The sequence below is a fragment of the Streptomyces sp. NPDC096048 genome (genome assembly GCF_044763415.1).
Lineage (GTDB): Bacteria > Actinomycetota > Actinomycetes > Streptomycetales > Streptomycetaceae > Streptomyces.
Map to the genome: position 1 here is coordinate 141,151 of NZ_JBIWGG010000007.1, position 57,026 is coordinate 198,176.

A 57,026-nucleotide genomic window follows, 5' to 3' on the forward strand; every position below is an offset into this window, starting at 1 on the left:
CGGCATCGGGATCGTCGCCCAAATGCAGGTATGGACCAGCCGACTCGGCGAGCACTCCAAGGCGGCTCACGCTACACATCAGCGCATCAAAGACACGGTGATCGAACTGACCACCAGTGGCATGACCTCGGCGCAGACCGAACGATTCCGCTCCTCACTACCGTCCGGATCGCTTCTACTGACCCGCACCATGCACGATCCTGGCCCGCCCAGAGATCCATGGGTGTCGATCGAGGGCTCCTGCCATGACCTTCGCTCCCTGCACGTGAGCTGCTCCGGAGACACCAGCCCAGCGGGAACGAGCGCTCAGGTGGAAGAGCTGCGCCGCTGGTACGGCGACATCAAGTTCACGCAAGCCTCCCAGATCACGGTGAGGCCGGACGGCACGCAGTCTCTCCTTGTCGTGACACCTGCACCAGGACACCTCGCTGCGGTGAAGAAGGCCGCGTACACGCTCCCAAACCCGTCGGTGCAAGTCACCGAGCTGGGCGGAACATGGCTGGGCTCCTCAGGGACCCGCCTTCCGAACTGGATCCAGCTGTTCGGCGTTACCGGTCTTCTCTTCCTCCTGGTCGCCGGCGCCGTGAGCGCTGCGGCGGAATTCGTCCGTATCCGCCACGCACTCGCCCCGCTGTCCGTCCTGACCGGCCGCCGCCACGTGTTCCGTTCCGTGAGCTCCTGGCACCTGACCGTCCCGCTCTTGATTGCCACGGTCGTGACCGGCGCAGTAACGGCATGGCACTCAGTGTTCTTCATCGCCCTGGTTCAGGAGGGCTCCGTGTCCTGGACCGTCCTGGCCGCCGGCATCTCAACCTGCGCTCTGGTTTCTCTCGCCGTCGGGTTCCTCGGCGCCCGCGCGGCGGCGCGAGAGGCCGACCAGTGGAGGCCCGCAGCCGACTGAGGAAGGGGGTGTACCAGTGGCTCGCGTCCGCCGGTTCCTGGTCCACGCCTGGTCCACACACACTGATCCACAACGCGACACGACCGGATCAACGTGAGACAGGACCGATGTAGAAGGGGTGCCCCTCATTGCGGGACACCCCTTCTGACCAGCATGTCTCTGGCCTGCCGAGGCGGTGGGATTCGAACCCACAGTGACGCTTGCACGTCACTACGGTTTTCAAGACCGTTCCCTTAGGCCGCTCGGGCAACCCACCCCGCGCCGGTCGTGATCGACGGCGCGGGACCAGGGTAGCGGGTCGGCGCGAGGGTGCGTGGGTCAGTCGTCGCCGATCTTGGAGCCCAGGGTGAGTTCGGTCGTGCGCTCGTTGCCGCCGCGCTCGTAGGTGACCGTGACCTTGTCGCCGGGCTTGTGGGTCCAGATCTCGCCGATCAGGGTCGGGCCGCTGTCGATCACGCGGTCGTCGAGCTTGGTGATGAGGTCGCCGGGCTTGAGGCCCGCGTCGGCGGCGGGGCCGCCCGGCTCGACCGGCTCGGAACCGCCCACGCCCTGCTCGGTGAGCTTGGCGCCGTTCGTCGTCTCCTCGAGGGAGACGGAGGCGCCGATCTTCGCGTACACCGGCTTGCCGGTCTTGATCAGCTGCTTGGCGACGAACTCGGCCTGGTTCACGGGGATGGCGAAGCCCAGGCCGATCGAGCCGGCCTGGCCGGTGCCGAAGCCGCCGTTGCTCGTGGACTGGATGGCCGAGTTGATGCCGATGACGTTGCCCTGTGCGTCGAGGAGGGGGCCGCCGGAGTTGCCCGGGTTGATCGACGCGTCGGTCTGCAGGGCGCTCATGTAGGACGCCTTGCTGCTGCCGCTGCCGTCGCTGGAGGCCACGGGGCGGTTCTTGGCGCTGATGATGCCCGTGGTCACCGTGTCGGACAGCCCGAAGGGGGCGCCGATGGCGATCGTGGAGTCGCCGACGGCGACCTTGTCGGAGTCGCCGAGGGGCAGCGGCTTCAGGTCCGAGGGGGCGTTCTCCAGCTTGATGACCGCCACGTCGTAGCCCTGGGCGTGGCCGACCACCTCGGCGGCGTACTTCTTGCCGCTGGGGAAGGTCGCGCTGAGCTTGCCGCCGTCGACCGCCTCCGCCACCACGTGGTTGTTGGTGACGATGTGGCCCTGCTTGTCGAAGACGAACCCGGTGCCGGTGCCGCCCTCGCCGTTGCTGCCCTCCGCCTGGATGGTGACCGTGCTGGGCAGCGCCTTGGCGGCCACACCGGCGACCGTGCCCGCCTCACGCTTGACGGAGCCGCCGGTGTCGGAGGCGGAGACCGTCGTCGAGCCGGACTCGTCGTTGTTCTTGGCCAGGGTGTAGCCGAGGCCGCCGCCCAGACCGCCCGCGACCAGCGCGGCGATCAGGAGCGCGGCGACCACGCCGCCACGGCCGCGGCCCGACTTCGGCGCGGGCTGCTGGTACGAGGAGCCCCAGCCGCCGGAACCGTCCCCGCCTCCGCCGCCGTACGACGGGGTGCCCGGCGGCGGGGGCGGCGGCCAGGAGGCGTCGGGGGCGGAGTGCCCCTGGGGCGCGGCCGGACCGTGGGCGGCATGCGCACCGTGGGAGGCGGCCGGGTCCTGCGGAGCGGCCTGGTGCGGGGCGCCGGTGGGAGCGGGGGCCTGGCCGAAGCCGTCGTGGGGCTGCGGGTCCGCGGGCGTGTGGGAGGGCGGCTGGTCCGGGTGCGGCTGGGCCGGCTGGGCCGGCTGGGCGGAGGCTGCGGGAGATTCCACCGGCACGGGAGGTGCGGACGGGGCCGGGGGTACCGCGGTGCCCTCGTTCTCGGTGCTCACAGCTTCTCTCCTCGTTCCACGGCAGTTTGTCGGTCGCACTGGTCGCGCTCAGCCACGCTCACGCGCTGCTCCACGGTCCGGCGCGACGCAGATGTGCGGTGTTTTCGTATGCCATCAGCTTTTCCCACGGGCCGTCAGAGCACCATAAGCGGTTGCTGTGGGTCCACGGTCGGCCTTTATATGGGTCATCCAAGACTAAACGGACGTGCGCACGATGACTCCGGTGGCACGTCTACCCGTCCACGGTGGCACCATGACGCGGTGACCCACGCACGACAGCACCGGATCCAGGTCGTCGCCCACCGAGGAGCCTCCGAGGAGGCGCCCGAGCACACCCTGGCCGCGTACCGGAAGGCGATCGAGGACGGGGCGGACGCCCTCGAGTGCGATGTGCGCCTGACCGCCGACGGTCATCTCGTCTGCGTTCACGACTGGCGCGTCAACCGTACGTCCAACGGCCGCGGCGCGGTGTCGGCGCTGGAGCTGGCCGATCTGGCCGCGCTGGACTTCGGTGCCCGCAGGACCCGGGAGTTCTGGCGGACGCGCGACGAGCAGCCCGACTGGGAGCACCGGCCCGAGGACCGGGAGGAGACCTCCGTTCTGACCCTGGAGCGGCTGCTCCAGCTGGTGTCCGACGCGGGGCGGCGGGTGGAGCTGGCCATCGAGACCAAGCACCCCACGCGATGGGCGGGACAGGTGGAGGAGCGGCTGCTGATACTCCTGAAGCGGTTCGGGCTCGACGCTCCGGCCTCGGCGGCCGAGTCCCCGGTGCGCGTGATGAGCTTCTCGGCCCGCTCGCTGCACCGGGTGCGCGCCGCGTCGCCGACCCTGCCGACCGTCTACCTGATGCAGTTCGTCTCACCCCGCCTGCGGGACGGGCGGCTGCCCGCGGGTGTCCGGATCGCGGGCCCTTCGATCCGGATCGTACGGAACCATCCCGCCTACATCGAACGCCTGAAGCGGGCCGGACACCAGGTGCACGTGTGGACCGTGAACGAGACGGCGGACGTGGATCTCTGCGCCGACCTGGGCGTCGACGCCATCATCACCAACCGGCCACGCGCGGTACTGGACCACCTCGGTCACTGATCCGTCCGTAAACCTTGACCCGGCGGCCCTTCTCCCGCATTCTCCGGTCTCGGCCACACCGACGAAATCCAGCCACGCGGTTACGGGGAGTGCTCCGGCGCGTTCGGTACGTGTTCGACCGTGTCGAATGCGTCACTGGGCGGGGACCGGCCGGTTTCCGGTTCAGGCCAGAAGGGCATCCACACCGTGGCGTGGGGCGAAGGAGGTCTCGGGGGTGGCGTTGGTGGTGGCACAGGAGGTGCCCACGTCGTCGAGCATGGCCGTTCCCCATGGCCCTGCGGGCGTGGGGAAAGCAAGGCACCGGATGCGGGAGCAGTTGCGCCGCGGCGGTGTCGCGGAATCGGTCATCGACGACGCCGTACTGGTCCTTTCCGAACTCTTGAGCAACGCGTGCAAACACGGCCGTCCGCTGGGTGACGCCCTGGCCGGTGACGGCGATGTGCGCGCCGCGTGGCAGGTGGACACGGGTGGCCGGCTCGTCGTGGAGGTCACGGACGGCGGCGGACCGACCCGCCCAGCCCCGGCGACCCCTTCGGTCACCGCGCGCGGCGGCCGTGGGCTGAACATCATCACCGCGCTCGCCGACGACTGGGGCGTACGGGACGACGCGCGCGGTGAGGTCACGGTGTGGGTCGTCGTCCACGACGACGTGCACGACCCGGAGGCCGGGCACCGGCGCGACGACTTCGCCACCCGGATCACGGCACCGGCCGTGTCGGAGATCCCCGGCCTGGACTTCGCGGAGGCCTTCGAGGACCTGGGGTGACCGGTTGGAGGACCTGGGCCGACCGGTTCCAGCGCCTGGCCCGACCGATTTGAGGACCTGGGCCAACCGGTTCGAGGGCCTGGCCCGACCGGGCGGCCTCGCGCACTCTGACGCGGCGGACCCGCGCGCTCCCCCGGTGGGCCCTGGCAAGCCGACCGGCGGGCCGGCGCGCGCGGGAAGCCCGAGGCAGAGAAGGGAAGCCGAGGGAGGCCGAGGAAAGCCGAGGGAAACCCAGGGGAGTCTCCGGGGCGAGTTGTCCACGGGAGGCCCGTTGTCCACAGGGTCCCGTCGGCCGGGCGGTAAACGGCTAGGCTCGCGCCCGTACGAGATGAGCCGCAAACGGGAGACACCCACGATGGCCAAGAAGCGACCCCAGACGAAGGCCAAGCGCCCCCAGCCCACCGGCGCTGACGGGAACTTCCCGGTCGTCGGCGCCCGCGAGCCCTGCCCCTGCGGCAGCGGCCGCCGCTACAAGGCCTGCCACGGCCGGGCCGCCGCGCAGGCCACGACCGAGCTCGTGCAGCGCCCGTTCGAGGGGCTGCCCGGCGAGTGCGACTGGGTGGCCCTGCGCGAGCTGGTGCCCGCGGCGACGGTCGGGCTGACCCTGAAGGACGGCCTGCCCGACGGCGTTCCCTCCGTCACCCTTGCCACGGTGCTGCCGATGGCCTGGCCGGCCCTGCGCCGCGACGACGGCTCGGTCCTGCTCGGCCTGCAGAACGACACGGCGTCGGGCGACATCAGCCGCGACCTCGCCGACACCCTCCAGCGGGCGCTGACCGCCGCACCGGGTACTCCGGTGCAGGGCCGCCGCGCGCCGGCCGACGGCCCCCGGCTGCAGGACCTGCTCGCGCCCGAGGGGGCGTTCGAGCCGGTCGTGCACGAGGGCTTCGAGTTCTGGGTCCCGGACCCGGAGAACGCCACGCCGGAGGTGACCGCCTCCCTGGAGCGGGCCAACGCCGCGGCCATCCCGACCGTCCGGCTCCAGGGTGTGGACTCCGCCTACTGGTGCGAGACGCCGGAGAAGAACCACCTGCGCTGGGTCATGCCGCACGAGGAGGAGCGGCTTCTGGACGCTCTTGCCCGGCTGCACGCCGCGGGCCGGTCGTCTCTCGGCGAGCGCACCCGCCTGGTCGGCTCCTTCCGTGCTCACGGGCTCACGGTCCCGGTGTGGGACCTGCCGAGCGAGGTCACCGCACAGGACGTCGAGAAGCCGGCGGCCGAGTTCGCCGAGCGGCTCGCCGAGGCCCTGGCCACCGACGCCCCGCTCACCCCCGACGAGCGCCGGGCACGCGGCGGTCTGACCAACCGGCAGGTAACCCTCAGCTGACGCGCCACTGCCGAAACCGGCCCGGCTGACCGACCGGTCAGCCGGGACTCCGGTCCGGGAACGCGTGACTCCGGTCACAACTCCCCGCGAAGACAGGCCAGTCGGTGACCGGAAAACAAGAGATCGAATTTGCTAACCGCCGATCTCTTGTTACCGTTCGAGTAGCCCGGTTGCTGGTGCATCCCCCGTCGCCAGCAACCGGGTCTTTCCATGCGCCCGGTCGCACACGCACGGCAGTCGCCCGTCAACTCACTGTTCCCGCAGGCGAGTTGCCCGACCCGGCTCCGCTGTGCCCAGCACCTCCAGGACTCCCGGCACCTCCGTTGCCGCCACCGCTTACGCCGCTCCCGTCATGCCGGTCGCTCCCGTCATGCCCGTCACGCTGGTCGCTCTCGTCGCTGCGGTTGCTACCGGTACGCAGCAGCAGTGGCCCGTACCCGGCCCGTGCCGCGAACTCCGCGACCGCGGTGTACGCCGTCGGTCCACCCCGGACGCGTTCCCTGGGCGTCTCGCAGGTGCCCGGAGCGTCCTCGGCACCCACCGCGCAGCGCATCCGCACGCTGCGCCCGTCGGGCCCCATGAGGCTCAGCACGGATTCGAGCGGGTCACCCGTCGCGTTGCGGTAGTAGGTCCGCGCCCAGGTCTCCGGCCCCTGCGTCACGACACAGGTCTGCGCCTCGACTCCCTCGGGCGAGGTGAGCTCGGGACCACAGCGCACGGCGGTGGCCGGGCCAGGGGGCAACGGGGACCGGGCGGCCGCGGCCGGGGCACGGCCGGCTCCTGCGGGCGCCTTCCCGTCCCCGTCCCCGTCCTGCGAGAGGAGACGGACGGCTGGAGGGCTCTCCTCCTCCCCCTCACCCGGGGGCCCCGCGGACGCCACAGCGAACGGCAGCACGACCGCGCACACCACGACACCGACGAGCCCGTACAGACGGATCCGCTGGCGGTCCGGACCGCCGAGGCGCGGCCCTGCACGGCCCGGCCGCCAGGCGGCGCGGTGCGCCCTGGCCGCACGATGCGACCCGGCGGCTCGGTGCTCCCCAGCATGAAGCGGCATGGGGCGGACGATAACGACCACAGGCGTGCGCGGACTTCCGCGCACGCCGGACACCCCTACAACTCGGGCGCGCTCACACCCGTACGAGTGAGGGCGTCGACCACGGCGTCCACCACGGCCTCCACGTCGGGCACCCAGGGTGAGGCGGAGCCGGGCAGCGGCGCCCGCTCCCAACGGACGGCGCCTCCACCGGTCTCGGACGGGGGCAGCGCGAGATAGCCGCCCTCGCCGTGGAAGCGCAGTGAACCGGGGACGAAGTCCTTGGCGTAGAGCAGCTCGCCCAGCTGCTCCATCGAGTACGGCTTGACCAGCAGCGACCAGCGGGTGGGCGAGGCCACGACCGGCCCGAGCCGCAGGCCCGCGCGGTCGAGTGCGGCAAGGGCGTGGGCGGCCGGCAGGGCGGGCAGGGAGACGGCGCACGGGGCGATGCCCCCGGTGGCCAGGACGATCGGCGCGGTGGGGCGGTTGGTCCACCACCAGCGCACCATGCGCCCGTCGGTGGTGGCGGCGAGGAGGCCGGGGTCGAAGGGGTGCGCGCCGGGCACCGTGCACTCCGGGTCGGGGCAGCCGCAGCGCGACCGCGCCCGCGGGTCCGCCGCCACGCCCGGGAGTACGGGCCACTGCCATTGCGTCGCGTAGGTCAGGGCCGCGCCGATCAGCTCAGGCCGTCCGTCGTCGTGCTGGGACAAGAGCCTGCGTCGCCTTCCGAGGATCTCGCGCATGAGCGCTCGTTCCTTTCCGTTGCACGCCTGGCAACACCGTGGTCACATCACACCATGTGTCGATCTCTTCGCTGTGCGTAGCTGGTGGCACATCACACCCCTGCCGAGCAGGACATCACCGCCAAGGGCAAGGGAAACCCCTGCGGTTCGAGCACTGACGTCGAGCACTGACTGCGTCCGCGGCGGTTCCGTCCACACTGCGTCTGTCAAAAGCATGGGCGTGGCGCGGGGGTGGCGAAGTCTGGCGTTTACCGTCCCGCGTATTTCTCTCCGCCTCCGCCACGGGAGGATGGGGCACGGTCGTCGGTGGATAGGACGCCCGGGTCCGCCGCCAGGTTCCGGGTGGTCCCCAACCACCCCTGGCCTTCTCCGAGTACGTACCCATCACGACCGCTGTGACGCTCCGTGAAGCACCCCCAGTCGACCGCAACAAGACGTCCCCTGGGGCAGTTTCAAGCCAATTTCTCATTTCCGCAAGAGGTCGGGAAGGAGGACCCTCGCACCTCACGGACACCAGGAATCCCGGCAGGACAATGCTGGACATCTCCTTACGAGTGCGTGTACATGTGGAGACACTGCTGGCGGCGCAGAATGACATGGGGGTTTGCGATGCTTTTGAGCAGTAAGCGCCGGTCGGAAGGCCGGACGCCATGAACGCCCCGCACCCTGCGAAAGTGGCCGGAATCGATTCAACGGTTCCGTCCCCCGCACACACTGTCGCGTCCGCCGCCCCGGGCGTCTCCCCGGCCACCGCCCCGAACGCCACTGACGCCGCGGACGTCACCGCCGTGTCGGGAACCCCCTGCGCGCCCGGCGCTCTGCTCCAGGACCGGCTGGCCGGCTGGGTGTCGGACCTGACGACCCTGCACGAGCTGACCGAGCGCCTGATCCGTACGGACTCCCTCTCCGACGGCCTCCAGGAAGTACTGCGCGCCGGAGCCGCGCTGGTGGGCGCCCGACGCGGTCTCGTCGTCCTGGAACCGGCCGACGGGCTCGGCCCGGACACCACCATCGGCCTCGGGCTGGCCCGCGCCGACCTCGGCCATATGGAGACCGTCCCCCGAAGTGCCCTGTCCTACGGGCGGATTCTGGACGGGCTGCCGGTCGGTGCGGGCGGGGTCGCCGAGCCCGACCTGTTCGCCGAGAAGAACCTCGACCCCCGCCACCGCGAGGTCGCCGCCCGCCTCGGCTACGCCGCCAGCTACGCGCTCCCCCTGTCCACCGAGGACACCGGGGGCACCGGGGGCACTGGGGACGCGGTGACCGCCGGGGCCACCACGACCATCGGGGCCACCAGGGCCGCCAGGGCCACCGGCGCCACCGGCCGCCTGGGCGCGGCCGTATGGCTCTACGACGAGCCCGCCGAACCGGACGAGCGGCAACGCCACCTCGCCGGCCTCTACGCCCGGCACGCCGCCCGGCACCTGGCCCGCCTGCTGGAAATCGAGCGCACGCGCGCGTGCATGGCGACGATGGCCGAGGAACTGCTGCCCTCCCGCCTGCCGAGGGTGCCCGGCGTGCAGCTCGCCGCCCGGCGCCGCACCGGTCCGCGCGGGGGCGGCGACTGGTACGACGCACTGCCGCTGCCCGACGCCGCGCTCGGTCTCGCCGTCGGGTCCGTCACCGGATCCGGACCCAGCGCGGTCGCCGCGATGGGCCGACTGCGCGCCTCCCTGCGGGCGTACGCCGTGATGGAGGGCGAGGACCCCGTCGCCGTCCTGTCCGATCTGGAGCTGCTGCTGCGTCTCACCGAGCCCGCCCGCTCGGCCACCGCCCTGTTCGGCTACTGCGAGCCCGCGCTGCGCAGGATCACGCTGGCCGGGGCCGGGCACAGCCCGCCGCTGCTGATCGGGGAGCGGCGCACGGAGTTCGTCGAGACCTCCGTCTCCGCGCCGCTCGGCATGCTCGCCTGCTGGGAGGCGCCGAGCGTGGAACTCCAGGCCGAGCCCGGAGAGACGGTTCTGCTGTACACCGACGGACTGCTGCACCGCACCGGCGACCCGGCCGACCGGGCCTTCGCCCGGCTGCACGCGGCGGCGGCCGGCGTACCCCGGGCCGACCGCCACGACCCGGACGCCGTCGTCCAGCACGTCCTGCGCACGGTGCTGCCCGACGGGAAGGCCGAGGCCGACTCCGAGGAGGACGTGGTCCTGCTGGCCGTGCGGTTCGAATAACGGACCCGGCCCGAATGACGGACCCGGCCCGAATGACGGACCCGGCCGAATGACGGGCCCGACTCGAATCACGGACCCGGCTAACGGACCCGACTCGAAATAACGGGCCCGACTCGAACAAGGGCCCGGCTGTTCCAACACCCGACTCCGACCCGGAACCGATATCGGGCGGAGCCGAATCCCGGATATCGGGCACTGCCGTCCCGCACGCCACACATAGCGGACGGTAGCGCCTCCGTGTAACAGGCCCTTCGACCCTGGGCCCCCTTCCGTACGACCGTACGATGGGGGGTGGTCCAGTGCCGTATCAAGGAGGATGACCGTGGCGGAGGAGCTCACCTCGGAGAACCCGGAGAACCCGGAGATCTCGGAGAACCCGGAGACCCCGGAAGAGTCCGAAGAGCCGATCAAGCAGCGCAAGAACGGCCTGTACCCGGGCGTGTCCGACGAGCTGGCCGAGAACATGAAGTCCGGCTGGGCCGACACGGAGCTGCGCGACCTGGAGCCCATCGCCCAGGCCGCCGAGACCGCCGCGCGCCGCGCAGCGCTGTCCGCCCGCTTCCCGGGCGAGCGCCTGGTGATCCCCGCGGGCAACCTGAAGACCCGCTCGAACGACACGGAGTACCCCTTCCGCGCCTCGGTCGAGTATGCCTACCTCACCGGCAACCAGACGGAGGACGGCGTCCTGGTCCTGGAGCCCAAGGGCGACGGCCACACCGCGACGATCTACCTCCTGCCGCGCTCCGACCGTGAGAACGGCGAGTTCTGGCTCGACGGCCAGGGCGAGCTGTGGGTCGGCCGCCGCCACTCCCTCACCGAGGCGGAGAAGCGCTACGGCATCCCCGCCTCCGACGTGCGCGAACTGGCCGACAGCCTGCGGGAGGCCACCGGCCCGGTGCGCGTCGTGCGCGGCTTCGACGTCGGCATCGAGACGGCCCTGACCGACAAGGTCACCGCCGAGCGCGACGAGGAACTGCGCGTCTTCCTCTCCGAGGCCCGCCTGGTCAAGGACGAGTTCGAGATCGGCGAGCTGCAGAAGGCCGTCGACTCCACCGTGCGCGGCTTCGAGGACGTCGTGAAGGTCCTCGACAAGGCCGAGGCGACGAGTGAGCGCTACATCGAGGGCACCTTCTTCCTCCGCGCGCGCGTGGAGGGCAACGACGTCGGCTACGGCTCGATCTGCGCCGCGGGACCGCACGCCTGCACCCTGCACTGGGTGCGCAACGACGGCCCGGTCCGCTCCGGCGACCTGCTGCTGCTCGACGCGGGCGTGGAGACGCACACGTACTACACCGCCGACGTCACGCGCACGCTGCCGATCAACGGCCGCTACAGCGAGCTGCAGAAGAAGATCTACGACGCCGTGTACGACGCTCAGGAGGCCGGCATCGCGGCGGTGAAGCCGGGCGCCAAGTACCGCGACTTCCACGACGCGTCCCAGCGCGTGCTGGCCGAGCGGCTCGTCGAGTGGGGCCTGGTCGAGGGCCCCGTCGAGCGGGTGCTGGAGCTGGGTCTGCAGCGCCGCTGGACGCTGCACGGCACCGGCCACATGCTCGGCATGGACGTCCACGACTGCGCCGCCGCGCGCGTGGAGTCGTACGTCGACGGCACGCTGGAGCCCGGCATGGTACTCACCGTCGAGCCGGGCCTGTACTTCCAGGCCGACGACCTGACCGTGCCCGAGGAGTACCGGGGCATCGGCGTCCGCATCGAGGACGACATCCTCGTCACCGCGGACGGCAACCGGAACCTGTCCGCCGGGCTGCCGCGCCGGTCGGACGAGGTCGAGGAGTGGATGGCGGCGCTGAAGGGCTGAATGAAGGGCTGAATGAAGGACTGAACCACGGGCTGATCCGCGGTTCGATGGCCGGGTACCTCACGGGTACCCGGCCGTCGACGTGCCCAGTCGGGCGCGACAGGGCGCGACAGGGGGGCGCCGGAGCCACGGAGGTGCCGTCAGACCGCCAGCAGCGGAGTGCCCTCACGCCACTTGAGGATCTTGTCGAAGCTCACCACGGCACCGGACCGGCCCGGCGTGCTGCCGATGTGGACGTGGTCGGCGAGTTCCCGGATGAGACACAGGCCGCGGCCGTCCTCGGCGTCGTCGGGCACCGGTCGGACCGCTCCCCCCGGCCGGTCCGGAGCGGACGCGGGAAATCCCGGGCCCGTGTCGGCTACCTCGATGCGGCACAGCTCTCCGTCGAGGTAGGCCGTGACGCGGTACGCCTTCGAGGAGCTGTCGGGTGCGTCGTCCCCACCGTGCTCCACGGCGTTGGCGCAGGCCTCGCTCAGTGCGACGGAGAGGTCGAAGGAGATGTCGGGGTCGACGCCCGCGGTCTCCATGGTGCCGATCAGCAGGCGGCGGGCCAGGGGCACGCTCGCAGCCTCGCGCCGCAAATGGAGTGACCACCAGATGCTCATGCTCCAGCCTCCCGGCCGCGGCTCGACATACCGTTACGTATTGCCCCCCGTGGCCGTGCGTAAGCGCGGACGCCGGGTGAGACCGCCCATATGGCGGATGCGTCCATGCCGCCGATCGGTGTATGTGGGGCGGCTCGCACCAGAGAGTGATCTTCCGGTGCTCTTCCGGTCGTACGTCACCTTGTGGACCTGCCGTACGGCGCGGGGGGTGCCAGTGCGATGATGAGGCCGCCATGACTGCCCCCCACCCGCCAACGGCGCGCTCCGGAAACGATCTCCGGATCCTGCGGGCCGCGGTGTTCGCCGCGGTCTGCGTCGTGCTGGCCGCGGCGGGGCACACCCTCGCCTCCTGCGCCGGTGTTCCGCTGTGGTCGCTGGGCGCGGGATTCCTCGGGGTGGTCGTGGTCGCCGCACCCCTCGCCGGACGCGAGCGCTCGCTGCCCGGCATAGCGGTGCTGCTCACCGTCGGGCAGACCGCGCTGCACACCCTGTTCGGCCTCGGCCAGCACGGTTCCGCGACGGTCACGGCGGCCGGTACGACCGCCGCGTCCACCGGCGGGTCGGGCGCGCTGTCCGACGCGTCGCTGGTCCAGCAGGCGGCACGGCTGGTGTGCGGGACCACCGCGGCGGCGATCAGCCCGGCCCAGGCCGAGCGGATCCTCACCGACGCGCGGATCGCCCCGGACGTCGGCGCCGGCGCGGCGCACCACCCCGCGGACGCCCTGTCCACCGCCGGCTCCTCGGCCTCGCTGCTGCCGTCCCTGCCGATGCTGCTGGGCCACGTCCTCGCGGCCCTGGCCGCCGGCTGGCTGCTGCGCCGCGGCGACCTGGCCCTGGCCCGGCTCGTCGAACTGTCGGCCCACTCGGCCCAGTCGGTGGCCGAGGCCGCGTTCGTACGAGCACTGCGCGCGGCGCTCTCCCTGGTATACGCCCTGCACGCCGGGCTCGCCGGCGTTCCCGGAACGGGCCCGCGCCTGCCGCACACCGCTCGGTTGGCGCCGCCGCGGCCCCGCACCACCGCACTCCAGCACACGGTGATCAGGCGCGGCCCGCCGAGCGACGTGTTCGCCCTCGCCGCCTGACACGACGCGACCACCACCCCGCTCCGGCCTGCCCATCGGCCGCCGTGCGGAGGGGCCGCCGTCGTGCGGCACGCGCGCGTGCGCGCATCCCTCCCGTCACCCGTCACCGGCTCAGCACCGGTGGCCCACTCGAAGCGGAGTGCTCCGTCCATGAAGGTCTCTCGTATCGCCGCCGCCGGCGCCGTCTCCGGCATCGCCGTCCTCGCCCTGTCCGCGCCCGCCTTCGCGCACGTCAGCGTGCAGCCGGAGGGCACGGCCGCCAAGGGCGGCTACGCGGTCGTCGGCTTCAAGGTCCCCAACGAACGCGACAACGCCTCCACCACCAAGCTGGAGGTCAACTTCCCCACCGACCACCCGCTGGCGTCCGTGATGCCGCAGCCGGTCCCCGGCTGGAAGGCAGTGGTCACCAAGTCCAAGCCGGCCAAGCCGCTGGAGTCGCACGGGAAGAAGATCACCGAGGTCGTCAGCAAGGTGACCTGGACCGCCGACGGCAAGGGGATCGAGCCCGGCTACTTCCAGAAGTTCCCGGTCTCTCTCGGCGCTCTGCCCGAGGACACCGACGAGCTCGTGTTCAAGGCGATCCAGACCTACGACAACAAGGAGGTCGTGCGCTGGATCGAGGTGCCGCAGGAGGGCCAGGAGGAGCCCGAGAACCCGGCGCCCGTCCTGGAGCTGGCCGCCGCCGAGGACGACGCCCACGGGTCGTCGGGCGCGAAGGCCGAGGACGACACCGAGGCGGCGGCGCAGAACACCGCCGCGGACACCTCCGCCTCCTCCGACTCCGGCTCCGGTGACAGCAGCGACACCACCGCCCGCGTCCTCGGCACCGTCGGCATCGTCGTCGGTGCCGCGGGCGTCGCCTACGGCGTGCTGGCCGGACGCCGGCGCGACTCCGGTGCGTCGGCGTAACCACGCCAGCTCCGATGCGGCGGCGTAACGACGCCGCCGCATCCTCTCGTCCGGTGCGCGCCGGGCGTCCTCCGTCGGTCCGACAGACCCCGCGCGCACCGGAGCACCTCACATCTGGGACATTTTTCTATGCGCAAGAAGACGTTCGCCGCGGCCGCACTGCTCGCCGCCGCCTCCCTGACCCTGTCCGCCTGCGGCAGCGGCGCCGACAGCGACAAGCCCGTCACCGTGGTCTCCGAGGACACCGGCCAGCAGGCCGCCACCGTGCTCGACAAGCCGTTCGAGAAGCCCGACCTGGTCCTCACGGACACCCAGGGCAAGAAGTACGACCTCCGCGAGCGGACCGCCGGCCGGCCCACCCTGATCTACTTCGGCTACACCCACTGCCCCGACGTCTGCCCCCTGACCATGAACAACATCGCCGTGGCCAAGAAGCAGCTGTCCCAGGCCGAGCAGGACAAGCTCCGGATCGTGTTCGTCACCACCGACCCGGAGCGCGACACCCCGGCCGCGCTCGGCAAGTGGCTCAAGGGCATCGACCCGCAGATCGTCGGACTGACCGGCGACTTCGACACCGTCCAGGCCGGCGCCCGCACCCTGGGCATCTCCATCGACCCGCCGACCAAGGACAAGAACGGCAAGATCGTCTCGACGCACGGCACCCAGGTCGTCGCCTTCTCCCCGAAGTCCGACGCGGGCTACGTCCTCTACGGCGAGGACGCCACCGTCGACGACTACACCAAGGACCTCCCCAAGCTCGTCAAGGGAGAGAACCCGTGAAAGGCCGTCCCGCTCTCGCCGCCGTGACGCTGATCGGTGCCCTGGTCCTCGCGGGCTGCGGCGACTCCGACACCGACTCCGGCTCCGACTCCTCGGCCGCCGGTGCCGAACTCTCCGTCGGCGCCGCCTACATACCGCAGCCGGTCTCCGACTCGATGGCGGCGGGCTTCCTCACCATCACCAACAAGGGCGACGCCGAGGACGAGCTGACGTCCGTCACCAGCGAGGCCGGTGACGTCACCGTGCACGAGACCGTCGACGGGACGATGCAGGAGGTCGACCGCCTCCCGATCCCCGCCCACGGTCAACTCGTGTTCAAGAGCGGCGGCAACCACCTGATGTTCGAGAAGCTGAAGCAGCAGCCCAAGCAGGGACAGACGGTCTCCGTCGAACTGCACTTCGCCCACTCCGACCCCGTCATGGTCGAGCTGCCCGTGAAGGCGGCCACCTACCAGCCCACCACCCAACACTCCGGACACTGAGGGAGGGACCACCTTGACGCAGACCATCGCCCCGCGCGTCCGGACCCTGGTGCTGCTGCTCCTGGCCGCGGCCTGCGCGCTGCTCGCCGGCGCCGGGCCGGCCTCCGCGCACGCCGCGCTGACCGGCAGCGACCCCCGGCAGGGGACGGTGGTCGACAAGGCTCCGGCCCAGGTGTCGCTCACCTTCTCCGAGTCGGTCTCCGTGGACGACGACTCGCTGCGCGTCCTCGACCCCCAGGGCGAGCGCGTCGACGACGGCAGGCCGTCCGGCACGAGCGGCACGCAGTACACCGTGAAATTGCACGCGGGGCTGCCCGACGGCACCTACACGGTGACCTACCAGGTCGTCTCCGCCGACAGCCATCCCGTCTCCGGCGCCTACACCTTCTCCATCGGCGCCCCGTCCGAGACCTCCGTCTCCGTCTACGGCGCGGAGGCGGGCGGCGGGGTCGTCGGCTGGCTGTACGGCCTCGGACGGTACGTGTCGTACGCCGGGTTCACCGTGCTGGTGGGCGGCGCCGTCTTCGTCCTCGCCTGCTGGCCGCGCGGGTCCGGCGTCCGGGCCGTGCAGCGGCTCGTCGTCTCCGGATGGCTCGCGCTGACCGCCGCCACCCTCGTGCTGCTCCTGCTGCGCGGCTCCTACACCGGCTCCGGGAAGCTCGGTGACGTCTTCGACCTGAACCTGCTCGGCGAGGCGCTGCAGACCAAGACCGGCGCCGCGCTGGTCTCCCGGCTGCTGCTGCTCGCGGCTGCCGCGCTCTTCGTCGCCGTACTCTTCGGCGCCTACGACAAGCGGGAGGACGAGGAGAAACGGGACCTCACCTTCGGGCTCGCGGTCGGCGGAGCCGTGGTGGCGGCCGGGCTCGCGGCGACCTGGGCGATGTCCGAGCACGCCTCGGTCGGCCTCCAGGCCGGTATCGCCATGCCCGTCGACATCGTCCACCTGCTCGCCGTCGCCGCCTGGCTCGGCGGGCTCACCGCCCTGCTCGTCGCCCTGTACCGGGCGCCCGCGGACACGCCCGTCGCCGCCTCCGCCGTACGGCGGTTCTCGCGGCTCGCCTTCGGCAGCGTGATCGCGCTGGTGGTGACCGGCACCTACCAGTCCTGGCGCCAGCTCGGCTCCTGGACGGCCTTCACCGACACCCGGTACGGACAGCTGCTCCTCGTCAAGATCGGGCTCGTGGCGGTGCTGGTCGGCATCGCCTACCTCTCGCGCCGGTGGACGGCGCAGCTGGCGGAGGCGGCGCCGGCCATCGCCCGTCAGCGGGAGAAGGAGCAGGCCGGGGCGTCCGACGGCCGTAAGACCGAGAAGGCGAGGCCCACCGGGAAGGCGAAGGCCGGCGACCAGGCGAGGTCAGCCGAGAAGGCGAAAGCCGCCGAAAAGGTGTCCGGGGCGGCGAAGGGGGTCGGGGCAACGAAGGGAGTCGGGACAGCGAAGGCTCCCGGGCAGGGCTCCTCCGGTGCGTCGAAGGGCTCCGGCGAATCCCGGCGTGCCGCCCAGCTCGCCCGGCAGCGCGCGGCCGTGGAGGCCGCCCGGCAGAAGCGGCAACGCGACGCCGACCCCCACCGCTTCGGTCTGCGCCGCTCCGTGCTCGCCGAGGCGGGCATCGCCGTCGTGCTGCTCGCCGTCACCACCGTACTGACCCAGACCGAGCCCGGCCGGACCGAGGAGGAGGCCAAGGCAGCCAATTCGTCCCCCGCCGCCACGACCGGCCCCTCCTCCGGTGCGGTCACCCTGGACATGCCCTTCGACACCGGTGGCCAGAACGGCAAGGGAGTCGTACGGGTCGAGCTCGACCCCGCCCGGGTGGGCGCCAACGACATGCACCTCTACGTCGAGCGCCCGAACGGCGACGCCTTCGACATCCCCGAGGTGAAGGTCGCCTTCACCCAGGAGGCCAAGGACATCGGGCCGCTCCCCGTCGTCCCCGACCACATCACCACCGGACACTGGTCGGCGAGCGGAGTGCAGATCCCGATGGCCGGCGACTGGGAGGTCGCCGTGACCGTACGGACCTCCGACATCGACCAGGTGTCCGTCTCCAAGAACGCGCAGATCGGCTGAACCGCACCATGGCTGACCAGTCCATCCCGGAGACCCGTACCCCCGAGGCGACCCGCGGGGCGCCCGGCAAACCCGGGCCGCTCGACTCCGAGAACACCACCACGCGCCAGGGCGTCTCACGGCGGCGGCTGCTCGGCACCGCCGGCGCCACCGGGCTCGTCCTCGGCGCGGCCGGTGGCGCCGCGGGTTACGCCGCCGCGCCCTCCTCAGCGGCCACACCGCTCACCTCGCTGGGCGACGAGCAGGTGATGTTTCACGGGAAACATCAGCCCGGCATCACCACCCCGATGCAGGCCTGCGGGCACCTCGTCGCGTTCGACCTGGCGGCGGGCGCCGGCCGCAGGGAGGCCGCCGCACTGCTGCGCCGCTGGTCCGACACCGCGCGGCGGCTGATGGCGGGGGAGCCTGCCGGTACCCGTGACACGGGCGTGGCCCGGGACGCGGGGCCCTCCTCGCTGACCGTCACCTTCGGTTTCGGGCACAGCTTCTTCGGCAGGACCGGCCTGGACAAGCAGCGCCCGGTAGCCCTCGACCCGCTGCCCGACTTCTCCTCCGACCACCTCGACAAGAACCGCAGCAACGGCGACCTGTGGGTGCAGATCGGCGCCGACGACGCCCTGGTGGCCTTCCACGCCCTGCGCGCGATCCAGCAGGACGCCGGATCGGCCGCCCGGGTCCGATGGCAGATGAACGGCTTCAACCGCTCGCCGGGCGCCACCGCCCACCCCATGACCGCCCGCAACCTCATGGGCCAGGTCGACGGCACTCGCAACCCGAAGCCCGCCGACGCCGACTTCGACCAGCGGATCTTCGTCCCCGGGCAGCCCGGGGAGAGCGAGCAGGCCTGGATGGCGAACGGCTCCTACGCCGTCGTACGCCGCATCCGCATGATCCTCGACGACTGGGAGAAGCTCTCGGTCCAGGCCCAGGAGGACGTCATCGGGCGCCGCAAGTCCGACGGGGCACCTCTGTCCGGGGGCACCGAGACGACCGAGATGGACCTGGAGAAGACGGACGACGCCGGGAACCTGGTCGTCCCGATCAATGCCCATGCCCGCATCACCCGTCCCGACCAGAACGGCGGCGCGGCCATGGTCCGCCGTCCCTTCTCGTACCACGACGGCTTCGACGCGGACGGCGTCCCCGACGCGGGACTGCTCTTCATCTGCTGGCAGGCCGATCCGCTGCGCGGCTTCGTGCCGGTGCAGCGCAAGCTGGACCGGGGTGACGCGCTCTCGCGGTTCATCCGGCACGAGGCGAGCGGTCTGTTCGCGGTGCCGGGCGGGGCGGCGGAGGGAGAGTACGTGGGACAGCGGCTGCTGGAGGGGTGAAACCGGCCGGGAACCACCCCGGAGAGCGGGGTGTGCGGGACACGTGGGCCCGGTCTCCCCGGGCCTATTAGGGTGAGGACATGCCAGCCAGTTACGCGTATCTCGGCCCCGAAGGCACCTTCACCGAAGTCGCTCTGCGCACACTTCCGGAGACGGCGACCCGGGAGCTGGTCCCGTACGTGTCCGTCCAGTCCGCGCTCGACGCGGTCCGCACCGGCGAGGCCGAGGCCGCGTTCGTGCCGATCGAGAACTCCGTGGAGGGTGGCATCACCACCACCCTCGACGAGCTGGTCGCCGGCCAGCCGCTGATGATCTACCGCGAGGTGCTGCTGTCCATCACCTTCGCGCTGCTGGTCCGCCCCGGCACCAAGCTGTCGGACGTCAAGACGGTCACCGCCCACCCGGCGGCCCAGCCCCAGGTACGCAACTGGATCAAGGCGCACCTCCCGGACGTGGCCTGGGAGTCGGCCGCCTCCAACGCCGACGGCGCCCGCCTGGTGCAGGAGGGCCGTTACGACGCGGCGTTCGCCGGCGAGTTCGCCGCGGCCCGCTACGGCCTGGAGGTCCTGGAGGCCGACATCCACGACGCGGAGAACGCGCAGACGCGCTTCGTGCTGGTCGGCCGGCCCGCCAGGCCCGCAGCACCGACCGGCGCGGACAAGACGTCCGTCGTGCTCTGGCAGCGCGACGACCACCCCGGCGGCCTGCGCGACCTGCTGAGCGAGTTCGCGACCCGGGGCGTCAACCTGATGCTGCTGCAGTCCCGGCCCACCGGTGCCGGCATCGGCAACTACTGCTTCTGCATCGACGCCGAGGGGCACATCTCCGACCGCCGGGTGGCCGATGCCCTGATGGGCCTGAAGCGGACCTGTCTCCAGGTGCGCTACCTCGGGTCGTACCCGCGGGCGGAGGCCGAACCGGCGGACGTGGACGCGCTGCGGCGGGGCACCTCCGACGAGGACTTCGTGGCAGCGGCGGACTGGGTGGCGCGCTGCCAGGACGGCCGTTTCTGACGGCCGGAACCGGCCAGTCCTACCTGCTGATTTTCGTTGTCCACAGGAGCGCTCCAAGTTATCCACAGGTCCGCTTCTCGACCTGGGGACAAGTCGACAACGAAGTGGGACTCAGTCGACAAATCCCCCTACAGCCCCCACTTCGTCCACAGGCGTCCAGGTCACCCTTCGTCCACCTGTTTCTCACCCGCCATCCTCCGGAGTGACACCGGGTGCCCTGTTTCCACTCGAAAGTGGGGGCGTGGAGGGTTTGGGTGGCCCACCTCGAGAATTGGGAATGATCACCTCCGTGAGTCCACAGATCTTGCACACAGCCTGTGGATAACTTTTCCCGACGGGGGATTCCTGTGGACAGACGAGCGCACGGAAGGCCTCAAGTCCCGTTCTCCACAAGGAAATCCGGTCAACCCGCCCCTCGTCGGCCGCCTCGTTCCGGGGAATGCGGGCGCCTTTCATTGACGCGCGCGGACCATGCGCGAATCACGTGAGACCGCGTGCGATCAAGAGGCACTTATGCCGCAATTCCCGCATAGCGGAACGTGAGACCCGCGTTCGGCAATAGTGAGTCGAGACCCGTGACCGCGCACCGGTAGCCTTGACCGCGTGATTGACCTTCGCCTGCTCCGTGAGGACCCCGACCGTGTGCGCGCCTCGCAGCGCGCCCGTGGAGAGGATGTCGCGCTCGTCGACTCCCTCCTGTCTGCCGACGAGCGGCGCAGGTCGTCCGGCGTCCGCTTCGACGAGCTGCGCGCCGAGCAGAAGGGCCTCGGCAAGCTCATCGGCAAGGCCTCCGGAGACGAGAAGGCCGAGCTGCTCAAGCGCGCCGAGCAGCTGAAGACCGAGGTCAAGGCAGCCGACGCCGAGCGCGACACCGCCGACGCCGAGACCCAGGAGCTGCTCCAGCGGCTCAGCAACCTCGTCCACCCCGACGTGCCCGTCGGCGGCGAGGAGGACTTCGTCACGCTGGAGACGCACGGCACCCACCGCGACTTCGCGGCCGAGGGCTTCGAGCCCAGGGACCACCTGCAGCTGGGTCAGCTGCTCGGCGCCATCGACGTCGAGCGCGGCGCCAAGGTCTCGGGCTCGCGCTTCTACTTCCTGACCGGCGTCGGCGCGCTCCTGGAGCTCGCCCTGGTCAACGCGGCGATCGCGCAGGCCACGGCGGCCGGGTTCACGCCGATGCTGACCCCGGCGCTGGTGCGCCCGCAGTCCATGGCGGGCACCGGCTTCCTCGGCCAGGCCGCCCAGGACGTCTACCACCTCGACAAGGACGACCTGTACCTGGTCGGCACGTCCGAGGTACCGCTCGCCGCGTACCACATGGACGAGATCCTCGACGCCGACCGCCTGCCGCTGCGCTACGCCGGCTTCTCGCCCTGCTTCCGCCGCGAGGCCGGCTCGCACGGCAAGGACACCCGGGGCATCTTCCGGGTGCACCAGTTCGACAAGGTCGAGATGTTCTCCTACGTCCTCCCCGAGGACTCGCAGGCCGAGCACCAGCGCCTGCTGGAGTGGGAGAAGCAGTGGCTGACGTCGCTGGAGCTGCCGTTCCGGGTCATCGACGTCGCCTCGGCCGACCTGGGTTCCTCGGCCGCGCGCAAGTACGACTGCGAGGCGTGGATCCCGACCCAGGGCAAGTACCGCGAGCTGACCTCGACCTCGGACTGCACCGAGTTCCAGTCGCGCCGGCTGTCGATCCGGGTCCGCGAGGACAAGAAGGTGCGCCCGCTGGCAACGCTCAACGGCACGCTGTGCGCCGTACCGCGCACGATCGTGGCGATCCTGGAGAACCACCAGCAGGCCGACGGTTCGGTGCGCGTGCCCGAGGTGCTGCGCCCGTACCTGGGCGGCCGGGAGGTCCTGGAGCCGGTGGCCAAGTGACTGACACCGGCTCCACCACGGTCCCCGACACCCGGTCCGCCACGGTCTCCGACGCCGGCTCCGCCGCGAGCTTCCCGTACCGGCTGGTCGCGACCGACCTCGACGGCACGCTGCTGCGCGGCGACGACACTATCTCGCAGCGCACCCGTGACGCGCTCTCCGCGGCCACCGCGGCGGGCGCGGCCCACATCGTGGTCACCGGCCGCGCGGTCCCGTGGACCCGGCACATCCTCGACGACCTCGGGTACGACGGGCTGGCCGTCTGCGGCCAGGGCGCGCAGGTCTACCACGCCGGGGAGCACCGGCTGCTGACCTCGGTCACGCTGGACCGTCAGCTGGCCGGGGTGGCGCTTGCCAAGATCGAGGCGGAGACCGGCCCGCTGTACCTGGCCGCGAGCCGTGACGGCCTGGACGGAGACGTCCTGGTCGGCCCGGGCTACGCGGTCGGGGGCGACCTGCCGGCGGTGCCGTTCACCGACGCCTCGGACCTGTGGTCGGCGCCGCTGAACAAGATCTACATCCAGCATCCGACCCTGTCGGACGACGAGCTGGCCGAGGCGGCCCGGCGCACCGCGGGCGGCTTCGTCACGGTGACCATGGCGGGCGCGGGCGTCGTCGAGCTGCTCCCCCTCGGCCTGTCCAAGGCCACCGGGCTGTCGCTGGCGGCGCGCCGACTGGGTCTGAAGGCCGCGGACACGATCGCGTTCGGCGACATGCCCAACGACGTCCCGATGTTCGGCTGGGCGGCCCGTGGTGTGGCGATGGCCAACGCCCACGAGGAGCTCAAGGCGGTGGCCGACGAGGTGACGTCCTCGAACGACGAGGACGGTATCGCGGTGGTACTGGAGCGGCTGGCGGCCTGACCCCGGCCACCGACAGCCCGGGTCTCGGAGACCGGGGCTGCCGGCCGCACGGCCCGGACGGCGCCGGCGTCCCCGTCGGTCGGCCCACGCGAGGCGTCTCGCGTGCTCGAAGCGGCCGCCCGATTCGCCGGCACCGTCCAGCCTCGTGCGTTCACCACAGTGCCGGTACGGAAAGCCGGACGCCACCGATTAAAAGCGGATGTACGCCGCCTTATCGTCGGCGCCACCTGCGACGGCGGGCCTTGCTGAAGAACCATCCGGCGGGCGGCTCGTCGGAGCGCCACGGTTGCGGCTCCGGTTTCTCGCGGCGCCAGCGGGCGGCGAGCATCCGGGCGCGGGCCGACGGCTCGGAGGTGTCGGCGTCGCGCACGAACTCCTCGTCCAGGACGAGGCCGTCCCAGGTGTCGTCACCGGCACTGTCCGTGGTGCCGTGCCCGGCGGCGTCGCCGGCACCGTCCTCCGGCTGTCCGCGGCCGTCCCGCCGAGGTGTCTGGCCCGCCATCCCGGTCCCTCCCAGCCCTGCGTCCCCCGTGTCTCCTGCGTGCGTTCCTCGGCCCAGTGTGCCCGGGCCGGGGTGAAGGCCCCGTCAGGACCGGGGCCGCCCGGTCACTCCTCCCCGGCGAGCTTCAACGTCCGCAGCTTCTGTCCCGCGTACCAGGTCGCGAGCACGGTGACGCCGGCCAGCAGAACCGTCGCGGTCGGCAGGCCGACGTCGGAGGTCACCAGATTCCCGTCGGCGACCTTCTGGGCCACCGCCAGCGACCACTGCTGGACGCTCAGGGTCCGGGCGCCGGGCACCAGGGAACCGAACAGGGCCTCCCACACGAGGGCGTAGACGAGCCCGAAGACCACCGCGTGCCGGGACACCGTGCCCAGAAGCAGGAACAGCGCGGCGTAGGCGATGGAGGCGACCAGCGCGGCGATGGTGTAGGCGACGGCGACCTGCTGGCCGTTGCCGTTGAGGATCAGACCGGCGAGCAGGGTCGGCACGGCGGAGAAGACCATCGTCACGGCGATGGCAACGATCAGCTTGGTGAAGATGATCGTCGGCCGCTTGATGGGCTTGGACAGCAGATACACCACCGAGCCGTCGTCGATCTCGGGGCCGATGGCTCCGGTTCCGGCGATGACACCGATGATCGGCACCATGGTGGCGAGGGCGAATCCGCCCAGCACGTCCGCCGCCGTCTGATCGTCGGCGCCCGCGAGCGCGCGCACGGCCACGGCGATGACGAGCAGCAGCAGGGGCAGCGCGCCCAGGATGAACGCCCGGCGGCGGCCGAGCAGGGCTCGATAGGTGAGCCTGGCGACTGTGGGGTCGTACATTCTTCGGCCTCCTACGCCGCGACGAGATACGAGAAGACGGACTCGAGGGACTCGTCGGACGGCGAGACCGTGAGCAGCCGGATGCCGTGGTCGCGGGCGACCTTCGGCAGCAGGGCCGTGAACCGGCCGAAGTCGACGGCCTGGATGCGCAGTGCGCCCTCGGCGAGGTCGACCTCGATGCCGGACGTCGACGGGTCGGCGATCAGCGCTGCCGCGAGGGCCCGGTCGTCGCTGGAGCGCACCAGGTAGCGGTGCGGCCGGTCGGTCATCAGGCGGCGGATCTTGCGGAAGTCGCCGCTGGCCGCGTGCCGTCCGGCGACGATGACCTCGATGTGCCAGGCGAGTTGTTCGACCTCTTCGAGGATGTGCGAGGAGAACAGCACGGTGCGGCCCTCGTCGCCCATGCGGCGCAGCAGGTCCATCAGCTGCATGCGCTGACGCGGGTCCATGCCGTTGAAGGGCTCGTCCAGCAGGAGCAGCGAGGGGTTGTGGACGAGGGCGCTCGCCATCTTCACGCGCTGCCGCATGCCCTTGGAGTACGTGGCGATCTTCCGGTCCTGCGCGTACTCCATGTCGACCGTGGCGAGCGCTTCCTGGGCCGCCTTGGCGCCGAGACCGTGCAGTTCGGCGTTGGCGAGGACGAACTCACGGCCGGTGAGGAAGTCGTACATCGCCTCGCGCTCGGGGACGATGCCGATGTGCTTGTAGATGGCCTCGTTGCGCCAGACGGGCTGGCCGTCGAGGGTGACGGTGCCGGTGGAGGGGGCGAGGAAGCCGCCCATCATGTTGATGAGGGTGGACTTGCCCGCGCCGTTGGGGCCGAGGAGGCCGGTGACGCCGGGGCCGATCGTCATGGTGATGTCGTTGACGGCGACCACGTTGCCGAACCAGCGGGAGACGTGGTCGATGTTCAGCGTGGTCACAGTCCCACCTTCTGGTAGCGGCGCATCAGCAGGCCGTAGGCGCCGGCGATCAGACCCAGGGTGACGAGGACGTAGACCGCGCCCTCGCCGTCGCTCGGGCCGACCCCGCCGGGGAAGGCCGAGGTGGCGCCCAGGAAGGCCGACGACACTCCGTCGATGAGGGTGATCGGCGAGAACAGGCCGATCCAGGCGACGGCCCCGGAGCTGCCCTGGACGTCCGCGATGGCCTGGAGGGTGGAGACCGCGCCGTAGGTGATGGTCAGGACCGCGATGACGGCCGCGATGCCGAAACCGCGGCGCGGGGTGACCGACGCGACCACCAGGCCGAGGCCGGCGAAGAGCAGCGAGAGCAGTGCCACGGAGACGAGTCCCTGTGCGAACCCCTTGGTCTGGTCCGCGAAGTCGAGTTTGGCGAGCAGCGCGCCCACATAGAGCACGAGCAGGGGGGCGGCGGTGAGGATGAACAGGGCCGAGGCCAGTGACGCGTACTTGGCCCGGACGTAGTCGGCGGTCTCGATCGGCCGCGAGAAGTACAGCGGCACGGTCTTGAAGCGCAGGTCGCGCGAGACGGACTGGGGGGCCTGCGAGGCGACGTAGAGGCTGATGACGGCCTGGAGGACGATCGCGTAGCGCGTGTAGTCCAGGGGCAGGTCATTGGCCTTGGTGGCGACGGCGACGGCGACCATGATGGCCGCGGGCAGGCACATCACCACGAACAGCAGCATGGGCAGCACCTTGGACTTGGCCGAGCGGCCGAGGCCGTAGGCGCCGCGCAGGGACTGCGAGTACAGCGAGCGGCGGGCGTAGGCGCGGCCGAGGCGGGGGCCGTCGTAGCTGCGGTAGCCGATGTTGTGGATGCGGGTCTGGTCACCCGGCACCGTGGCTGTGGGCTGTTCAGCTGCCATGGCCGACCGCCTCCTTCCGTTCTGCGTCGCTGTCCTGGAAGACCTCCGCGATGTGGTGCCGGCGCTGCTCCATGCGCACCAGGCCGAGGCCGAGGTCGGCGATGACGTCTCTGACCAGGTCGTAGGTCTCTTCGCCCGCCGCGGTGAGCAGCAGGACGTGGCCTGCGCCGGGCAGGCCGCTGCCGTCCTGGACGGTCACCCCGCGCGCGTCGAGCGCGTCGCGCACCGCACGGGTGCCGTCGGGGTGCTCGTCGGTGTCGGTGACCTCGATCGCGAGGGTCGTCGTGGTCTGGGTGAAGTCCGTGGTGGAGCTGGAGCGCAGCAGCTTGCCGCCGTCCACGACGACGACGTGGTCGCAGGTGCGTTCCAGCTCGCCCAGCAGGTGCGAGGTGACCAGGACGGAGATGCCGAAGTCGGTGTGGATGCGGCGGATGAGGCCGAGCATCTCGTCGCGGCCGACCGGGTCGAGGCCGTTGGTGGGCTCGTCGAGGAAGACCAGCTGGGGGTCGTGGACGAGGGCCTGCGCGAGCTTCACGCGCTGCTTCATGCCGGTCGAGTAGCCGCCTATGGGCCGGTAGCGCTCCTCGTACAGGCCGACGTGGCGCAGGGTGTCGGCCGTGCGTTCGCGCGCGGCGGTGGGGGGCAGGCCGGACATGCGTGCCATGTGGACGACGAACTCGGTGGCCGAGACGTCGGGCGGCAGGCAGTCGTGTTCCGGCATGTAGCCGACTCGCTCGCGGATGTCGGCGCCCTTGGTGGCGACATCGAGTCCGAGCACTTCGGCCCGGCCCTCGGTGGCGGGAGACAGACCCAGCAGGATCTTGATCAGGGTGGACTTGCCGGCGCCGTTGGCACCGACGAGTCCGGTCACACCGGGTCCGACGTCCACGGAGAGCCGGTCGAGCGCGGTCACCCGGGGGTACCGCTTGCTCAGGCTTTCGGTCGCGATCACAGTCACATCCACGACAGTAGTGACGCGCGCCACTGCGGTCGTCAGACCGGAGAGCCGTCTTGGAGTCAGACTCGAGTAGTACGGGCCCGTAGGGGATGCCGTGCCTGAGAGCTACGGAGCGGTCTTCCGGGGCCGTTCGCCCCGCCTTTGACCCGCACTATTGACGCCAGGTCTAACAACTGGGAGATTCGGCGGCGTCACGTTACGGACGAGTAGCACGGTCGGTCGGCACGGAGCGCGCCCGGCTCGTGGGGCGGGTGGACGGACCGACGCGTGGGACGGGGTGGCATGACGACGGCAGTGACATCAGGACCGGGCACGGAGTTCCGCACGCAGCTGCGGGGATTCCGGGAGGTGCAGCGCCTCGCCTATGAGTGCGCCGAGGCCGTGGCGGCCCGGCTGGAGCCGGGGGTGACCGAGCGGGAGGCGGCCCGCATGCAGCGCGAGTGGCTGCGGGAGCGGGGCGTCCGGGACTGGTTCCACCTGCCCTTCGCCTGGTTCGGCGACCGCACGGCCTTCACGGACTTCCGCGTTCCGCTGCAGTTCTTCCCGACTGGGCGCCGGCTGGAGCCGGGCATGCCCTTCATCCTGGACATGGCCCCGGTGCACAGGGGTTTCACCGCCGACATCGGCTACTCCGGCTCGCTCGGCCCCCATCCCGTGCAGCGGCGGCTGACGGCCGACCTGGAGGCGCACCGCGAGCTGATCCTGCGCGAGGTTCGCGAACGCCGCCCGCTGCGGGAGATCTACGAGGACGTGGACCGGCTCATGGTCCGCCAGGGCTACGCCAACCGGCACCGCGCCTACCCCTTCGGCGTGATCGCCCACAAGGTGGACCGGGTACGGGAACGGCGCCTGTCCCCGCGCCTGTTCGGCTTCGGCACGCAGTCGCTCAGAGGTCTGGCGAGCGACGCGCTGCACGGCCACCGCGAGGGCTGGTCCCCGCTGTGGTCGCCGTACCGCTTCTCCGACCACCCGCCCCGGCCGGGGCTGTGGGCGGTCGAACCCCACCTCGGTTTCCGGGGCACGGGCGCGAAGTTCGAGGAGATCCTGGTCGTCACCGACTCCACGGATCCCGAGCAGAGCGCCTTCTGGCTGGACGACGATCTGCCGCACGTGCGGCGCTGGGCGGAGGAGCGATGACGGTGCTGGACGGTGCGCGGGAGCGCTGGGTGCGTACGGGCGGGGTCGAGCTGTGCGTGGCCGAACTGGGCGGCCCGCACCAGCCCACGATCGTCCTGGTGCACGGGTACCCGGACAGCAAGGAGGTCTGGTCCGAGGTCGCCGCCCGCCTCGCCGACCGCTTCCACGTGGTCCTCTACGACGTCCGGGGCCACGGCCGGTCCACCGCGCCGAGCCCGCTGCGCGGCGGGTTCACGCTGGAGAAGCTGACGGACGACTTCCTGGCCGTTGCGGACGCCGTCAGTCCCGGCCGGCCCGTGCACCTCGTGGGCCACGACTGGGGCTCGGTGCAGTCCTGGGAGTTCGTGACGGTCAGGCGCACCGAGGGCCGCATCGCCTCCTTCACCTCGATGTCGGGGCCGTCCCTCGACCACTTCGGGCACTGGATCAACAAACGTCTCAGGCGTCCCACCCCGCGCCGGATCGGGCAGCTCCTCGGCCAGGGCGCCAAGTCCTGGTACGTCTACCTGCTGCACACGCCCGTACTGCCCGAACTGGCCTGGCGCGGCCCCCTCGGCAAGCGCTGGCCGGGCATCCTGCGACGCGTCGAGAAGGTACCCGGTGGCGACTACCCGACCCCGTCCCTGCCCTCGGACGCGGCGCACGGGGCGTGGCTGTACCGGGACAACGTCCGGCCCCGGCTGCGCCGCCCGCGCGACGACGCCTACGCGCACGCGCCCGTGCAGCTCGTCACGCCCCTCGGCGACGCGTTCCTTTCGGAGCGGCTCTACGACGAACTGGAGCTGTGGGCACCACGGCTGACCCGCCGTACGCTGCCCGCGAAGCACTGGGTGCCGCGCACCCGTCCGGACCGGCTGGCGGACTGGATCACGGAGTTCGTCACCGCCGTCGACAGCGGACGGCCCGAGGTCGCGGCGAGCGGGAAGCACGCCGACCGCTTCGGCGGGCAGCTGGTCCTGGTCACCGGCGCGGGCAACGGCATCGGGCGGGCCACGGCGTTCGCGTTCGCCGAGGCCGGCGCACGCGTGGTGGCCGTCGACCGGGACGCCGAGGCCGCCGCCCGCACCGCGGAGCTGTCCCGGCTGATCGGTGCGCGGGCGGCCTGGGCGGAGACCGTCGACGTCTCCGACGAGCAGGCCATGGAGAAGCTCGCGGAGAAGGTCGCCGCCGAGTACGGCGTGGTGGACATCCTGGTGAACAACGCCGGGATCGGCATGTCGGGCTCCTTCTTCGACACCACGCCGGAGGACTGGAAGAAGGTCCTCGACGTCAACCTGTGGGGCGTGATCCACGGCTGCCGCCTCTTCGGCAGGCACATGGCCGAACGCGGGCAGGGCGGCCACATCGTCAACACCGCGTCGGCGGCGGCGTTCCAGCCCTCCAGGGCGCTGCCCGCCTACGGCACCTCCAAGGCGGCCGTACTGATGCTGAGCGAGTGCCTGCGCGCCGAGCTGGCCGGGCAGGGGATCGGCGTCACGGCGGTCTGCCCCGGCCTCGTCAACACCAACATCACCTCCACGGCGCACTTCGCGGGCGTCGACGCCGACGAGGAGAAGCGACGGCAGCGGCGCACGGCGCGGTTGTACGGGCTGCGCAACTACTCGCCGGAAAAGGTGGCCGCCGCCGTCCTGGAGGCGGTCGTGCGCAACAAGGCCGTGGTCCCGGTGACGCCGGAGGCACGAGGCGCCCATCTCATGTCCCGTTTCGTTCCCGGGGCGTTGAGGCGCCTCGCACGTGTGAAGCCGCCACTGTAGTTTCCACAGGCAGCCCCAACGGCCCTGTGGATAACCACACTTGGCTGTGGATCAAACCTCGGCGGCAAAATCGATCGCGTGACGCGTGTCTCTCTCGGCACGCTGATTCCATGCAACAGGAACACATGGACGACAGGCGCACCGTGAAGGTGTCCAAGTATTTGTCGAAGCATCTGCGCCACCAGCCGGAGAGAATCGGGCTCACACTCGACGAGGCCGGCTGGGCCGAGATCGACGCGCTGATCGCCGCAGCCGCGGCGCACGGCTTCCGCTTCACCCGCGAGGAACTCGACCACGTGGTCGCCACCAACGACAAGCGGCGCTTCGCGATCGAGGGCACCCGCATCCGCGCCAGCCAGGGTCACACCATCGACGTGGACCTGGCACTGCCCGAGGCGACCCCGCCGCCGTACCTCTACCACGGGACCGTGGCCCGGCACCTGGAAGCGATCCGCGCCGAGGGGCTGAGGCCGATGAACCGGCACGACGTGCACCTCTCGCCGGACCGCGAGACCGCGACCCGGGTCGGTGCCCGCCGCGGCCGGCCGGTCGTGCTGTCGGTGGACGCCGCCGCCATGCACCGCGACGGCCATGGCTTCCACGTCAGCGCCAACGGGGTCTGGCTGACGAAGAACGTGCCACCGCGGTACGTGCGCTTTCCCGCTCGGCACTGATCCCACATGATCGGTGGCATGGAGCAGTTGCCCACCACCCAAGCCGCCGTCACCGCTCTCCGCGCCATCGCAGCGGAGTACGCACTGGAGATCGAGGTCACCGACGACATCGGCGCCGACCAGACCTCCCGCCGCAGCGCCGCGGGCGTGGGAGTGACCACCGACGCCGACGGCTCCCTCGCCCATGAGGCGTTCGTCGAGTTCGGCGGAGTGCCCCGGGTGAGCGTCCGGCTCTTTCCCGAGGGCGACGCCCTGATCACCGTCGAGAACGTGGAGTGCCCGGACATCCCGCGCGGCGACGTGCCCGCCTTCCTACGCTCCGTCTTCGGCGGTCTCGCGTTCGTCAAGGGGCGCCGCTTTCCGCCCGGCTACCGCCTGATCGTGCCGCTGCCGGGCGACCGCGCGCACAAGGAGTTCGTGCCGATGATCCTCCTCACCCCGTGGCTGAGCAGTCGCGTACGGTGACGCCGGGGCTGTTTCACGTGAAACCGAGGTCGGCCGCATAGGCTCGGAGACATGAGTCTGCGTCTGAGCACCGTCATCCTCCCGTACCGCCGCTGGCACGAGGGCGGCCGTTCGGCCTGGACACGTGCCGAGCAGCTCGGTTTTCACACCGCGTACACCTACGACCATCTGTCCTGGCGGAGCTTCCGGGACGGGCCGTGGTTCGGCGCCGTGCCGACGCTCACCGCTGCCGCGGCCGTCACCGAGCGCCTTCGCCTGGGCACCCTGGTGACCTCCCCGAACTTCCGGCACCCGGTGACGCTCGCAAAGGAGCTGATCTCCCTCGACGACATCTCCGGCGGCCGGGTCACGCTCGGCATAGGAGCGGGCGGCACCGGCTTCGACGCCACGGCGCTCGGCCAGGAGCCGTGGACTCCCCGAGAGCGGGCCGACCGGCTCGCCGAGTTCCTCCCGCTGCTCGACCGGCTGCTGACCGAGGACGCCGTGTCGTACGAGGGCGACTTCTACTCGGCGCACGAGGCGCGCAACATCCCGGGATGCGTGCAGCGACCCCGGCTGCCGTTCGCGGTCGCCGCGACCGGTCCCCGCGGGCTGCGGCTCGCCGCGCGGTACGGGCAGGCATGGGTGACCACCGGCGACCCGAAGCTGTACGAGAACGGCACCCCTGAGCAGTCCGACCGGGCACTGCGGGAGCAGGGCGACAAGCTGGCCGACGCCTGCGCCGCGATCGGCCGCGAGGGGAGTGAGCTGGACAGGGTCCTGCTCACCGGCTTCACACCCGACCGCAGTCGGCCGCTGGAGTCCGTGAACGCGTTCGTGGACTTCGCGGGCCGGCACCGCGATCTGGGCTTCACCGAACTCGTGGTCCACTGGCCGATCCCCGACTCCGACTTCACGGCGGACGAGAAGATCTTCGAGCGGATCGCCATGGAGGCACTGGCGCAGCTGAAGGAATGAGAGCCGTAGCTCACAGATGTGCGGACTCGCGCACGATCGTGCAGGCATATGCGTGACAATGACCGGGTGACCTCAGCGACCCGACAGCCCGAGCCCCCGGCCGCCGCCACCCGCCCGCGGCTCATCGCCACCGATCTCGACGGCACACTGCTGCGCGACGACAAGTCGGTCTCACCGCGCACGGTCGCCGCGCTGGCCGCCGCCGAGAAGGCGGGCATCGAGGTCTTCTTCGTCACCGGCCGCCCCGCCCGCTGGATGGACGTCGTCAGTGCCCACGTCCACGGTCACGGCCTCGCCATCTGCGGCAACGGTGCCGCCGTGGTCGACCTGCACGGCGGCCCCGGCGCCCACCGGTTCGTGAAGGTCCGGGAGCTGGCCCGGGACAACGCGCTGGACGCCGTACGGCTGCTGCGTGAGGCGGCGCCCGGCACGGTGTACGCGGTCGAGCAGACGTACGGCTTCCACCAGGAGCCGGCGTACCCGAAGATGCACATGGAGGTCCCCGACGACCTCCTGCCCGCCGAGGAGATCCTGGCGCCGGGCGGTCGCGCCGCCGCCGAGCCGGTCCTCAAGATCCTCGCCTTCCATCCCGAGCTGGACCCCGACGGCTTCCTCACGTTGGCCCGCCTCGCCATCGGCGACCGCGCCAACGTCACCCGGTCCAGCCCCAGCGCCCTGCTGGAGATCAGCGGGCCGGAGGTCTCCAAGGCCAGCACGCTCGCCCTGTGCTGCGCCGAGCGCGGCATCTCGCACGAGGAGGTCGTCGCCTTCGGTGACATGCCGAACGACGTGGAGATGCTCACCTGGGCGGGGCGGTCGTACGCCATGGGCAACGCGCACCCGGACGTGATCGCCGCCGCGTCGGGGCGGACGGTGGCCAACAACGACGACGGCGTGGCGGTCGTGATCGAGCGGATGCTGACGGACCTGCCCTAGCGGCCGGTCCCGGGGGCCTTCGGTCCGGCAGCGCCTCCGGACCGGCGCCGGGTCCCGCACGACGCCCGTCCCGCACGACGCCGAGTCCCGCGTTTCCGTCAGAGCGGCACACCACGTTGCGCCAGCCACGGCACCGGGTCCAGCCCCGAGCCCATCTCCGGGGTGACCCGTACCTCGAAGTGCAGGTGCGGTCCGGTGGAGTTGCCGGTGCTGCCCGACTGCCCGACCCACTGGCCGGCACGGACCCGGTCGCCCTGGTCGACGGCGACAGCGGCGAGATGGGCGTACTGCGTGTAGTAGCCGCCCGCGTGCTGGACCACGACCTGGATGCCGAAGGCGCCGCCGCACGACACCTTCACCACCCGGCCCGTGCCGACCGACCGCACCGGTGTCCCGACCGGCACCGCGAAGTCCTGGCCGGTGTGCCGGTTCGCCCACCGCGTCCCGCCGCTGCCGAAGGACGCCGACAGCTCGTACGTCTCCACCGGGGCCACCCAGGGCCGGCTGGAGCGTCCGCCCGGCTGGTCGAGGCGGACCGCGCCGGGACACGAACCGGCCGCGACGGAGGCGTCCGCCTCCCCCTCCAGCCGCGACCGCGCCGCCTCCAGCTTGCCCTCGATCTTCTTCTTCAACTCCGCCAGACCGGCGTTGCGCTCCTCCAACGCCTGCCAGGCCGCCTGTGCCTCGGCCTCGTCGGCGGCGAGGCGGGCCTCGGCCCGCAGGCTCTTGCCGATGGCGTTGTTGACCTCCAGATCCGCGCGTGAAAGCGCTCGTTGACTCCGCATCAGTCCATCGGGATCCTCCGCGAGGATGATCTCCGCGGTGAGCGGGAGTCCGCCGCCGCTGCGGTACTGGGCGCGGGCGATCCGGCCCAGATCTTCGTGCATGCCGTCGATCTTCTGCCGCTGCCGGTCGAGGCGCTTCTCGTACTCGAGCGCCCTCGACCGCTGCGCCTCGGCCTCGCGCCGCCCGTCCTCGTACTGCTGGGTGGCTCTGCCTGCCTCCTCGTACAGCCGCGCCACCTGCGCACCGAGAGCGGCTCCGGAGCCACCGTTCTCATCCATGGCGTCGGTGGGGCGGGCCGCGAGCACGGCGAGCGCGCACAGCAACACCGGTACGAGCAGCGGATGGCGGCGAGGTGAGCGCATGGCAGCGATCGTGGACCGATCGGGGGCGCACGGTCTTGTTCAGGTCGTACGAGCGGGGGACCGATTGCTGCACTCGGCTCAGTGCGGCTGCTGCACATGGGGCAACACGGCGTCGGCAGCCCTCAGTACGGTGCTTCCCACAGCACCGTCGTGCCGGCGCCGTCCGCCCCGATGCCCGGCCCGAGCCGACTGGCGCCGCCGACGGTCTCGGCTCGGCGCTCGAGGTTGTGCAGGCCGCTGCGCCGACCGCCCGCGGGGATGCCGACGCCGTCGTCCGCTACGGTCAGCCGCACGCCCCGCCGGCCGTCCGCCAGAGTCGCCGTCGCGTCGACGACCACGTCGATCCGGGTGGCGTGGGCGTGCCGGAAGGCGTTGGACAGGGTCTCGCGCAGCGCCGCGATCAGATTCTTGCCGGTCAGTTCGCCGACGGCGGCGTCCACCGGGCCGACGAAGCGGTGCGAGGGCGTGAAACCGAGCGGGGCCGCGGCCATGGTGATCTCGCGCAGCACACGGGTGCGCAGCCCCGCGGGGGCCTCGGCCGGCTGGCGCAGCGCGAAGATCGCCGAGCGGATCTCCTGGATGGTGACGTCGAGTTCGTCGACGGCCCCGCCCACCCCGTCGCGCACCTCGGGGACGACCGACCTGCGCTGGGCGCTCTCCAGCATCATTCCCGTGGCGAACAACCGCTGGATGACGAGGTCGTGCAGGTCCCGGGCGATGCGATCGCGGTCCTCGTACACCGCGAGCCGCTCCCGGTCGCGCTGGGCGTCGGCCATCATCAGCGCAAGCGCGGCCTGCGAGGCGAACCGGTCGCCGAGGGCGCGTTCCGTCCGGGTGAACGGGCGGTCCCCGCGGGCACGGGGCATGACGAGGCTCCCCAGGACCCGCCCGTCCCGGCACAGGGGCAGCAGCATGATCGGTCCGTACGCGCGCACCGGCCCGGCCTCCAGTCGCGGATCGGTGGCGGCGTCGTCCACGAACACGGCCCGTCCTGCGAGTAGTTCGGCGACGATGCCGTTCTCCGGCGGTATGACCGTGCCCAGGTGGGTCGTGGGATGTTCCGCTGCCACGGCCGCGATCTCCAGGCCGCCCCCGTCGGCCGGCAGCAGCACGATTCCGGCGGCCGCTCCGGAGAGCCGGCGGGCCTGTTCGGCGACGACCTGGAGGGCCTCGTCGATGTCGCCGCCGGACAGCAGCGCGGTGGTCACGGCGACCGACCCGTCGATCCAGCGCTCCCGCTGCCGGGCGGCCTCGTACAAACGCGCGTTGCCGATGGCGATACCGGCCTCCGTGGCCAGGACGCGGACCATGGCGAGGTCGTAGTCGTTGAACGGCTGGCCCGCGTGTTTGTCCGTCAGGTAGAGGTTGCCGAAGATCTCGCCCTGTACGCGGATGGGGACGCCGAGGAAGCTGCGCATCGGCGGGTGGTGCTCGGGGAAACCGCACGAGCGCGGGTCCTCACTCAGATCCCTGAGCCGGACCGGCTCCGGGTCGCGGATGAGAGCGCCCAGCAGGCCTTTGCGGCCGTCGGGCAGGTGGCCGATGCGCCGGACGGTCGCCTCGTCGACGCCGTGGTGCACGAAGTCGGCGAGGCCGTCGCCGTCCTCGCCCACGACGCCGATGGCCGCGTACCGGGCGTTCGCCAGGTCGGCCGCCGTCTCGCAGATCCGGTGCAGCGTGGAGTGCAGCTCCAGTCCACTGCCGACGGACCGCATCGCGTCCAGGAGTTTCGGCACCCGCGCCAGAAGCTCGGCCGAGACCCCCTCGCGGTGCGGCGGGGGGCCGGGAAGCGGTGCTGGGGGCATGACCCGAGCCTAATGAGACCCTTCTGTCCAGGAAAGTCGGATTCGCTGAGAATTTCGAAAGACCTCGGCCCCGGCCTGCCGGTCACCGGGCTCCCACCAGCAGCTCCGACGCGGCCTCCCGCTCCGCCATCGCCCGCAGCGGCCCCGGAACCGCGGCCAGCTCCGCGTACACCCCCCGCTGCACGACCCGGCCCTCACCCAGGACGATCACCTCGTCCACGGCCTCCAGGCCTGCCAGTCTGTGCGTGATCAGCAAGGTGGTACGGCCTTCGGTGGCGGCCAGCAGATCGCCGGTGAGCGCGTCGGCGGTCGGCAGGTCGAGGTGCTCCGCGGGCTCGTCGAGCACGAGGACGGGGAAGTCGGCGAGCAGCGCCCGGGCGAGTGCCAGCCGCTGCCGCTGCCCGCCGGACAACCGTGCCCCGTGCTCACCGACCAGCGTGTCCAGGCCGTCGGGAAGGCTGTCGGCCCACTCCAGCAGCCGGGCCCGGGCCAGCGCGTCGCGCAGCTCGCCCTCGGTGGCGTCCTTCCTGGCCAGGAGCAGGTTCTCGCGCACCGAGCTGTCGAAGAGGTGCGCGTCCTGCGCGCACAGCCCGACGAGGCGCCGTACGTCGTCGCCGGCCAGGGCACAGGCGTCCACGCCGGCCAGCGTGTAGGAGCCCGCGTCCGCGTCGAGGAACCGCAGCAGCACCTGGGCCAGCGTCGTCTTGCCGGACCCGGACGGCCCGACCACGGCGATACGGCGGCCCTCCGCCAGAGTCAGCTCCACTCCCGCCAGGGCGTCCCGGCCCTGCCCGGCGTGGCGCGCGGCCAGCCCCTTGAGGACGACGGGGAAAGGTGACGCCGGCGCCTGCCGGGGCGCCTCCGGCTCCCGTACGGGCTCGGGTGCGTCGAGCACCTCGTGCACCCGCTCGGCGCTCCTGTGCACACGCTGCCGGTACTGCACGGCGAGCGGCAGCCCGAGTACGGCCTCGAAGGCGGCCAGCGGGGTGAGCACGACGACGGCCATGGCCACACCGGCGAGCCGGCCGTCGGCGACCGCCTGGATTCCGACGAGGGCGGCCCCGGCAACGGTCAGGCCGGAGATCAGCGCGGTGAGTCCGTCGCCCAGCGCGGTGGCGGTGGCGGCACGCGAGGCGATTCGGGTGAGCGTCCCGTCGGCCCGGCGCGCCTCGGCGGCCCGCGCGGGCAGGGCACCGGCGACGGTCAGTTCGGCGGTGCCGGTGAGCAGATCGGTCACCCTGGTGGCGAGCACGCCGCGGGCGGGGGCGAGCCTGCGCTCGGCCCGCCGTGCCACGGCGCCGGTGACCAGCGGCACCCCGACTCCGGCCGCGAGCAGGCCGGCCGCGAGCACGGCGCCGGCCTCCGGCAGCAGCCATGCCGTGAAGCCGACCGACGCGGCCGAGACCACGACGGCCGAGGCGGCGGGCAGCAGCCACCGCAGCCAGTAGTCCTGGAGGGTGTCGACGTCGGCGACGAGCCGGGACAGCAGGTCACCCCGGCGGCTGCGGCGAAGCCCCGAGGGAGCCAGCCGTTCGAGGCGCCGGAACACGGCGACCCGGGTGTCGGCCAGCATCCGCAGCACGGCGTCGTGCGACACGAGCCGCTCGGCGTAGCGGAACACGGCCCGCCCGATCCCGAAGGCGCGCGTCGCCGTCACGGCCATCATCAGATACAGCACCGGCGGCTGCTCGGAGGCCCGCGAGATGAGGTACCCGGACGTGGCCATCAGACCGACGGCACTGCCGAGCGCCAGGCTGCCGAGCAGCAGCGCGAGGACGAGCCGCCCGCGCCGGGCGCCGGACATCGCCCGCACCCTGGCGAGGACGCCGCCTCCGGCCTCCGTCGAGGGGGCCGGTTCTTCGGGGGTAACCGGAGCAGCGGCTCCGACGGCCTCGTCGAGGAGGCGGACAGCGGGCGCCACGGAGGCAGCATCTGCCGCGGCGACGGGCACCGGTTCCTCCAGCCGCACCACCCGGTCGGCCACCTCCAGCAGCGCCGGGCGGTGCACCACCAGCAATACCGTCCGTCCCTCCGCCAGCCTTCGCACGGCGGCCACGACCTCGGCCTCGGTGGCCCCGTCCAGGGCGGCCGTCGGCTCGTCGAGCAGCAGTACCGGCCGGTCCGCGAGGAACGCCCGGGCCAGCGCCAGCCGTTGCCGCTGCCCGGCGGACAGCCCGGCGCCGTCCTCCCCGAGCACGGTGGCCGTCCCCTCGGGCAGCGCGTCCACGAACTCCAGCGCGCCCGCGTCCCGCAGTGCCTGCCGTACGGCGATGTCGTCGGCGTCGGGCCGGGCCAGCCGTACGTTCTCGGCGATGGTGCCGGCGTACAGGTGCGGGTGTTGTGGCACCCAGGCGACGCGGGCGTGCCACTGCGCCAGGTCGAGGGAGGCGAGATCGGCTCCTCCGATGCGGACTCGTCCGCCGGCCGGGTGCACGAATCCGAGGAGGGCGTTGATCAGCGTCGACTTACCCGCCCCGCTCGGACCGACGAGCGCGACCGTCTCGCCGGGCTCGACGGTGAAGCTCACGTCCGTCACGGCGGCCCCTGCGCGTCCGGGATAGCGGACGGTCACGCCCTCGAAGGACAGGGCACCGTCCGCCGGCAGGGGACCGGCCCCCGAGGCCGGTACGGGCCGCTCCAGCACCTCGAAGATCTCCTCGGCGGCGGCAAGCCCCTCCGCCGCTGCGTGGTACTGCGCTCCCACCTGCCGCAGCGGCAGATAGGCCTCGGGCGCCAGGACGAGTACCACCAGGCCGTCGTACAGGGCCATGTCTCCGTGGACGAGCCGCATGCCGATGGTGACGGCGACGAGCGCCACGGAGAGCGTGGCGAGCAGTTCCAGCGCGAAGGACGACAGGAAGGCGATCCGCAGCGTCCGCATGGTCGCCTGGCGGTAGGCACCGGTGATGCGCTTGATCGATTCGGCCTGTGCCTTGGCCCGCCCGAAGACCTTCAGCGTCGGCAGCCCGGCGACCACGTCCAGGAAGTGTCCGGACAGCCGGGACAGGAGCCGCCACTGGCGGTCCATCCGGGACTGTGTGGCCCAGCCGATCAGTACCATGAAGATCGGGATGAGGGGCAGGGTGCCGACGATGATGGCCGCCGACACCCAGTCCTCGGTGACGATGCGGGCCAGCACCGCCACGGGTACGACCACCACGAGGCCCAATTGGGGCAGATAGCGCGAGAAATAGTCGTCGAGGGCGTCGACTCCACGGGTGGCCAGCGCCACCAGCGACCCGGTCCGCTGCCCGCTCAGCCAGCCGGGACCGAGCGCGGTGGCCCGTTCCAGCAGTCGGCCCCGCAGCTCCGACTTCACTGCCGCGCTCGCCCGGTGCGCGGCCAGTTCGGTGAGCCAGCCGACCAGGGCGCGACCGCAGGCGACAGCCACCAACAGCAGCAGGGGAGTACGGAGTTCGCTGGTGGTCATGCCGTACTGGAAGGCGCCCACCACTACCTCGGCGATGAGCATCGCCTGCGCGACGAGCAATCCGGCCCCGACGGCGCCCAGGACGACGACCGCCGTCAGAAAGAACCGGGTGGCGCGGGCGTACCGCAGAAGACGTGGATCGATGGGTTTCACGTGAAACATGCCCTCCCGTCCAGAGGGTGTGTTTCACGTGAAACACACCCGCCGGACTCAGTGCGCGGGTTCAGCGATGTGCTGGGTGCCGATCCGCTTGCGGAACACCCAGTACGTCCAGCCCTGGTAGAGCAGGACGACCGGCGTGGCGACCGCGGCCAGCCAAGTCATGATCTTCAGGGTGTACGGGCTGGACGAGGCGTTGGTGACGGTGAGGCTCCAGTCCGCGTTGAGCGTGGACGGCATGACGTTCGGGAAGAGCGTCAGGAAGAGCATCGCCACGGCGGCCACGATGGTGACGCCGGACAGTGCGAACGACCAGCCCTCACGACCGGCCTGGTTGGCCATCAGGGCGACGACCAGGGCGGCGACGGCCACCAGGAGGGCGACCAGGCTCTTGCCGTCTCCGCTGTCGACCTGCGTCCAGACCAGGAAGGCCAGAGCCAGCACGGCCGTGACAAGGCCGACGCGCAGCGCCAGGGCCCGTGCCCGTTCGCGGATCTCACCGACGGTCTTGAGTGCCGTGAACACCGTCCCGTGGAAGGTGAACAGCGTCAGCGTGACCAGGCCACCGAGGAGGGCGTACGGATTGAGCAGGTCCCAGACGGAGCCGACGTACTCCAGATCCCGGTCGATCTTCACACCGTGGACGATGTTGCCGAAGGCCACGCCCCACAGGAACGCCGGGATCAGCGAGGTCCAGAAGATCGCGGTCTCCCAGTTGCGCTGCCAGCGCTCCTCCGGCCGCTTCACCCGGTACTCGAAGGCGACACCCCGGACGATCAGGCAGACCAGGATGACGAGCAGAGGCAGGTAGAAGCCGGAGAAGAGAGTGGCGTACCACTCGGGAAAGGCGGCGAAGGTCGCGCCGCCGGCCGTGAGCAGCCACACCTCGTTGCCGTCCCACACGGGCCCGATGGTGTTGATCAGGACCCGCTTCTCGGCCCGGTTGCGGGCGAGCAGCTTGGTGAGGACGCCGACCCCGAAGTCGAAGCCCTCCAGGAAGAAGTAGCCCGTCCACAGGACGGCGATCAGAACGAACCAGACGTCGTGCAGTTCCATGACTGTGCAGCTCCCTCGGCCTAGTACGAGAAGGCCATCGGCTTGTCGGCGTCACGGAGGTCGCCGCCGATCTTCGTGGGCGGGTTGAGGTCGGCCTCGGTGAGCTCGGGCGGGCCCGCCTTGACGTACTTGGCGAGCAGCCTGACCTCGATGACGGCGAGGATGGCGTAGAGCGTGGTGAAGACGACCATCGAGATGATGACCTCCGCCTGGGAGACACCGGGGGAGACCGCGTCGCGGGTCTGCATCACGCCGTAGACGACCCAGGGCTGCCGGCCCATTTCCGTGAAGATCCAGCCCCAGGAGTTGGCGATCAGCGGGAACGCCATCGTCCAGAGAGCCAGGAGCCAGTACAGGCGGGTGAGTCTGGTGCCCAGCGGCTTGCGCAGCAGCACCAGGTGCGGCACCTCGTCCTCCCCGGTCCGCAGCGCGGCCGGCAGCAGGAACCTCTTCCGCGTCAGCCACAGACCCAGCAGACCGAGGGAGAAGGACGCCATGCCGAAACCGATCATCCACCGGAAGCCCCAGTAGGCGACGGGGACGATGGGCTTGTAGTCACCGGGGCCGAACTGCTCCTGCAGCGCCTTGTTGGTGTCGTTGATGCCGGGCACGTAGGAGTCGAAGTCACTGTGGGCGAGGAAGGACAGCAGCCCGGGGATCTCCAGGGCGACCTTGTTGTGGCCCTTGTCGACGTCTCCGTAGGCGAAGACGGAGAAGGGCGCCGGTTCCTCGCCGTCCCACAGGGCCTCGGCGGCGGCCATCTTCATCGGCTGCTGTTCGTACATGACCTTGCCGAGGGTGTCGCCGCTGATCGCGGTGAGCATGCCGCCGATCGCGAGGGTGACCAGGCCGAGCCGGAGCGACGTCCGCATCACCGGGATGTGCTTCTTGCGCATCAGGTGAAAGGCGGCGATGCCGACCATGAAGGCGCCGCCCGTCAGGAAGGCCGCCGAGAAGCTGTGGAAGACCTGGTTGAGCGTGGTGTTCTGGGTCAGGACGGCCCAGAAGTCGGTCAGCTCGGCGCGGCCCTTCTCCTCGTTGATGCGGTAGCCGACGGGGTGCTGCATCCAGGAGTTGGCCGCCAGGATGAAGTACGCCGACAGCAGCGTGCCGATCGAGACCATCCAGATGCAGGCCAGGTGGACCTTCTTGGGCAGCTTGTCCCAGCCGAAGATCCACAGGCCGATGAAGGTGGACTCGAAGAAGAAGGCGATCAGCGCCTCGAAGGCGAGCGGGGCGCCGAAGACATCGCCGACGAAGCGGGAGTAGTCGGACCAGTTCATGCCGAACTGGAACTCCTGCACGATGCCGGTGACAACACCCATGGCGATGTTGATCAGGAAGAGCTTGCCCCAGAACTTGGTCGCTCTGAGGTACTTCTCCTTCTCGGTGCGGACCCAGGCGGTCTGCAGTCCGGCCGTGAGGGCGGCCAGCGAGATCGTCAGCGGGACGAACAGGAAGTGGTAGACGGTCGTGATGCCGAACTGCCACCGCGCCAGCGTCTCCGGCGCCAGAGCCATGTCCACGTCGTCAGTCTCCTTACATCGCCACATCGCTGTGGTCAGCGACGCTTTGAGCGTGTATGTCACACCTATCTCGGGCGCAACCGGGACACGCTTGTGAACGCGTTCACATTCACAAGCAATTATGACGTACAGCTTTTCGACACCGGAAGGGGGGTCCCCTGTGACGTCAACCCCTTGGCAAGAGCTTCAACAACTTGTTGAATTCGCCGCATGAAGATTCGGATCTCATGGCCCGCGGGTCATCTCACCGCAGCTCTCGACGACACCCCGACCACGCAGGCGCTCCTCAAGGCCCTGCCGTTCACCGCTTCCGCTCACACCTGGGGCGAGGAGGTGTACTTCGACACGGGTGTGTCGGTTTCACGTGAAACGGACGCCCGGCAGGTCGTCGAACCGGGCACGGTCGCCTTCTGGACCGACGGCGACGCTCTGGCGCTGCCGTACGGGCCCACGCCGATCTCGCGAGGCGACGAATGCCGCCTCGCGAGTCCCTGCAACGTCCTGGGTCGCCTCGACGGCGACCCGATACGCGTCGAACACGTCGACGCGTAGAACCACTACAGCGGTCTCAAGCACTACAGCCGTCTTCAGCACTAAAGCGGTCCTCAACCGCTACAGCGGTCCTCAACCAATGCTGCGGTCCTCAACCGCTACAGCGGTCATGCGAACTTCCCACAGCGGCCTACAGCTCGTTGCGGAACTCCTCCGACACCTTGAGGAAGATGTCGTTCGCCTCGCTCTCGCCGACCGTCACCCGCACACCCTCGCCCGGGAACGGCCGAATGACGACGCCTGCCTGCTCGCAGGCGTCGGCGAAGGCGACCGTGCGCTCCCCCAGCCGCAGCCACACGAAGTTGGCCTGGGTCTCGGGCACCGTCCAGCCCTGCGCGCGCAGCGCGTCGACCACGCGCGTGCGCTCGCACACCAGCGAACCGACACGGCCGATCAACTCGTCCTCGGCGCGCAGCGAGGCGATCGCCGCCTCCTGGGCGATCTGGCTGACCCCGAAGGGCACCGCCGTCTTGCGCAGCGCCGCCGCCACCGGCTCGTGGGCGATCGCGAACCCGACCCGCAGGCCGGCGAGGCCGTAAGCCTTGGAAAAGGTACGCAGGACGCAGACGTTGGGCCGCTCACGGTAGATCTCGACGCCGTCCGGCACCTCGGGGTCCCGGATGAACTCGCGGTAGGCCTCGTCGAGGACCACCAGCACGTCGCTCGGCACCTGGTCGAGGAACCGCTCCAACTCGGCCCGCCGCACCACCGTGCCCGTCGGGTTGTTGGGGTTGCAGACGAAGATCAGCCGGGTCCGGTCCGTGATCGCGGCCGCCATCGCGTCCAGGTCGTGCACGTCGCCCGGTGTCAGCGGCACCTTCACGGACGTCGCGCCGCTGATCTGCGTGATGATCGGGTACGCCTCGAAGGAGCGCCAGGCGTAGATCACCTCGTCGCCCGGGCCCGAGGTCGCCTGGATGAGCTGCTGGGCCACACCGACCGAGCCGGTGCCGGTGGCCAGGTGGGAGAGGGGCACACCGAACCGGTCCGACAGCTCGCTCATCAGGGACGTACAGGCCATGTCCGGGTACCGGTTGAACGACGCGGCCGTGGCCGTCACCGTCTCCATCACGCCCGGCAGGGGCGGATACGGGTTCTCGTTGGAGGACAGCTTGTAGGCCACCGGACCGTCGGCCGCGGCGGGCCTGCCCGGCTTGTAGGTGGGAATTCCCTCCAGCTCGGCGCGCAGCTTGGGGCTCGTCTCGCTCACCGCAGTCCTCCTCGTGACCACCACCGGCATCGAATACTTCTCACCTTATGAGGATTCAGCGCCGCTGCGTATAGGTGAGGTCAGACCTCGTCCGTCACACTGGCATCAGGGGCATCAGGGCACGAAGGCGCACGATTCGGGGGGCGCGCTGCACATATATCTACGCGCCGGTGGCTCGCGCCGTGGCGCGCATCCCTCGTGCAGGTGAGTTGAGACCTCTTCGCAACATCGGCCACTTGGCAGGCCCTCACTGGTCGACACGCCAGGTAATGGGATACAGGCGTCCAACTAGCTTGTTTTCGAAGGCCGTTGCTGCTTGATGATCATGCAGAAACGTGACTGTCAACGCGTGCATATGCGTCCGCCCTACCCCACCCCATGAGCCCTACTATCGGCTCGCCATGACAGCAGCAGGGAAGCACCAGGTGAGCCGCGCGGAAACCTCACGTCGAGGCAGCCGGCCGGGCCGGGCGGGCATCAGGGACGTGGCCGCCGCCGCCGGAGTATCCATCACTACCGTCTCCGATGCCCTCAACGGCAAGGGCCGACTCCCGGATGCCACCCGGCGCCATGTGCGCGAGGTCGCCGACCGACTGGGCTACCGGCCCTCGGCCGCCGCCCGCACGCTCCGCACCGGCAAGTCCGGACTCATCGGCCTGACCGTGACGACGTACGGGGATGAACCTTTCACCTTCACCGAGTTCGCGTACTTCGCCGAGATGGCGCGGGCCGCCACGTCCGCCGCGCTGGCCCGCGGTTACGCCCTCGTCATCCTCCCGGCGACCTCCCGGCACGACGTGTGGTCGAACGTCGCGCTCGACGGCACGGTCGTCATCGACCCCTCGGACCACGACCCGGTCGTCAGCGAACTGGTACGCCAGGGTTTACCGGTCGTCTCCGACGGCCGCCCGGCCGGCTCGCTCCCCGTGACCGCCTGGGTCGACAACGACCACGAGGCCGCCGTACTCGGCATCCTCGACCACCTGGCCGACGCCGGCGCCCGCAGGATCGGCCTGCTCACCGGCACCACGACCGACACGTACACCCATCTGTCGACCACCGCCTACCTCCGCTGGTGCGAACGCGTCGGCCAGGACCCGGTCTACGAGGCCTATCCGGCACACGATCCGTGCGCCGGCGCCGTCGCCGCCGACCGGCTGCTCGCCCGCCCCGACCGGCCCGACGCCGTCTACGGCCTCTTCGACCCGAACGGCACCGACCTGCTCGCCGCCGCCCGGCGCTACGGGCTTCGCGTCCCGGAGGACCTGCTGCTGGTCTGCTGCAGCGAGTCCACCGTGTACGCCAGCACCGAACCGCCCATCACCACCCTGTCGCTGAAGCCGCGCCGCATCGGCACGGCGGTGATCCAGGTCCTCATCGACGCCATCGAGGGACTCGACTCGGACCAGCCGGTCGAGCAGGTGATACCGACCGAACTGATCGTGCGTACGTCTTCGCAGCGCCGCCCGCCCCGGACGACGGTCAGCCCGCCGCGGTCACCCGAGGGCGAGTAGGGCCACCGCCTCGGGAGCGGGAATACGGAGGCCCGGCCGACGCGCCCGACCGGGAGCGCGGGGCCCGGCGGGAGCGCCGGGGGCCCAGCAGGAGCGCCCGGGGCCCAGCAGGAGCGCCCGCGGCCCAGCGGGAGCGCCGGGGGCCCAGCGGGGGCGGCGCCACTCCCGGGCGGGAGCGGCGGCAAGGGCGGCGGCGACGGCGTCCGGCACGTCCGGAGCCTGTCACACCGCCGTCGCGGACGGGCGAAGACCGGCCCAATCGGGGCGAAAGCCGCAGTGAACCGGAGTCCTGTTCCGATTCACCACCCCTGGGTCATCACACAGCGCGATCCGCATTCCTATGATGGGCCCACACACCGTGGGCCGCTGCGACCAGGCAGTCCGAAGCGGTGCAGATGCGGCGCGATGGTGGAGGGGTCGATGACTCAGGGGGCCGGTCAGGGACCCGAGGTGGAGCGGACGGCGACGGTGCGCGACTTCCGGGTGCCCGCGTACGTCCACGAGACCGCTCCGTATGCCGCCACCGGCACGCACGCGGGCGAGGCCGCGCCGCCCTCCGAGAAGGAGTACGAGGAGAACCCTCCCTACGAGAAGAATCCTCCCTACGAGGAGGACCTCCCGGAGGGGTACACGCCCACCCAGCGGGATCTGCCCGTCATCCGTCGGGGTGACACGGTCCAGGTGGCCGTCGACCCCGAACCGCTCACGGTGCAGCAGCCCGCCACGGGTCAGGGGCCGCTGTTCGTCGTCGGCGACGTGCACGGCTACCTCGACGAGCTGCTGGCCGCCCTCCAGGAGAAGGGCCTCGTCGACGCCGCCGGTCAGTGGTGCGCGGGCACCTCCCGCCTGTGGTTCCTCGGCGACTTCACGGACCGGGGCCCGGACGGCATCGGCGTCATCGACCTGGTGATGCGACTGTCCGCCGAGGCCGCCGCGGCCGGCGGCTACTGCAAGGCGCTGATGGGCAACCACGAGCTGCTCCTGCTCGGTGCCAAGCGATTCGGCGACACGCCCGTCAACTCCGGTGCGGGCACCGCCACCTTCCAGGCGGCCTGGCTGCTGAACGGCGGCCAGAAGACCGACATGGACCGGCTGCAGGACCACCACCTCCAGTGGATGGCCCGCCTCGACGCCCTCGAAGCGGTCGACGGCCACCTCCTCGTCCACTCCGACACCACCACCTACCTCGACTACGGCGGCTCCATCGAGGAGGTCAACGACACCGTCCGCGAGACGCTCACGCGCAACGACGCGGAAGAGGTGTGGGACCTGTTCCGCAAGTTCACCAAGCGCTTCTCCTTCCGTGACGAGGGCGGCGCCGACGCCGTGCGCTCACTGCTGGACACGTACGGCGGCACCCGAATCGTGCACGGCCACAGCCCCATCCCGTACCTGCTGGGCGAGGTCGGCTCCGAGGACGGCGAGGACGACACCCGTACCGCGGTCGAGGGACCTCACGTCTACGCGGACGGGCTGGCCATCGCGATGGACGGCGGCGTGACCATGGCCGGAAAACTGCTGGTCCAGCAACTTCCGCTCGACGTCTGACCGTTCACCGGACGGGTTTACACGCGGCGGCGTCCCGTACAGCCCGGCACCCAATTTCTGGAAACCCCCTGTCACCACCCACCGTCACCGCTCTACCATCGGCTTATCCGTAGCAGGCTCCCCTCCGTTTCTGCCCGACGGCTCGTTGGCATGCGAGCCCCAAGCCCTACGGAGCATCGGGGGATGCACATGAACAGCGTTCCGCAGCACCTGTCGAACGAGGACCGCCAAGAGTACGAGCGGATCCTCCAGGAGGCGCTGCGCTCCGCACCACACCGCCCGGAACTGGCCGCTGTCGGACAGCGGCTCAACTCCGAACAACTGCGCACCATGGCACTCAACGCCACCGCCCTCATCACCGCGGCGGCCACGACCGAGTACCAGCACTACGTGAAGGTCCGCGAGGAACTGCGCCACCCGGCGCCGCCCGCCCAGGTGTCGTCCACCCGCGAATCCGGGTCCGAGGAGCCGGGCACGGGCGCGGCGGGACTCGCCGCCACCATGGGCGAGGTCGCCGAGGCGACCGGTGCGGGCGCCGTCGCCGTGGTCGCCGTCCTGGCACCCGTCCTGGCCGGCACCGCCGCGGCGATCTTCCTGCTCGTCGGCTACATCCTCAAGATGCTCGATCCGGGGCAGACCTTCGCGCAGACCATGCTCACCACCGGATGGGTGTTCGGCGCGGTGACCGCGGTGGCCATCCTCGTCGCCGCGGTGGGACTGCTGCTCACCGCGCTGCGCAACCGCCCCTCCGCCGAGTCCGGCTTCTACGGTGAACTCGACGAGGAGGTGGTCCGGGCGAGGGAAGCCTGGCACGACGCCCTGCTCGAACGCGGCATCCTGCCCTTCCTGCGGGAGGCACTCGCCGAGCCGGACGCCACGGCACTGCACCGTACGGCACCGGCGGCGCCGACCAGCCGTATGCCGCACCTCGGTTACGGCCGCCCCGGGTTCACCAGCCCGGACGGCGGTCCCGAGGCGGGTCCGCGTCCGCGTTACTCGAGCCCGGACTACAGCAGCCCGGACTTCGGCGGCCCGGAACACCGGCCCGAGTAGCCACCGGCCCGGGCGGGCAGCGGGTCAGAGGATGCCCGCCCGGCCGGCGGCAGTGATCCAGGACGGGAACTCGGACAGCAGTCGGTCGTACAGCTCCGCGTCCGGGACGGTGCTGATGTCGTCCACGGCGAAGAAGCCGACGTTGTCGACACGGCGGCCCGGCAGGGTGTCGAAGCGCTCGAGAACCCCGTAGTTGGACCGCCCGAGCCCCACGAACTGCCAGAAGACGGGTTCCTCCACCGCCTCCCGCAGCTCCCGCTCGATCTCGGCGTTGCGGTAGACGCCTCCGTCGGAGAAGAAGAGCACCAGGGTCGGAACCGGCGCCGGGTTGTCCCGGACGTAGGTGCGTACCTCGGCGATCACCTTCTGCTCCTCGTTCTGGATGCCCACCGCCCGCATGTCGACCTGCTCGGGGTGCAGGCCCTTCTTCCTGCCGCGGCGGAACAGGCTGATCTCCCCCACGCGTACGTGCAGCCGCAGCCACTCGGGAAGCTCGCCGAGGCGGAGGTCGGGCAGCCGCGCCGCGGTCGAGGCGAAGGTCCATGCCTGCATCTCACCGTCGTCGTCCAGCTGCGCGGCGACCGCCGCCATCCGCTCCACGACGTCCGTGACCACACCCTTGGAGTAGAGGAAGGACATGGACCCGGAGGCGTCCAGGACCAGGATGACGCGCGCGGTGACCCCGGCCGCCCCGTGCTTGCTCAGGCTCACCGCGACCTGTTCCTTGCGCAGGGACAGCCGCTTGCGCATGTCGACGGGGAGGTGCTCCTCGCCCTTGGTGAGGCGGGGGCCCGTACCGCTGGGCGCCGGTGGGGCCACCGGTGCTGCGGGCGGCGCCTGTGCCGGCGGGGCCGGTGGGGCCGGTGGCATGGGTGCCGGCGAGGTCGGCCGGGTCGCCGCAGTCGCGGCAGCCGCCGGGGCGGCGGTCGCGGCCGCCGGGGGAGCGTCGTCCACGGTGATGCCGAAGTCCGTGGCCACCCCCGCGAGTCCGGAGGCGTAACCCTGCCCGACCGCGCGGAACTTCCACTTCCCCTGGCGCCGGTACAGCTCACCACCGACCAGGGCGGTCTCCGTCCCGGCCGCCATGTCGAACCGGGCCAGTTCGGTGCGGGTCCCGGCGTCCAGCAGCCGCAGGGACAGCCCGGGGACCTGCCCGAACGTCCCACCGTCCGCCGAGGCGCACAGGACGATGCGGTCGACGGCCGCTTCCACCGAGTGCAGGTCCACCTCGACGGCGTCGGTCGTGACCCCCGCGCCGGCACCGGAGCCGCCCTGCTTGCCCAGGTGCCTCACGGCGTCGGACGCGTGGCGGGGCTGGTTGTAGAAGACGAAGTCGCCGTCGTCCCGCACGCGTCCGGCCGAGGTGAGCAGCAACGCGGAGGCGTCGACCTCGGGCACACCCGGCCCGGCGGACCAGACGAGTTCGACGCGCACCGCGAGGGAGTCGACGGCGAGATTGGCACCCTTGCTCAGGGAGGTGGCTGTCATGGGCCCAGTCTGCCGAGACGCACCCTGGATGGGGAGGGGGCGTGGCCCCCGGCCGCACGCCAAGCGCTCCCGCTCCCCGTGCGCAGGATCGCTCAGCGTGCGGCCGGAGCAGGGACTCAGTCGGCCAACGGCAGGTAGACCCTGTTTCCCTGGGCCGCGAACTCCCTGGACTTCTGGGCCATGCCCTCCTCGATCTCGGTCTTGCTGCCTCCGTGCTCCCGTCGGATGTCCTGCGAGATCTTCATCGAACAGAACTTCGGACCGCACATCGAGCAGAAGTGGGCCGTCTTGGCGGGCTCGGCCGGCAGTGTCTCGTCGTGGAACTCCCGTGCCGTGTCCGGGTCGAGGGCCAGGTTGAACTGGTCCTCCCACCGGAACTCGAAACGGGCGTCCGACAGCGCGTCGTCCCACTCCTGCGCACCTGGGTGGCCCTTGGCGAGGTCGGCGGCATGGGCGGCGATCTTGTAGGTGATGACGCCGGTCTTGACGTCGTCACGGTTGGGCAGGCCCAGGTGCTCCTTGGGCGTGACGTAGCAGAGCATGGCCGTGCCCCACCAGGCGATCATCGCGGCACCGATACCGGAGGTGATGTGGTCGTACGCCGGCGCGACGTCCGTCGTCAGCGGGCCGAGCGTATAGAACGGGGCTTCATCGCAGATCTCCTGCTGAAGGTCGATGTTCTCCTTGATCTTGTGCATCGGGACATGGCCCGGTCCCTCGATCATGGTCTGTACGTTGAAACGCTTGGCGATCGAGTTGAGTTCCCCGAGCGTGCGCAACTCCGCGAACTGCGCCTCGTCGTTGGCGTCCGCGATGGAGCCCGGGCGCAGGCCGTCGCCGAGGGAGTACGTGACGTCGTAGGCGGCGAGGATCTCGCAGAGCTCCTCGAAGTTCTCGTACAGGAACGACTCCCTGTGGTGTGCCAGGCACCACGCCGCCATGATCGAGCCGCCGCGCGAGACGATGCCCGTCTTGCGGTTCGCGGTCAGCGGTACGTACGCCAGGCGCACGCCCGCGTGGACCGTCATGTAGTCCACGCCCTGCTCGGCCTGCTCGATGACGGTGTCCTTGTAGATCTCCCAGGTCAGTTCCTCGGCACGTCCGTCGACCTTCTCCAGGGCCTGGTAGAGCGGCACGGTGCCGATGGGGACGGGGGAGTTGCGCAGCACCCACTCGCGGGTGGTGTGGATGTTGCGTCCGGTGGACAGGTCCATGACCGTGTCGGCGCCCCACCGGGTCGCCCAGGTCATCTTGTCGACCTCCTCCTCGATGGAGGACGTCACCGCCGAGTTGCCGATGTTGGCGTTGACCTTCACCAGGAACCGCTTGCCGATGATCATCGGCTCGATCTCCGGGTGGTTGACGTTGGCGGGCAGCACGGCACGGCCCGCCGCGATCTCCTCGCGGACCACTTCCGGCGAGACGTTCTCCCGGACGGCCACGTACTCCATCTCCGGCGTGATCTCGCCCCGGCGTGCGTACGCGAGCTGCGTCACCGCGCTGCCGTCCCTCCCCCGGCGCGGCTGGCGCGGCCGTCCGGGAAAGACTGCGTCGAGGTTGCGCAGTCCGCCGCGCGGAGAGGTGTGCTTGATTCCGTCGTCCTCTGGACGGACGGGACGGCCCGCGTACTCCTCGGTGTCGCCGCGGGCGATGATCCAGTTCTCCCGCAGCGGCGACAGTCCCCTGCGGACATCCGTGTCGACGAGCGGATCGGTGTACGGGCCCGAAGTGTCGTACAGCGTGACCGACTGCCCGTTGGTGAGGTGCACCTGACGGACCGGCACCCGCAGGTCGGGGCGCGAACCCTCGACGTACGCCTTGTGCCAGCCGATGGACTTCCCGGCCTCCGTGGTCTCCTCCTGGGCGGAGTTCTGCGTGGAGGCAGGCGTGCGTGCGTCCTTGATGGTCATGAGACCTACTCCCTACGCCGGCATTACCCGGTAACAGGTTCGGCGGTCGACGCAGCGGCTTCCGTCTGTCGACGCTTCGTGGGATACGTCACTCGGATTCGGTGACGTTTCCCGTGAAACATCGCTGGGACGGAGGTCAGCGCCCTCTCAGCCCGGTGCTCCGAGCTCCCGCGTGTACAAAGGTGCCTCCACGCTAGCGCCAATTCGGGCGCGGTGAACAGAGGGCCCCCCTCGTTCTTGCGATGATCGGTCGGTGACCACACCGCAGCATCCCCCGTTTCCACCGCACGAACCCCGCCGCGGACCGGGCTCCGAGGAAGGCACCGGCCGCGCGGCCGGCCCCGCTCCTTCCAGCGCTCACGGCGCGGGCGGCGGCAGACATGACACGGGCGGCGGCCCCGGGGCGGGTGACGGCCCCGGCGGTTCCGGTGGGCACGGCGGGCACGGCGGTTCCGGTGGGCACAGCGGCCCCGGCGGGCACGGTGGGCACGGCGGGCACGTTGGGCACGGCGGGCACGGTGGGCACGGGCACTCCCACAGCCACGGTCCGGCCGCGCCCGTCTCCCGCCACCTGCGGAAGGTCATCGCCGCGGTCCTCATCCCGTTCGCCGCGGCGGTGCTGGTCGGACTCGCGCTGCTGTGGCCCGGCGGTGCGCCGCCGCATGAACGCACCGGGGTCGGCTTCGACCGGCAGACGCAGGACGCCACCGTCACCAAGGTGGTCGAGCTGAGCTGTCAGTCCGTCAACGCCTCGGGCGTCCCCCCGACCGGCGACACCTCCACCGCCGAGGGCTCCTCCGCGGTGCAGCAGGCGCAGGGCGAGTGCAAGCGGGCGACGATCCGTGTCGACACCGGCAAGGACAAGGGCCGTACGTTCACCGAGATCGTCCAGCCGGACCAGTCACGGCAGCTGCACGAGGGCCAGAAGGTGGTGGTCGCCTACGAGCCCTCCGCGCCGAAGGACCTGCAGTACTCGGTGACCGACATCAACCGCGGACTGCCGCTGGCCCTGCTCGCCGGCATCTTCGCGCTCGCCGTCGTGGTCGTCGGACGGCTGCGGGGTCTCATGGCCCTGGTCTCGCTGGCCATCAGCTTCCTGCTGCTGAACTTCTTCATCCTGCCCGCGATCCTGCAAGGGTCGAACCCGCTGGCCGTGGCGGTGGTCGGGGCCAGCGCCATCATGCTGATCGCGCTGTACCTGTGCCACGGCCTGTCGGCCCGCACGTCCGTCGCGGTGCTCGGCACCCTGATCTCGTTGCTGCTGATCGGTGTGCTCGGATCGCTGTTCATCGACTGGGCCGCGCTCACCGGCAACACGGACGACAACACCGGCCTCATCCACGGCCTGTATCCGACGATCGACATGAGCGGCCTGCTGCTCGCCGGAGTCATCATCGGTTCGCTCGGCGTGCTCGACGACGTGACGGTCACCCAGACCTCGGCGGTCTGGGAACTGCACGAGGCCAATCCGACGATGGGCTGGCGGGGACTGTACCGAGCGGGCATCCGGATCGGGCGGGACCACATCGCCTCGGTCGTCAACACGCTCGTCCTCGCCTACGCGGGCGCCGCCCTGCCCCTGCTGCTGCTGTTCTCGATCGCGCAGAGCGGGGTGGGGACGGTCGCCAACAGCGAGTTGGTGGCGGAGGAGATCGTGCGCACGCTGGTCGGCTCGATCGGCCTGGTGGCGTCCGTTCCGGTCACCACGGCCCTCGCGGCCCTCGTCGTATCGGCCGACCGATCGGCCGGCCCCCCGGCGGCACAGGCCGCCGGGGCGGCGCCGGGCGGCGGCGCGACGCCGGGCGCCGCCCCGGCTCCCGTACGCGGGCGGGGCCGTCGGCGTAAGCGCTGACCAGTCGGCGCCCCGCCGGCAGCCGATCGCGGCGAAGCGTTACGCCACCGTCGAAGAACTGCCAAAACGGTTCAGCCCGCGCTCTGTTCTTCCGCCAGGATGCGGTCCAAGGCCTCGTCGAGGTGGGCGTCGAAGTCGGCGAGTGCCCCCTCCTGCCCCAGCGGCACCAGCTTGTCGGTGCGGTCGAGGAACGCCACCAGCGGCGCCGCCGACGAACGGAACAGCGCCTGGTCGCTGCCGACCTGAAGCCTGATCAGCACCTCGGCCAGCGGCTCGGGATCGACGGGGGCGATGCGAACGTCACCGTCACCGCACGGTCGGCCCACCCCGTCGACCAGCAACTCCCGGCCGAAAGCCCAGGTCACCGGCGCATCTCCGGGCAGATGGAAAGTCAGTCGCACGGCATAGGGATCACAGGTCTCGTAGCGCAGCTCCACCGGAATACGGAAAGAGAGCTCCTCGGACACGAGAAAGCTCATCATGACCTCTGCCTGTACGGACTCGCCCATCGCCTACCCCGTCATTCGCCGTCGACTGGCCGGGAATCAAACCTCTAACACTGATGGCATCTTGCTTAACGTACACACCAGATCACAAGGAGTGAGTTTTCAGATACTGATAGAGATCGCCAGCGACCCCAGAAGTCGCCCCACCTCGTCCTGCAAACGCTCCGCCGCGGGCAGCAGCCGGTCGGCCTGATGGAGGGGCAAGGAGATGGCCATCGTCGCGGCCGTGGTGCCCACGGTGATCGGAATAGCCGCGCAGACCGTCCCCAGGGCGTACTCCTGGCGCTCGGTCACCGGCGTCATCCGCCGTATGCGTTCCAGCCGTCTCTGCAGGGCATTGCCATCACGCACCGTGTACGGCGTGACGGGCTGCACGGGGTAGCGGTCCAGGTGGTCGCGGCGGGCGTCCTCGTCCAGCTGGGACAGCAGGCACTGTCCGATCGCGTGCGCGTGCCCGGTCTCGCGGAAGTCCGCCCACTCCTCGACCGCCGGATTGCCCGGAGTGTCGGAGACGCACATGATCTCGATCTCGCCGTCGCGGTACATGGCGTAGTACACGGGGACACCGATCGCATCCCGCCAGCGGGCCAGCGCGTCGACCACCGTGCTGCGACGTTTCTGCTCGGCTCCGTTGCTGCCGAGCCGCTCGGCCGCCTCGCCGAGGAAGAACAGGCCCTTCTCACGGCGCAGATATCCCTCGTGCACCAGAGTGCGCAGCAGGTGGTAGGCCGTGGGGAGCGCCAGCCGCGTCTCACGGGCCAGTTGTTTGGCGGGGGCTCCGTACTCGTGCTCGGCGACGCACTCCAGAAGGCGCATCGCCCGCTGCACGGAGCTGATCAGGGTCGCGGACGGCGGGCCCGCGGAGGGAGTCGCGGGCGGCGTCCGAGATGTCGAACGGGGCTGCTCGGGCAGTGTGTGCTGTGGAACGAACGCGGTGTCAGCCGTGGCCAAGAGTCACTCCCGGAACGCGAGGGGGCAGCCCGTGCGGGGAACACGGGTGGGGGTGTACGCCACTCGCGGGGTCGCCCCCGCGTGGAGTTCCGGACTCTATGCGCCGGTCACCGCTCGCCGACGGCCCGTCCGGGAAACTTCCCTCGCGCGAGGGAACCGGTGATTCCTGTTACCGCCACCGGTGTCCCACGGCTCTCACCAGTCGCTGCGCGACGACGAACTCGACATGAACTTGCGTACGACGTAGATCAGTCCGCCGACGAGCGCGACGAAGACCAGCAGCTTGAACAGCAGTCCGATCACGAAGCCGACGACGCTGGCGATCATCCCGCCGAACACGACCAGGGCGATGACCGGCACCGCGATCCACTTCACCCACCACGGCAGTCCCGTGAAGATCTCTCGCATCGCCCTCGTCCTCATCTTTCCGCCCGTTCGAGTGCCGGGTCCTTCGACGGCCCCGGGTCCCCCGGAGCCTTCTGATGTCCTGTACTCGATGCTAGGGGTGCGAGGGCCCCGACAGGGCCCTCGCACCCCTTGGCTTCCCCTGACCGGTCCCCTAGGGAATCCCGGGGTCGCGGCTCAGCTCTCGGGGGGAGAGAACACCACCAGAACCCGTAGATCCTCGCTGATGTGGTGGAACTTGTGGGCGACCCCGGCCGGCACGTACACCACGCTGCCGCGGGCGACCTGGGTGGTCTCCATGCCCACGGTGATCGCGGCCCGCCCGCTCACCACGAAGTACACCTCGTCCTGCGCGTGCGGCTTCTGCGGGTCGGCCGTACCCGCGTCGAGGGCGTAGAGACCGACCGACATGTTCCGCTCACGCAGGAACTGCAGGTAGGCGCCGTCATTGGCGGCGCGCTCCGCCTCCAGTTCGTCCAGCCGGAATGCCTTCATCGCCTAGTCCGCCCCTGCCTCACCGTTCGTTTCCGATCGCGTCTGCCACGATCAGACACATGAAGAATTTCCTAGTCAAGACGATCGCCAACGCGGGCGCCCTCGCGGTCGCCGTGTGGCTGCTCGACAAGATCACCCTGACCGGCGGCAGCACCGGCGAGAAGGCCGTCACGCTGATCGTGGTCGCGCTGGTGTTCGGCCTGGTGAACCTGCTGGTGAAGCCGATCGTGCAGGTGCTGACCTTCCCGCTGTTCATCCTGACCCTCGGCCTGTTCACGCTGGTGGTCAACGCGCTGATGCTGTTGCTCACGTCGTGGCTGGCCGACAAGCTCGACGTGAGCTTCCACGTCGACGGCTTCTGGACCGCTGTCCTGGGCGGCCTGATCATCTCGATCGTCTCCTGGGCCCTCAACGCGTTCCTGCCCGACGAGGACTGATCCCGATGACCTACCGCGTCTGCTTCGTGTGCACGGGCAACATCTGCCGCTCCCCGATGGCCGAGGCCGTCTTCCACGCGCGCGTGGCGGACGCCGGGCTGGACGGCCTGGTCGAGGCCGACAGCGCCGGCACCGGCGGCTGGCACGAGGGCGAGGGCGCCGACCCGCGCACCATGGCCGTCCTGGAGGAGAACGGCTACGGCCTCGACCACAGGGCCCGCCGGTTCCAGCCGTCCTGGTTCTCCCGCCTCGACCTCGTCGTCGCCCTCGACGCCGGCCACCTGCGGGCGCTGCGCCGCCTCGCGCCTACGGAGCAGGACGCGGCGAAGCTACGGCTGCTGCGGTCCTACGACCCCGCCGCCGACCGCGCTGACCTGGACGTACCGGACCCCTACTACGGGGGCGTGGACGGCTTCGAGGAATGCCTTGAGATGGTGGAGGCGGCGAGCACCGGACTGCTCGCCGCGGTACGCGAGCAAGTGGAGGGACGGGCGGCATGAGTGATTCCGCTACGAACAACGGCACCGGGACGGGCACGGAGGGCCCCCCTCGCGGCACCGGTGACGGCACGCGCGCGGTGCGGGCCGGGCTGCCCGAGCCGGTCAAGCACGAGCCGACGCTGCCAGGACCCGTGTTCGCCGCCCACTTCCATCTGCCGGGTGAGCCGACCGGCCCGTACACCTACGGCCGCGACGAGAACCCGACCTGGACCCACCTCGAGCGTGCCATCGGTGAGCTGGAGGCGCCCGGAAAGGACGACGTCGAGACGCTGGTCTTCGCCTCCGGCATGGCCGCGATCTCCTCGGTGCTCTTCTCCCAGCTGCGCACCGGTGACGTAGCCGTCCTGCCCGACGACGGCTACCAGGCGCTGCCGCTGGTCCGCGCCCAGTTGGAGGCGTACGGCATCGAGGTGCGCACCGCGCCGACCGGCGGGGACGCCCAGCTCGACGTCCTGGACGGGGCGAAGCTGCTGTGGATCGAGACGCCGTCCAACCCCGGGCTCGACGTGTGCGACGTCCGACGGCTCGCCGAAGCGGCCCACGCGCGCGGTGCCCTGGTCGCCGTGGACAACACGCTCGCCACGCCACTGGGGCAGCGTCCGCTGGAGCTCGGCGCCGACTTCTCCGTGGCCAGCGGCACCAAGCAGCTCACCGGCCATGGCGACGTTTTGCTGGGCTACGTGGCCGGCCGCGATGCCGAAGCGATGACCGCCGTACGACGCTGGCGCAAGATCGTCGGTGCGATTCCCGGTC

The 57,026-nt window shown here is 70.9% G+C and carries 49 protein-coding genes, 1 tRNA gene and 1 riboswitch (2 of these 51 only partly in view); of the genes, 29 read left to right on the top strand and 21 right to left on the bottom strand.

All coding sequences use genetic code 11. The features are described 5' to 3' along the window. Positions 1-901 carry the 3' portion of a permease gene (locus tag ACIQ6R_RS20630; protein WP_404222768.1) on the top strand. It extends 1,256 nt beyond the left edge of the window, so the window shows 901 of its 2,157 coding nt (coding positions 1,257-2,157); the start codon falls outside the window, past its left edge; its stop codon occupies positions 899-901. Between the two features lie 167 nt (positions 902-1,068). Here the strand turns inward: ACIQ6R_RS20630 and ACIQ6R_RS20635 are convergent. Next, a tRNA-Ser gene (locus ACIQ6R_RS20635) sits at positions 1,069-1,160 on the bottom strand. A 59-nt stretch (positions 1,161-1,219) separates the two neighbouring features. After that, positions 1,220-2,731, bottom strand: coding sequence for a S1C family serine protease (locus tag ACIQ6R_RS20640; RefSeq protein WP_404222769.1), 1,512 nt, complete (start codon positions 2,729-2,731; stop codon positions 1,220-1,222). Positions 2,732-2,992: 261 nt separating this feature from the next. On the opposite strand from ACIQ6R_RS20640, the gene ACIQ6R_RS20645 reads away from it, so the two are divergent. From ACIQ6R_RS20645 to ACIQ6R_RS20655, 3 genes are all read left to right on the top strand, one after another. Then, complete coding sequence (locus ACIQ6R_RS20645; RefSeq protein WP_404172751.1) at positions 2,993-3,820, top strand: glycerophosphodiester phosphodiesterase; 828 nt, start codon at positions 2,993-2,995, stop codon at positions 3,818-3,820. Positions 3,821-4,034: 214 nt separating this feature from the next. Continuing rightward, positions 4,035-4,586 carry an ATP-binding protein gene (locus tag ACIQ6R_RS20650; protein WP_404222771.1) on the top strand — a complete coding sequence of 184 codons (552 nt, stop codon included), beginning with the start codon at positions 4,035-4,037 and terminating at the stop codon, positions 4,584-4,586. A gap of 355 nt (positions 4,587-4,941) precedes the next feature. Next, positions 4,942-5,913 (top strand): DUF5926 family protein, encoded by a 972-nt coding sequence (locus ACIQ6R_RS20655; protein ID WP_404222772.1) that lies wholly within the window; start codon positions 4,942-4,944, stop codon positions 5,911-5,913. Positions 5,914-7,026: 1,113 nt separating this feature from the next. On the opposite strand, the gene ACIQ6R_RS20660 is transcribed toward ACIQ6R_RS20655, so the two are convergent. Next, positions 7,027-7,692 (bottom strand): bifunctional DNA primase/polymerase, encoded by a 666-nt coding sequence (locus tag ACIQ6R_RS20660; protein WP_404222774.1) that lies wholly within the window; start codon positions 7,690-7,692, stop codon positions 7,027-7,029. Positions 7,693-8,342: 650 nt separating this feature from the next. Here ACIQ6R_RS20660 and ACIQ6R_RS20665 point away from each other — a divergent pair. Both ACIQ6R_RS20665 and ACIQ6R_RS20670 read left to right on the top strand, forming a co-directional pair. Beyond that, positions 8,343-9,866 carry a PP2C family protein-serine/threonine phosphatase gene (locus ACIQ6R_RS20665; RefSeq protein ID WP_404222776.1) on the top strand — a complete coding sequence of 508 codons (1,524 nt, stop codon included), beginning with the start codon at positions 8,343-8,345 and terminating at the stop codon, positions 9,864-9,866. 322 nt (positions 9,867-10,188) lie between these two features. Beyond that, complete coding sequence (locus ACIQ6R_RS20670; protein ID WP_404222777.1) at positions 10,189-11,682, top strand: aminopeptidase P family protein; 1,494 nt, start codon at positions 10,189-10,191, stop codon at positions 11,680-11,682. 140 nt (positions 11,683-11,822) lie between these two features. Here the strand turns inward: ACIQ6R_RS20670 and ACIQ6R_RS20675 are convergent, their stop codons facing one another. Further along, positions 11,823-12,287 carry an ATP-binding protein gene (locus ACIQ6R_RS20675; RefSeq protein ID WP_404222778.1) on the bottom strand — a complete coding sequence of 155 codons (465 nt, stop codon included), beginning with the start codon at positions 12,285-12,287 and terminating at the stop codon, positions 11,823-11,825. Between the two features lie 233 nt (positions 12,288-12,520). Between ACIQ6R_RS20675 and ACIQ6R_RS20680 the strand changes: the two genes are divergently transcribed. The 9 genes from ACIQ6R_RS20680 (at position 12,521) to ACIQ6R_RS20720 (ending at position 22,693) form a co-directional block, all read left to right on the top strand. Further along, the gene (locus ACIQ6R_RS20680) at positions 12,521-13,369 is read left to right on the top strand and encodes a hypothetical protein (protein ID WP_404222780.1); all 849 of its coding nucleotides are present in this window, start codon (positions 12,521-12,523) and stop codon (positions 13,367-13,369) included. A gap of 150 nt (positions 13,370-13,519) precedes the next feature. After that, the gene (locus tag ACIQ6R_RS20685; protein WP_404222781.1) at positions 13,520-14,278 is read left to right on the top strand and encodes a YcnI family protein; all 759 of its coding nucleotides are present in this window, start codon (positions 13,520-13,522) and stop codon (positions 14,276-14,278) included. A gap of 129 nt (positions 14,279-14,407) precedes the next feature. Then, positions 14,408-15,058, top strand: coding sequence for an SCO family protein (locus ACIQ6R_RS20690; protein ID WP_404172775.1), 651 nt, complete (start codon positions 14,408-14,410; stop codon positions 15,056-15,058). Then, positions 15,055-15,540, top strand: a complete 486-nt coding sequence (locus ACIQ6R_RS20695) for a copper chaperone PCu(A)C (protein WP_404222782.1) — start codon at positions 15,055-15,057, stop codon at positions 15,538-15,540. Before ACIQ6R_RS20690 ends, ACIQ6R_RS20695 begins: the two co-directional genes overlap by 4 nt. A 13-nt stretch (positions 15,541-15,553) precedes the next feature. Beyond that, the gene (locus tag ACIQ6R_RS20700; protein WP_404222783.1) at positions 15,554-17,605 is read left to right on the top strand and encodes a copper resistance protein CopC; all 2,052 of its coding nucleotides are present in this window, start codon (positions 15,554-15,556) and stop codon (positions 17,603-17,605) included. Between the two features lie 8 nt (positions 17,606-17,613). After that, on the top strand, positions 17,614-18,936 hold the full coding sequence (efeB, locus tag ACIQ6R_RS20705; RefSeq protein ID WP_404222784.1) for an iron uptake transporter deferrochelatase/peroxidase subunit: 1,323 nt from the start codon (positions 17,614-17,616) through the stop codon (positions 18,934-18,936). Positions 18,937-19,016: 80 nt separating this feature from the next. Continuing rightward, positions 19,017-19,949 carry a prephenate dehydratase gene (pheA, locus tag ACIQ6R_RS20710; RefSeq protein WP_404172787.1) on the top strand — a complete coding sequence of 311 codons (933 nt, stop codon included), beginning with the start codon at positions 19,017-19,019 and terminating at the stop codon, positions 19,947-19,949. A 603-nt stretch (positions 19,950-20,552) separates the two neighbouring features. Further along, positions 20,553-21,830, top strand: a complete 1,278-nt coding sequence (serS, locus tag ACIQ6R_RS20715; RefSeq protein WP_404172791.1) for a serine--tRNA ligase — start codon at positions 20,553-20,555, stop codon at positions 21,828-21,830. Then, complete coding sequence (locus ACIQ6R_RS20720) at positions 21,827-22,693, top strand: HAD family hydrolase (RefSeq protein WP_404172794.1); 867 nt, start codon at positions 21,827-21,829, stop codon at positions 22,691-22,693. The genes serS and ACIQ6R_RS20720 overlap by 4 nt, the downstream gene beginning before the upstream one ends. A 211-nt stretch (positions 22,694-22,904) precedes the next feature. Here ACIQ6R_RS20720 and ACIQ6R_RS20725 read toward each other — a convergent pair whose 3' ends face one another. The 5 genes from ACIQ6R_RS20725 to ACIQ6R_RS20745 all read right to left on the bottom strand — a co-directional run bounded on the left by ACIQ6R_RS20725 (position 22,905) and on the right by ACIQ6R_RS20745 (position 26,799). Continuing rightward, positions 22,905-23,195 carry a hypothetical protein gene (locus tag ACIQ6R_RS20725; protein ID WP_404222785.1) on the bottom strand — a complete coding sequence of 97 codons (291 nt, stop codon included), beginning with the start codon at positions 23,193-23,195 and terminating at the stop codon, positions 22,905-22,907. Positions 23,196-23,299: 104 nt separating this feature from the next. Beyond that, on the bottom strand, positions 23,300-24,019 hold the full coding sequence (locus ACIQ6R_RS20730; protein ID WP_404172800.1) for an ABC transporter permease: 720 nt from the start codon (positions 24,017-24,019) through the stop codon (positions 23,300-23,302). 11 nt (positions 24,020-24,030) lie between these two features. After that, positions 24,031-24,942 (bottom strand): ABC transporter ATP-binding protein, encoded by a 912-nt coding sequence (locus ACIQ6R_RS20735; protein ID WP_404172803.1) that lies wholly within the window; start codon positions 24,940-24,942, stop codon positions 24,031-24,033. Further along, positions 24,939-25,847, bottom strand: a complete 909-nt coding sequence (locus ACIQ6R_RS20740; RefSeq protein ID WP_404222786.1) for an ABC transporter permease — start codon at positions 25,845-25,847, stop codon at positions 24,939-24,941. The genes ACIQ6R_RS20735 and ACIQ6R_RS20740 overlap by 4 nt, the downstream gene beginning before the upstream one ends. Further along, positions 25,837-26,799: an ABC transporter ATP-binding protein gene (locus ACIQ6R_RS20745; protein ID WP_404173732.1), complete on the bottom strand. Its 963-nt coding sequence runs from the start codon at positions 26,797-26,799 to the stop codon at positions 25,837-25,839. Before ACIQ6R_RS20745 ends, ACIQ6R_RS20740 begins: the two co-directional genes overlap by 11 nt. Positions 26,800-27,087: 288 nt before the next feature. Between ACIQ6R_RS20745 and ACIQ6R_RS20750 the strand changes: the two genes are divergently transcribed. The 6 genes from ACIQ6R_RS20750 to ACIQ6R_RS20775 all read left to right on the top strand — a co-directional run bounded on the left by ACIQ6R_RS20750 (position 27,088) and on the right by ACIQ6R_RS20775 (position 32,728). Then, on the top strand, positions 27,088-27,942 hold the full coding sequence (locus tag ACIQ6R_RS20750) for a M24 family metallopeptidase (protein ID WP_404222787.1): 855 nt from the start codon (positions 27,088-27,090) through the stop codon (positions 27,940-27,942). After that, positions 27,939-29,696 (top strand): SDR family oxidoreductase, encoded by a 1,758-nt coding sequence (locus tag ACIQ6R_RS20755; protein ID WP_404222788.1) that lies wholly within the window; start codon positions 27,939-27,941, stop codon positions 29,694-29,696. The genes ACIQ6R_RS20750 and ACIQ6R_RS20755 overlap by 4 nt, the downstream gene beginning before the upstream one ends. 125 nt (positions 29,697-29,821) lie before the next feature. Continuing rightward, positions 29,822-30,370 carry an RNA 2'-phosphotransferase gene (locus tag ACIQ6R_RS20760; protein WP_404223016.1) on the top strand — a complete coding sequence of 183 codons (549 nt, stop codon included), beginning with the start codon at positions 29,822-29,824 and terminating at the stop codon, positions 30,368-30,370. A 6-nt stretch (positions 30,371-30,376) separates the two neighbouring features. Further along, a complete protein-coding gene (locus tag ACIQ6R_RS20765; RefSeq protein ID WP_404222789.1) occupies positions 30,377-30,835 on the top strand; it encodes a hypothetical protein in 459 nt (152 codons plus the stop codon). Between the two features lie 51 nt (positions 30,836-30,886). Continuing rightward, a complete protein-coding gene (locus tag ACIQ6R_RS20770; RefSeq protein ID WP_404172818.1) occupies positions 30,887-31,792 on the top strand; it encodes an LLM class flavin-dependent oxidoreductase in 906 nt (301 codons plus the stop codon). A 48-nt stretch (positions 31,793-31,840) separates the two neighbouring features. After that, positions 31,841-32,728 (top strand): HAD family hydrolase, encoded by an 888-nt coding sequence (locus tag ACIQ6R_RS20775; RefSeq protein WP_404172821.1) that lies wholly within the window; start codon positions 31,841-31,843, stop codon positions 32,726-32,728. Between the two features lie 98 nt (positions 32,729-32,826). Here the strand turns inward: ACIQ6R_RS20775 and ACIQ6R_RS20780 are convergent, their stop codons facing one another. The 5 genes from ACIQ6R_RS20780 to ACIQ6R_RS20800 all read right to left on the bottom strand — a co-directional run bounded on the left by ACIQ6R_RS20780 (position 32,827) and on the right by ACIQ6R_RS20800 (position 41,852). Then, positions 32,827-33,876 carry a peptidoglycan DD-metalloendopeptidase family protein gene (locus ACIQ6R_RS20780; protein ID WP_404222790.1) on the bottom strand — a complete coding sequence of 350 codons (1,050 nt, stop codon included), beginning with the start codon at positions 33,874-33,876 and terminating at the stop codon, positions 32,827-32,829. A 122-nt stretch (positions 33,877-33,998) separates the two neighbouring features. Then, complete coding sequence (locus tag ACIQ6R_RS20785; protein WP_404222791.1) at positions 33,999-35,681, bottom strand: GAF domain-containing sensor histidine kinase; 1,683 nt, start codon at positions 35,679-35,681, stop codon at positions 33,999-34,001. Positions 35,682-35,763: 82 nt separating this feature from the next. Further along, complete coding sequence (cydD, locus tag ACIQ6R_RS20790) at positions 35,764-39,264, bottom strand: thiol reductant ABC exporter subunit CydD (protein WP_404223017.1); 3,501 nt, start codon at positions 39,262-39,264, stop codon at positions 35,764-35,766. Positions 39,265-39,321: 57 nt separating this feature from the next. Further along, positions 39,322-40,326, bottom strand: a complete 1,005-nt coding sequence (gene cydB, locus ACIQ6R_RS20795; protein WP_404222792.1) for a cytochrome d ubiquinol oxidase subunit II — start codon at positions 40,324-40,326, stop codon at positions 39,322-39,324. A gap of 20 nt (positions 40,327-40,346) precedes the next feature. Continuing rightward, a complete protein-coding gene (locus ACIQ6R_RS20800) occupies positions 40,347-41,852 on the bottom strand; it encodes a cytochrome ubiquinol oxidase subunit I (protein ID WP_404222793.1) in 1,506 nt (501 codons plus the stop codon). Between the two features lie 210 nt (positions 41,853-42,062). Here ACIQ6R_RS20800 and ACIQ6R_RS20805 point away from each other — a divergent pair, with 210 nt between their 5' ends. Beyond that, on the top strand, positions 42,063-42,404 hold the full coding sequence (locus tag ACIQ6R_RS20805; RefSeq protein ID WP_404222794.1) for a cyclophilin-like fold protein: 342 nt from the start codon (positions 42,063-42,065) through the stop codon (positions 42,402-42,404). Positions 42,405-42,534: 130 nt separating this feature from the next. Here the strand turns inward: ACIQ6R_RS20805 and hisC are convergent, their stop codons facing one another. Continuing rightward, on the bottom strand, positions 42,535-43,614 hold the full coding sequence (gene hisC, locus ACIQ6R_RS20810; protein WP_375906344.1) for a histidinol-phosphate transaminase: 1,080 nt from the start codon (positions 43,612-43,614) through the stop codon (positions 42,535-42,537). A 401-nt stretch (positions 43,615-44,015) separates the two neighbouring features. Here hisC and ACIQ6R_RS20815 point away from each other — a divergent pair, with 401 nt between their 5' ends. The 3 genes from ACIQ6R_RS20815 (at position 44,016) to ACIQ6R_RS20825 (ending at position 47,729) form a co-directional block, all read left to right on the top strand. Further along, a complete protein-coding gene (locus ACIQ6R_RS20815; protein ID WP_375906348.1) occupies positions 44,016-45,128 on the top strand; it encodes a LacI family DNA-binding transcriptional regulator in 1,113 nt (370 codons plus the stop codon). Between the two features lie 405 nt (positions 45,129-45,533). Continuing rightward, positions 45,534-46,676, top strand: a complete 1,143-nt coding sequence (locus tag ACIQ6R_RS20820) for a metallophosphoesterase (RefSeq protein WP_404222795.1) — start codon at positions 45,534-45,536, stop codon at positions 46,674-46,676. 183 nt (positions 46,677-46,859) lie between these two features. After that, positions 46,860-47,729 carry a hypothetical protein gene (locus ACIQ6R_RS20825; RefSeq protein WP_404222796.1) on the top strand — a complete coding sequence of 290 codons (870 nt, stop codon included), beginning with the start codon at positions 46,860-46,862 and terminating at the stop codon, positions 47,727-47,729. 24 nt (positions 47,730-47,753) lie between these two features. Here ACIQ6R_RS20825 and ACIQ6R_RS20830 read toward each other — a convergent pair whose 3' ends face one another. Both ACIQ6R_RS20830 and thiC read right to left on the bottom strand, forming a co-directional pair. Continuing rightward, positions 47,754-49,217, bottom strand: coding sequence for a VWA domain-containing protein (locus ACIQ6R_RS20830; RefSeq protein WP_404222797.1), 1,464 nt, complete (start codon positions 49,215-49,217; stop codon positions 47,754-47,756). Positions 49,218-49,333: 116 nt separating this feature from the next. Continuing rightward, the gene (gene thiC, locus ACIQ6R_RS20835; RefSeq protein WP_404222798.1) at positions 49,334-51,127 is read right to left on the bottom strand and encodes a phosphomethylpyrimidine synthase ThiC; all 1,794 of its coding nucleotides are present in this window, start codon (positions 51,125-51,127) and stop codon (positions 49,334-49,336) included. Continuing rightward, positions 51,120-51,309, bottom strand: a riboswitch (TPP riboswitch). It overlaps the preceding gene by 8 nt. Positions 51,310-51,380: 71 nt before the next feature. Here thiC and ACIQ6R_RS20840 point away from each other — a divergent pair. Next, complete coding sequence (locus ACIQ6R_RS20840; protein ID WP_404172856.1) at positions 51,381-52,979, top strand: YibE/F family protein; 1,599 nt, start codon at positions 51,381-51,383, stop codon at positions 52,977-52,979. A 71-nt stretch (positions 52,980-53,050) separates the two neighbouring features. On the opposite strand, the gene ACIQ6R_RS20845 is transcribed toward ACIQ6R_RS20840, so the two are convergent. The 4 genes from ACIQ6R_RS20845 to ACIQ6R_RS20860 all read right to left on the bottom strand — a co-directional run bounded on the left by ACIQ6R_RS20845 (position 53,051) and on the right by ACIQ6R_RS20860 (position 55,336). Then, entirely contained in the window at positions 53,051-53,488 is a 438-nt protein-coding gene (locus ACIQ6R_RS20845) for an SsgA family sporulation/cell division regulator (protein ID WP_055422101.1), read from the bottom strand. A gap of 99 nt (positions 53,489-53,587) precedes the next feature. Then, positions 53,588-54,313, bottom strand: a complete 726-nt coding sequence (locus tag ACIQ6R_RS20850; RefSeq protein WP_404223018.1) for an IclR family transcriptional regulator — start codon at positions 54,311-54,313, stop codon at positions 53,588-53,590. Between the two features lie 318 nt (positions 54,314-54,631). Further along, positions 54,632-54,844 (bottom strand): DUF5326 family protein, encoded by a 213-nt coding sequence (locus ACIQ6R_RS20855; RefSeq protein WP_375906372.1) that lies wholly within the window; start codon positions 54,842-54,844, stop codon positions 54,632-54,634. Positions 54,845-55,018: 174 nt separating this feature from the next. Then, a complete protein-coding gene (locus ACIQ6R_RS20860) occupies positions 55,019-55,336 on the bottom strand; it encodes a cupin domain-containing protein (RefSeq protein WP_053133839.1) in 318 nt (105 codons plus the stop codon). A gap of 59 nt (positions 55,337-55,395) precedes the next feature. On the opposite strand from ACIQ6R_RS20860, the gene ACIQ6R_RS20865 reads away from it, so the two are divergent. The 3 genes in view from ACIQ6R_RS20865 to ACIQ6R_RS20875 are tightly spaced (at most 5 nt apart) and all read left to right on the top strand, a layout consistent with a single transcriptional unit that may run on beyond the window. After that, the gene (locus tag ACIQ6R_RS20865) at positions 55,396-55,773 is read left to right on the top strand and encodes a phage holin family protein (protein ID WP_404172861.1); all 378 of its coding nucleotides are present in this window, start codon (positions 55,396-55,398) and stop codon (positions 55,771-55,773) included. Positions 55,774-55,778: 5 nt separating this feature from the next. After that, on the top strand, positions 55,779-56,273 hold the full coding sequence (locus ACIQ6R_RS20870; RefSeq protein WP_404222799.1) for a low molecular weight protein-tyrosine-phosphatase: 495 nt from the start codon (positions 55,779-55,781) through the stop codon (positions 56,271-56,273). Beyond that, positions 56,270-57,026, top strand: the 5' portion of a protein-coding gene (locus tag ACIQ6R_RS20875) for a cystathionine gamma-lyase (RefSeq protein ID WP_404222800.1). 422 nt of this gene lie beyond the right edge of the window; 757 of the gene's 1,179 nt are visible here — the first part of the coding sequence; it begins with the start codon at positions 56,270-56,272; its stop codon lies off the right edge, out of view. Before ACIQ6R_RS20870 ends, ACIQ6R_RS20875 begins: the two co-directional genes overlap by 4 nt.

Excerpts from the sequence above, each read along its gene's own strand:
- ACIQ6R_RS20660 (WP_404222774.1), bottom strand. The coding sequence starts at position 7,692 with ATGCGCGAGATCCTCGGAAGGCGACGCAGGCTCTTGTCCCAGCACGAC.
- ACIQ6R_RS20740 (WP_404222786.1), bottom strand. The coding sequence starts at position 25,847 with ATGGCAGCTGAACAGCCCACAGCCACGGTGCCGGGTGACCAGACCCGC.
- ACIQ6R_RS20855 (WP_375906372.1), bottom strand. The coding sequence starts at position 54,844 with ATGCGAGAGATCTTCACGGGACTGCCGTGGTGGGTGAAGTGGATCGCG.
- ACIQ6R_RS20820 (WP_404222795.1), top strand. The coding sequence starts at position 45,534 with ATGGTGGAGGGGTCGATGACTCAGGGGGCCGGTCAGGGACCCGAGGTG.
- ACIQ6R_RS20860 (WP_053133839.1), bottom strand. The coding sequence starts at position 55,336 with ATGAAGGCATTCCGGCTGGACGAACTGGAGGCGGAGCGCGCCGCCAAT.
- ACIQ6R_RS20655 (WP_404222772.1), top strand. The coding sequence starts at position 4,942 with ATGGCCAAGAAGCGACCCCAGACGAAGGCCAAGCGCCCCCAGCCCACC.
- thiC (WP_404222798.1), bottom strand. The coding sequence starts at position 51,127 with ATGACCATCAAGGACGCACGCACGCCTGCCTCCACGCAGAACTCCGCC.
- ACIQ6R_RS20685 (WP_404222781.1), top strand. The coding sequence starts at position 13,520 with ATGAAGGTCTCTCGTATCGCCGCCGCCGGCGCCGTCTCCGGCATCGCC.
- ACIQ6R_RS20815 (WP_375906348.1), top strand. The coding sequence starts at position 44,016 with ATGACAGCAGCAGGGAAGCACCAGGTGAGCCGCGCGGAAACCTCACGT.
- ACIQ6R_RS20690 (WP_404172775.1), top strand. The coding sequence starts at position 14,408 with ATGCGCAAGAAGACGTTCGCCGCGGCCGCACTGCTCGCCGCCGCCTCC.
- ACIQ6R_RS20750 (WP_404222787.1), top strand. The coding sequence starts at position 27,088 with ATGACGACGGCAGTGACATCAGGACCGGGCACGGAGTTCCGCACGCAG.
- ACIQ6R_RS20775 (WP_404172821.1), top strand. The coding sequence starts at position 31,841 with ATGCGTGACAATGACCGGGTGACCTCAGCGACCCGACAGCCCGAGCCC.
- ACIQ6R_RS20830 (WP_404222797.1), bottom strand. The coding sequence starts at position 49,217 with ATGACAGCCACCTCCCTGAGCAAGGGTGCCAATCTCGCCGTCGACTCC.
- pheA (WP_404172787.1), top strand. The coding sequence starts at position 19,017 with ATGCCAGCCAGTTACGCGTATCTCGGCCCCGAAGGCACCTTCACCGAA.
- ACIQ6R_RS20845 (WP_055422101.1), bottom strand. The coding sequence starts at position 53,488 with ATGGGCGAGTCCGTACAGGCAGAGGTCATGATGAGCTTTCTCGTGTCC.
- ACIQ6R_RS20730 (WP_404172800.1), bottom strand. The coding sequence starts at position 24,019 with ATGTACGACCCCACAGTCGCCAGGCTCACCTATCGAGCCCTGCTCGGC.
- ACIQ6R_RS20870 (WP_404222799.1), top strand. The coding sequence starts at position 55,779 with ATGACCTACCGCGTCTGCTTCGTGTGCACGGGCAACATCTGCCGCTCC.
- ACIQ6R_RS20780 (WP_404222790.1), bottom strand. The coding sequence starts at position 33,876 with ATGCGCTCACCTCGCCGCCATCCGCTGCTCGTACCGGTGTTGCTGTGC.
- ACIQ6R_RS20680 (WP_404222780.1), top strand. The coding sequence starts at position 12,521 with ATGACTGCCCCCCACCCGCCAACGGCGCGCTCCGGAAACGATCTCCGG.
- ACIQ6R_RS20675 (WP_404222778.1), bottom strand. The coding sequence starts at position 12,287 with ATGAGCATCTGGTGGTCACTCCATTTGCGGCGCGAGGCTGCGAGCGTG.
- ACIQ6R_RS20785 (WP_404222791.1), bottom strand. The coding sequence starts at position 35,681 with ATGCCCCCAGCACCGCTTCCCGGCCCCCCGCCGCACCGCGAGGGGGTC.
- ACIQ6R_RS20805 (WP_404222794.1), top strand. The coding sequence starts at position 42,063 with ATGAAGATTCGGATCTCATGGCCCGCGGGTCATCTCACCGCAGCTCTC.
- ACIQ6R_RS20825 (WP_404222796.1), top strand. The coding sequence starts at position 46,860 with ATGCACATGAACAGCGTTCCGCAGCACCTGTCGAACGAGGACCGCCAA.
- ACIQ6R_RS20725 (WP_404222785.1), bottom strand. The coding sequence starts at position 23,195 with ATGGCGGGCCAGACACCTCGGCGGGACGGCCGCGGACAGCCGGAGGAC.
- efeB (WP_404222784.1), top strand. The coding sequence starts at position 17,614 with ATGGCTGACCAGTCCATCCCGGAGACCCGTACCCCCGAGGCGACCCGC.
- cydB (WP_404222792.1), bottom strand. The coding sequence starts at position 40,326 with ATGGAACTGCACGACGTCTGGTTCGTTCTGATCGCCGTCCTGTGGACG.
- ACIQ6R_RS20755 (WP_404222788.1), top strand. The coding sequence starts at position 27,939 with ATGACGGTGCTGGACGGTGCGCGGGAGCGCTGGGTGCGTACGGGCGGG.
- ACIQ6R_RS20865 (WP_404172861.1), top strand. The coding sequence starts at position 55,396 with ATGAAGAATTTCCTAGTCAAGACGATCGCCAACGCGGGCGCCCTCGCG.
- ACIQ6R_RS20665 (WP_404222776.1), top strand. The coding sequence starts at position 8,343 with ATGAACGCCCCGCACCCTGCGAAAGTGGCCGGAATCGATTCAACGGTT.
- ACIQ6R_RS20770 (WP_404172818.1), top strand. The coding sequence starts at position 30,887 with ATGAGTCTGCGTCTGAGCACCGTCATCCTCCCGTACCGCCGCTGGCAC.
- ACIQ6R_RS20765 (WP_404222789.1), top strand. The coding sequence starts at position 30,377 with ATGATCGGTGGCATGGAGCAGTTGCCCACCACCCAAGCCGCCGTCACC.
- ACIQ6R_RS20760 (WP_404223016.1), top strand. The coding sequence starts at position 29,822 with ATGGACGACAGGCGCACCGTGAAGGTGTCCAAGTATTTGTCGAAGCAT.